This window comes from Aquicoccus porphyridii (assembly GCF_008369105.1).
Classification (GTDB): Bacteria; Pseudomonadota; Alphaproteobacteria; order Rhodobacterales; family Rhodobacteraceae; genus Aquicoccus; species Aquicoccus porphyridii.
The window spans coordinates 280,713-338,383 of sequence record NZ_VINQ01000002.1 but is presented as its reverse complement, the minus strand read 5'-3'; the positions used below and the strand labels follow the sequence as shown (position 1 = coordinate 338,383).

The window sequence follows — 57,671 nt, the reverse complement described above, 5'->3', positions numbered from 1 at the left end:
GTGCGCAGCGTGCATCGGGTCGGCTATGACATGGTGCCGGAGGGCGCGCTGGAAAACGCGGTCAACGCGGTGATCGGGGCGGCCGAGGGGCAATGGCTCTACTACTGTTTCAACGCGGAATACCTGTTCTATCCGTTCTGCGAGACCCGCACCATCGGCGAGATGCTGGCCTTTCACACCGAGGAACGGCGCGACGCGATGCTGACCTTCGTGGTCGACCTTTACGCGGGCGATCTGGCGGCGCATCCCGACGCGGTCTCGCTTGAGACCGCGTGCCTCGACAAGACCGGCTATTACGCGCTGGCCCGGCCCGATCCGGCGAATCACAATCACCCCCGGGAACGCCAGCTCGATTTCTTCGGCGGGCTGCGCTGGCGGTTCGAGGAACACATCCCCGCGCCGCGCCGCAAGATCGACCGGATTGCCATCTTCCGGGCCCGGCCGGGGCTTGCCCTGCGCGACGATCACACCTTCACGGACGAGGAATACAACACCTATGCATGTCCATGGCACAACAACCTGACCGCCACGATCGCCTCGTTTCGCACCGCCAAGGCGCTCAAGCGCAACCCCGGCTCGACCTTCGATATCGACACGTTCGGCTGGCACAATTCGACACGGTTCGAATGGCACTCACGCCAGTTGCTCGACCTCGGGCTGATGGAACCGGGGCAGTGGTTCTGAGCCTGGACCGACCGGTCGGGTGCCGGTCGGATCGCAACGCGCCGCATGGCGGCTTCATCTGACCGGAAATACCTCGGGGGCGGTGCAAAACGCAGCGCGTTTTGCGCCTTGGGGGCAGAGCCCCCCGCGACGGGATCGGCGATGGACGGCGCCGGATGGCTGGGCTATCAGGCGGACATCTTGGCAAAGGATGGTTCTCGATGGCGTCTCACGGCTCTCCGATCCCGATGATTTCCACGCCCTGCGGTGCGCTTGCGGGCGTGGCCGAGGTGCCCGGCGACAAGTCGATCTCGCATCGCGCGCTGATCCTCGGGGCGATGTGCGTGGGCGAAACGGTGGTGTCCGGCCTGCTCGAGGGCGAGGACGTGCTGGCCACGGCGCAGGCGATGCGCGATTTCGGGGCCGAGGTGACGCGCGACGATGACGGCACGTGGCATGTGCAGGGCGTGGGCGTGGGCGGCTTTGCCGAACCGGCGGCGGTCATTGATTGCGGCAATGCGGGAACCGGTGTGCGGCTGATCATGGGGGCGATGGCGACGCAGCCGATCACCGCCTGTTTCACCGGCGATGCCAGCCTTGTGAGCCGCCCGATGGGGCGCGTGACCGACCCGCTGGCGCTGTTTGGCGCGCGGGCGATGGGGCGTTCGGGCGGGCGGTTGCCGATGGTGATCGAGGGCGCGCGCGACCCGGTGCCGGTGAGTTACGAGGTGCCGGTGCCGTCGGCACAGGTGAAATCCGCCGTGCTGCTTGCCGGGTTGAACGCGCCGGGGCAGACCGTGGTGATCGAGTGCGAGGCGACACGCGATCATACCGAGCGGATGCTCGAAGGGTTCGGGGCCGAGATCACGGTCGCGGAGGAGGATGGCAAGCGGGTGATCACCCTGATCGGGCAGCCCGAGCTCTGCCCACAGGTGATCGCGGTGCCGCGCGATCCCTCTTCGGCGGCCTTCCCGGTCTGTGCGGCGCTGATCGTGCCGGGGTCGGATGTGTTCGTGCCGGGGATCGGGCTCAACCCCACCCGCGCGGGGTTGTTCGAGACGCTGCGCGAGATGGGGGCCGATCTGACATACGAGAACCCGCGCGAGGAAGGCGGCGAGCCGGTGGCCGACCTGCGCGCGCGGTATTCGCCCGACATGCGCGGCATCAAGGTGCCGCCCGAGCGCGCGGCGAGCATGATCGACGAATACCCGATCCTGTCGGTGGTGGCGGCCAATGCGACCGGCCAGACGGTGATGCGTGGCGTGAAGGAGTTGCGCGTCAAGGAAAGCGACCGGATCGAGGCGATGGCGCGGGGCCTGCGCGCCAATGGTGTCGAGGTCGAGACGGGTGAGGATTGGTGGATCGTGACCGGCTGCGGCGCGGGCGGCGTGGCCGGTGGCGCGGAGGTCGAGACCTTTCTCGACCACCGGATCGCGATGTCGTTCCTGTGTCTCGGGATGGCGGCGCAGGCACCGGTGCGGCTCGATGACGGGGCGCCGGTGGCGACGTCCTTTCCGATCTTCGAGCCATTGATGGCGGGGCTTGGGGCAGATATCCAGAAGGATGTATGAACCATACAGGCGAGCGGATCGAATATCAGGAGGATCACGTATCATGAGCTTTACGGTGGCCATCGACGGGCCGGCGGCGGCGGGCAAGGGGACGGTGTCGCGCGCGGTGGCGGCGCATTTCGGCTTTGCCCATCTCGATACCGGGCTGCTTTACCGCGCGGTGGGGGCGAAGGTCATGGAAGGTGCGGACGCGGTTGAGGCGGCGCAGGCGCTGATGGCCGAAGACCTTGAGGGTGATCTGCGCGCGCCGGGCGTGGCGCAGGCCGCGAGCCGGGTGGCGGTGGACCCGCAGGTGCGCGCGGCGCTGGTCGATTTCCAGCGTGCCTTTGCCGCGCGGGCCGGGGGTGCGGTGCTGGACGGGCGCGACATCGGCACGGTGATCTGCCCCGAGGCGCAGGCGAAACTTTTCGTCACGGCCAGCGCCGAGGTGCGGGCGGGGCGGCGCTATCGCGAGCTTTGCGAGGCGGGGCACGAGGTCACGCCCGAGGCGGTGCTGGCCGATGTGAAGGAACGCGACGCGCGTGACAGCGAGCGCGCGACGGCGCCGTTGAAACCCGCCGGGGATGCGGTGGTGATCGACACGTCCGAGATGAGCATCGACGAGGCGGTTGCGGCGGCGATCGCGGTGGTCGCGGAAAAGCGGGGAGACAGGGCATGAAGACACGCAAGCTGGGAGCGAACGGGCCGGAGGTTGCCGCCGTGGGATACGGCGCGATGAGCTTTTCCGACTTCTACGGGCCGACGAGCGAGGCGGCCTCGCATGCCATTCTGGACGCGATGCGCGATTGGGGCGTGAACCATATCGACACCTCGAATGTCTATGGCATGGGCCGCTCCGAGGAATGGATCGGCAGTTATTTCGCGCGCCACCCCGCCGCGAAGGATGATTTCGTCATCGCGACCAAGGCCGGGATCACCCGCGATGCGGATGGCAACCGCGGGTTTCGCAACGACCGGGCGCATCTTGAGGGAGAGCTGGACAAGAGCCTGAAACGGATGGGGGTGGAGCGGGTCGATCTGTTCTATGTCCACCGGCGCGATCCGGGCATGGAAATCGAGGCGGTGACCGAAACGCTGGTCGAGATCATGAAGACCGGCAAGATCGGGGCGTTCGGGTTTTCCGAGATCGCGCCGTCGTCGCTGCGCCGGGCGGCCGCGGTGCACCCCGTCGCGGCGGTGCAGTCGGAATATTCGCTCCAGACGCGGTCGCCGGAACTCGGGCTGGTGCAGGCCTGTGCCGAGCTGGGCACGGCGCTGGTGGCGTTCTCGCCGGTGGGGCGGTCGTTGCTGACCGATCACCCGCTGTCGCGCGCGGCGATTGCCAAGGCCGCGTTCCTTGCCGGGAATGCGCGGTTCCAGGAGCCGAGCCTTGGGTACAACCTCGCCGCGACCGACCGGTTTCGTGCGCTGGCTGCCGAGATGGGCGAGCCGACGGCGGCGCTGGCCAATGCGTGGCTTCTGGCGCAGGGGGACCATGTGATCCCGATCCCCGGCACGCGCTCGGTCGAGCATTTTCGCGAATGCGTGCGCGGTGCCGAGATCACGTTGTCGGCGGATGATCTGCGCCGCATCGAAGAGGTGCTGCCGGTCGGCTGGTGCCATGGCGACCGCTATAACGAAAGCCAATGGGTCGGGCCGGAGCGCTATTGCTGAGGGGAGTGCCGTTTTACGAGAATTGGCTGAGTTTAAGACTTTGGTAACCAATTGGGTTCCATCGTCGTTCTGTGGGTGAGACCTTTCTAGGAGATCGATTCGAATGACGCGACGCTTTTGGGCCTTCCCGGCAGTCATGTTTGTTGCAGCCTGTGCCGTTGAGCCGCAAGAACCCATTGTCTCAGCCTATAACGGAGACAGCGTGAACATCATCCAGCCCTTGTTTGCCAGTTTCTCGGATGCCGAACTGCTCGCCAAGGCCAACAGCATCTGCCAGCGCGGGCACAAGAAGCGTGCGGAGCGGGTTTCGATGCGTGGTCTTCCGGACTATCAGGGAACCGAGTACCTGTTCCTGTGCCTGGGCAAGGCATAAGCGATCCGGCCGACCTCGGGTGATCAACTCTTGCCCGCCACCTTGTCGCGCAACACGCGGCGCAGGATCTTGCCCGAGGCGGCCTTGGGGATGGCGTCGGTGATCTCGATCCGGCGGACCTGCTTGTAATGCGACAGCATCCCGTCGAGATGGGCCTGTAGGGCTTCGAGCGTGGGGGGGTTGCCTGCGGGCACGACGAAGGCCATGGGCAATTCGCCCGCATCCGGGTCAGGCACGCCGATCACGCCGACATCGGCCACGTCGGGATGGGTGATGAGCGCCGCTTCGAGTTCGGCCGGGGCGACCTGGAAGCCCTTGTACTTGATCAACTCCTTCAGGCGGTCGGTGACATACATGAACCCGTCCTCGTCGAACCGCACGATGTCGCCGGTATGCAGCCAGCCTTGCGAATCGAGGGTCTCGGATGTGGCCGCTTCGTTCCTCCAGTAGCCTTTCATCACCTGCGGGCCGCGCACCCAAAGTTCGCCCTCGTCGCCCATTTCCACATCGCGGCCGGTGAGCGGATCGACGACGCGGCATTCGGTGTTGGGGATGGTCAGGCCCGAGGCGCCGGGGCGGGCGCGCTCGGGCGGGGTGGAATGGGAGACCGGCGAAAGTTCGGTCATGCCATAGCCCTGCGTCGTGGCACAGCCGAGTCGGGCGGCAACCCGGTCGGTCACGTCACCGCCCAGGGGCGCCGCGCCGGAATTGACCTGTTCGACGCAGGAGAGATCGTATTCCTCAACCAGCGGGTGCTTGGCCAGCGCGATCATCACCGGGGGCACGACATACATGCGCCTTGTGCGGTGCTCGGACGACAGGCGCAGGAACATCTCGAGATCGAAGCGCGGCATGGTGACCAGCCCGCCGCCCGCCGCCAGCACGATATTGGCGAGGCATTCGAGCCCGTAGATATGGAAGAAGGGCAGGAAGGCCACCGTCATCTCGCCGGGTTCAGAGGTGATGGTTGCCATGGTCTGGTCGATATTGGACGCGAGGTTCCAGTGGGTCAGCATCACCCCCTTGGGCAGGCCGGTGGTGCCGCTGGAATAGGGCAGGGCGAGGACATGGTTGCGGATGTCGACCGGGGTTTGCGCCTCTTGCGGTTCGCCCATGAGGTCGGAGAGCGAGAGGGTGCCGGGGGCGTCGCCGATCACGGCGATCTCCTGCACCTCTGTGCCCTCAATGGCCTCGCGTGCGGTGTCGAGGAATTGCGGGATGGTGATCAGAAGGGTGGCGCCGGAATCGTTCAACTGGTGGCGGACCTCGTGCGCGGTATAGGTCGGGTTGATCAGCGTGACCGTGCCGCCCGCCCATGCGATGCCGTGAAAGACGACGCAATATTCCGGCAGGTTGGGGGCCATCAGGGCGATCATCGTGCCCTGCCCGGTGCCGCGCGCATTGAGCCCCCCGGCCAGCCGTTTCACCGCGTCGATGAAGCCGCTCACCGTGACGCTGCGCCCGGTCGGCCCGTCGATCAGCAGCGGGCGTTTGGGGTCGTCGCCCAGACCCTCGAAGACGCGGGTGGTGATCGAGATTTCGCGCAGCTCGACCGGCGGATAGGGGCTTGTGATGATGCTCATGTGATGGTGTCCTCCCGCGGGCAGGCTAGGGCCGTGCGGGACGATTTGCCAAGCGGAACGCGCCGTCACTTGCGCGGCGAAGTGGATCAGCCGCGCGCGATGTTGCCGCTGCGCAGGGGCAGGCCGAATTCGGCATGGCAGATCTCGGCCAGTTTGGCGATGCCGTCGCGGATCACCGGCAGTGGCGGATGGCCGAAACAAAGCCGCATCCGGTGGCGATTCTGGTCGCTGTTGACGGTCCATTGCGAGCCGGGATTGATCTCGATCCCCTGTTCCAATGCGACCTCGAAGAGCCGGTCGGTATCGACCGAGTCGGGCAGCGTGACCCAGAGATAGATGCCGCCCACCGGCCGGTCATATTGCGCGGCGGCGCCGAAATGTTCATCCAGCGCGGCGCAGAGCGTATCGGATTTTTCCTGCAATACCGGCAGGAGCGTGGCGACATGCGCCTCGTAATGGCCGGGCAGGTATTCGGCCAGCGCCATCTGCCCCAGCGCGGCGGTGCCCGCGTCGGTCTTGAGCGGCAGGATATGGCCCATCAGCGGCCAGGGCGCGACGAGGTAGCCCATGCGCAGCGCGGGCGCGATGGTCTTGGAGAATGTGCCGCAATAGATCACCCGGTCCTCGTCATCAAGCGCGTGGATCGCGGGCGGGCGTTCGCCGGAAAAGACCAGGTCGGCATAGCAATCATCCTCGAAGATCGGGACGTCGTATTTGCGCGCGAGCGCCAGCATTTCGCGGCGCCGTGCCTCGGGCATGATGGTGCCGGTGGGGTTCTGGATCGTGGGGATGGTGTAGATGAACTTGGGCTTGCGCCCCTCACGGGCGAGGGTTTCAAGCGCCTCTTCGAGCGCGTCCATGCGCATGCCGTCGCCGTCGAGCGCGATGGGGTGGGGGCTGACGCCGAGCGTGCGCAGCTTGGCGATCGCGCCCATGTAGTTGGCATCTTCGAGCAGCACCACGTCGCCCGCGTCGAGAAGCGCCTTGTTCACGAGGTCCATGGCCTGAAGTGAGCCGGAGGTGACCAGCACCTCGTCGCGGGTGACGGTGATGCCGGTGCGGCGTTCGAGAATGGTGCAGATTTCCTCGCGCAGGGGGAGATAGCCCTGCGGTCCACCATCCATGCCGTATTTGCCCATGGCGTGGCCTTCCTCGCGGATGACGCGGGCGACGGCCTCGGCCAGGGCGTCGGCGGGCACGGTCGGTTCGTCGATATTGCCGCCGACGAAATGATAGGGCGGCAGGCCGGTAAAGGGCTGGGCGGATCGCGCGCGGGCGGGTTCGGAGAGGAAGCTGTCGAAGGCGAAACTCATGGCGCGTGTCCCTGTCTTGCTGTGTCTTTGGCCCGGTCTTTCGGGTCGGTGTCGCGACACGTGCGGGCAAGGCAAGTCTAGGGCGGGGTTTCGCGTGGGTCCATTCGTCGCAAACGGCGTGACGCAACGAAAAAGGGCGCCCGTGGGGACGCCCTTTGATCCGGTCAGACCGGCAAGTCAGGGTTTGATGTAGGTATAGCCCTGCTGTTGCAGATAGCTGAGTTCGGCCACGCCCGAGGGCACGATATCCTCTTCGTAGGCGTCGAAAAGATCGTTATCGAGGTCGATATTGCGACCCACCAGCGTGTTGTTGCAGATGTGAAAGTCGACATTCTGGCCCTTGAGCCCGAGCACCCGGCCGCTGAGCTTTTCGTTGGTCTTGGCCTGGCTGAGCAGGCCCAGGCCGTTGCCATGGAGCACGACCTTGATCTCCATGTTCTGCGCACCGACCGCGTTGATGTGGTTCTGGATGTTGTTCATCGCGCCCAGATAGGCGCGGTCACCGTCGCCGCCATGGTAGTTGATGTGATAGACGACCTTTTGCTTGCCATAGCGGTCGCTGGCCTGTGCGTCGCCGGTCGCGACGACCAGAAGCGCGAGCGTGAGTGCCAGGAGGCCGGTGGTGGCCTTGCGGATGAATGTCATGGTTGGTTCCTCCCTTGGTTTCGATCATAGCATGGATCGGATGGAAGAAGTATCTCATCACGACAGGCAGGTCGTAACCCGCAGCATCACCTGAAAAGCCTCTCGGGGGGCTAGGGTATTCCCCAGGTTTGGCGGCGGCGCATCAGGATGGGCCATCCGCCGGGGCGGCCTTGGTGATCAACTCAACTGTGCTGCGCGCCTCGTGCTTGCGCAGCAGGTTGGCGCGGTGGAACTCGACGGTCTTGGGGCTGATCCCGAGGGACCGGGCGATTTCCTTGGACGAATGGCCCAGCCGGACCAGATCGAGGATTTCGCGTTCGCGTTGGGTGAGCGGGATGGCGGGCGTGTCAGGAGACGGGCCGGGCGCGGCGGCGGGTGCGGCCTCGCGACGGCGGCGCAGGCGCCAGAGGGCGCCGAGCACCAGCAGCAGTGCGACAATGGCCGATACGGGCGGGAGGAGCCGTGCGGTCGTGCTGCCCCGGTCGAGCCGCGTGGTAAAATCCGAGAGCAGCGCCTCGACCGCGTGATAGCTTTGCGGGGCGCCCCAGCCGTCGCGCAGCCCGTATCGCTGGCGCAACGTGTCGTCCTGAAGGGCAAGCAGAGCCAGGGCCATGCGATCGCGCACCATCGCGGGGCTGCCCGCCAGCGCAAGGAAGGGCCATTCGGGAAACAGCCGGGTCGAGAGTGAATCGGGATAGGTGTAGGAGGCGTTGGGGTTGAGCACGCGCAGCCGCGCCGGATCGAGTTTGCCCTCGGCGGCCAGTTCCTCGATCAGGCCACTGCGCACGATGCCGATATCGGTGCGCCCGGCCAGCACGTCGTCGATGATGCGGTCCATCGGAAACCCCACGAAATCGAGCGCGGCGACGTCGGTGAACGGGTCGATCCCGTGTTCGCGGAACGCGGCCCAGGCGATCTGGAACCCGCCGAATGCATTCGGATCGACCGCAACAAGGCGGCGGTCGGCGGCATGTTTGAGCGTGTGCACCGGGCTGTCGGCGGCGGTGATGATGGCGCTGCCGAACTCTGAGGCGAGCGTGCCGTCGGACACATGGCGCTTGCGCGAGGCCAGAACGCTCATCGGGCGGGTGCGGGCCAGGGTCACGAAATGGCCCGGGTTGGTGACGAGAAAATGCACGCCGCCATTGTCGATCAGCGGCCCCGCCGAGGTCAGTGTCACGGGCACAAGGCGCGTCGGCTGGCCCAGCGCATCGGCGAGATAGCGTTCGAGCGGTTTCCAGTGCGGTTCCGTCGCCACCCAGCCGCGAAAGGCGAGAACGCCGATGCGGATCTCGTTTTCGGGTGTTTCCTGGGCGAGAGAACGCAGGGGAAGGATGGCCAGAAGGCCCAGAACGAGACCGCAGGCGCGGGCGGATTTCAACATGATCCGCCGGTGGCGAACCTGTGCGCGGCGGCCAGTCGTGGCATGCCCTATTCGTCCTGCAACGCGCCGTTTGCCCAGGTGCCGCTTTCCTCTCCGCCCTCGGCATAGACCATGGTGCCGTTGCCCTGGCGTTTGCCGTTGAGGAAGGTGCCGGTATAGACGTCGCCATTGGCATAGGTTGCGCGGCCTTCGCCGGAAATCTGCCCTTCCTTCCATTCGCCGGAATAGCGGAAACCGTCGGGCATGGTGATCTCGCCTTCGCCGTGGCGCTGACCATTTTCGAAGGTGCCCTTGTAGATGGTGCCGTCGGGGTAGGTCGCGGTGCCCTCGCCGTGGCGCTGGCCGTCTTGCCATTCGCCTTCGTAGCGATAGCCATCGGCATAGGTCATCACGCCGAACCCGTGATTGCGCGCGTTGCGAAAACCGCCTTCGTAGGTGACGCCGTTGGCATAGACGGCCTTGCCGTTGCCGTCGATCACGCCCGCTTTCCATTCACCTTCATAGGTCGAGCCGTCGGGGTAGGTGATCTTGCCCTCGCCATCGGCGACGTCATCGCGGAACTGGCCGACATAGACCGACCCGTCGGGATAGGTGACCGTGCCCGACCCCTCGATCCGACCATCGACCCAGCTGCCTTCGTAGCGATAGCCGTCGGCGCCCTCGAACGTGCCCTGGCCCTCGCGCTTGTCGCCGGTGAATTCGCCCTCGTAGACATCGCCGTTGGCATAGGTCACCTTGCCCATGCCTTCGCGTTGTCCGGCGACGAGCGCGCCCTCGTAGACATCGCCGTTGGGCTGGGTGAGCGTGCCGGTGCCGTTGATCTGGCCGTCTTTCCAGAGCCCTTCGTAAACCAGCCCGTCGGGCATGGTGAGCGTGCCTTCGCCTTCGCGCGCCCCCTGCACGATCTGGCCTTCGTAGATTGCGCCGTCGGGATAGGTGATGCGGCCGCGCCCTTCCTTGACGCCGTTGATCCAGTCACCGTTGTATTCATAGCCATTGGGCGAGGTCATCACCCCGCGCCCGTGGTGCATGGCGTTGCGAAACCCGCCTTCGTAGCGGGTGCCGTTGGCATAGACCGCGATGCCCTGGCCGGTGATCTTGCCGTCGACCCAGTCGCCCTCGTAGGTGCCGCCGTCGGAGAACACGATTCGGCCCACGCCCTCGGGCTTGCCCTTGGCAAATTCGCCCTCGTAGACCGAGCCGTTGGGGAAGCGGGCGATGCCGCGACCGCGAATCTCGCCGTCGACCCACTCTCCGGTGTATTCGTAACCGTTGGGTAAACGATACGTGCCTTCCCCATGCTGGAGCCCGTTGCGGAACGTGCCCTCGTAGACTCCGCCATCGTCGTATTGCTTGGTTCGGGTCTCGCCGTCCTGTGCGGCGGCTGGCAGGCCGAGGGCCAGTGCCACGGCATATGCGGTCAGCCTCATTCTGCGTGCGGTCATCATCGTGCCCGGCCCCCTGTTTGATCTGGCCATCACATGCAGCCTCGATGCGGGAAATCTAAGCGACGGGGCCGCGAGGGGCAACGTCTTTTGCCCGGGGCGGCGGGATGGGCGGCAAATTGGCTTCCCCTCGGGCCATGATCTGTTAAATCTGGCGGGGACGATCCTGAGGGGGCCAAATGAGCGATCAATTCCGCCTGACGCTGGCGCAGCTTAACCCGGTTGTGGGCGATATCGACGGCAACGCCGAGAAGGCGCGCAGGGCCTGGGAAACGGGCCGCGACGCAGGTGCCGACCTGGTTGCGCTGCCCGAGATGTTCATCACCGGTTACAACACCCAAGACCTTGTGATGAAACCGATTTTTCATCAAGCCGCGATAGAGGCGATCGAGACGCTGGCGCGCGATTGCGCGGATGGACCGGCGCTTGCGATTGGCGGCCCGGCGCTCGAGGGCGCGGCGCTTTACAACGCGTATTACATCTGTCGGGGCGGGCGGATCACGGCCACGGTTCTCAAGCATCACCTGCCCAACGAGACCGTGTTCGACGAGGTGCGCGTGTTTGAAAGCGGGCCGGTGACGGGGCCTTACGTGGTGGGCGATCTGCGTATCGGCAGCCCGATCTGCGAGGATGGATGGTATGAGGACGTGGCCGAGACGCTGGCCGAGACCGGGGCCGAGATCCTGCTGATCCCCAATGGCAGCCCCTATTACCGGCAGAAATTCGACGTGCGGGCCAACAAGATGGTGGCGCGGGTGATCGAGACGGGGCTGCCGGTGGTCTATCTCAACATGGTGGGCGGGCAGGATGACCAGGTCTTTGACGGGGCCAGTTTCGTGCTCAACCCGCATGGGGAGCTGGCCGTGCAACTTCCTGTTTTCGATGAGGAAATAGCGCATGTCGATTTCACGCGCGGGGCTGACGGCTGGCGCGCGGAACCGGGGATGAAGGCACATCTGCCGGGGGTCGAGGAGCAGGATTACCGCGCGATGGTTGAATCCCTGCGCGATTACATGCGCAAGACCGGGTTTTCCAAGGCGCTTCTGGGCCTGTCGGGGGGGATCGACAGCGCGATCGTGGCGACCATCGCGGCGGATGCGCTGGGGCCGGAGAACCTGCGCTGCGTGATGCTGCCTTCGGAATATACGTCCGAGGACTCGCTGGCCGATGCGACGGCGGTGGCCGAGCGGTTGGGATGTCGCTATGACACTGTTCCGATTGGGAAATCCCGTGCCGCTGTGACCGAAACCCTGGCCCCCTTGTTCGAGGGGACGGCGCCGGACGTGACCGAGGAGAACATCCAGTCGAGGCTGCGCGGATTGTTGCTCATGGCGCTGAGCAACAAGTTCGGCGAGATGCTTTTGACCACTGGCAACAAGAGCGAGGTGGCGGTTGGCTATGCCACGATTTATGGTGATATGTCAGGTGGTTACAACCCGATCAAGGATATGTACAAGACCCGGGTCTTTGCCACGTGCCGGTGGCGCAACGCCAATCATCGGCCGTGGATGAAGGGGCCGGGGGGCGAGGTGATTCCGCCGCGCGTGATCGACAAGCCGCCGAGTGCGGAATTGCGCCCGGACCAGAAGGACGAGGACAGCCTGCCACCTTACGAAGTGCTTGATTCCATTCTGGAAATGCTGGTCGATCAGGAGGCGAGCGTGGCCGATTGCGTGGCGGTGGGGCACGACCGCGACGTGGTCAGGAAGATCGAGCACCTGATTTATATCAGCGAATACAAGAGGTTCCAGTCTGCCCCGGGCACAAGGTTGAGCCCGCGCGCCTTCTGGCTCGACCGGCGTTACCCGATCGTCAACCGCTGGCGCGATCCGGGTGGTTAACGGCGCTGCGGTGCGGCGAAAGCCGGGGGGTGATCTCCGGCTGCGCCCCGGCTGTCGGGCGTGCACCGCCGCGTTGCGGCATTTCTTAAGGGAAAATTGATTAATCCGCCGTTCGGTGGGGTCAGCCCTGCGGGTCCGAAGCGCTGTCGCCCATGAGGTAGCGCGGGCCGGAACCTCGCGCGGCGGCGCGGTCGTCGCGATTGTAGAGGCGGCATTTGTCGAGGCTGAGGCAGCCGCAGCCGATGCAGCCGTCGAGATCGTCGCGCAGTTTTTCGAGCGTGGCGATGCGGGCGTCGAGGGTGGCGCGAATCCGGTGCGAGATGGCCTTCCAGTCGCGGGCGGTCGGGGTGCGGCCATCGGGCAGGTCCGACAGAAGCGCCGCGATCTCGGGCAGCGTGAGACCAAGGCCCTGCGCGATTCGGATGAAGGAGAGCCGGCGGATGTCGGCGCGGGCAAAACGGCGCTGGCCCGAGGCGGTGCGGGTGGCGCGGATCAGGCCCTTGTCCTCGTAAAAGCGGATCGCCGAGACGGCGAGGCCGGTGCGCTTGGCGATATGGCCGATGGGCAGCATGTCCTTGGGGCTGGGGGGCATGAAAAATCTCTTGACCTAAAGTTAGGTTGAGAGATTAGCGTCCAGATTGTCATTTGAAAAGGAGGCATATCATGGTGACGAAACTGGAGCATGTGAACGTGACGGTGAGCGATCTGGATCGGTCCATCGCGCTTGTCCAGGACGTGTTCGGCTGGAAACTGCGCTGGCGCGGCGGGTCGATCCATAGTGGCGAGAGCGCGCATGTGGGCGATGACGAGACCTATGTGGCGCTCTATCGCCATCCAGAGCAGGCCGGTCGGCCGGTGGACAGCTATACCACCACCGGCGGGCTCAACCATATCGGGGTGCTGGTCGAGGATCTCGATGCGGTCGAGGCCAAGGTCAAGGCGGCGGGGCTGGAGCCGCATTCCCACGCCGATTACGAACCGGGCCGTCGGTTCTATTTCAGGGATCATGACGGCACGGAATGGGAGGTTGTGAGCTATCCCTGAGCCAAGCCGGGCGGGGCCGGTTCGGGGCTTGCTCGGGCCGGTTTGGGCTTCGTCCGTTTGCACCTCAAACCGTCCACTGGACGGTTTGCCGGGCGTTGCCCGGACCGGTGCTCACTCCCACCAGCGGTCGATGGTGGCGATGTCGTCGTCGGACCAGCCGAAATGATGGGCGAATTCATGCACGGTGACATGGGCGACCAGCTCGGCCAGGTCGACGTCGCCGCGGGTGCGCCATTCGTCGAGGATGGGTTCGCGGAAAAGCCACACGCGATCCGGGCCGGTGGGCTGATCGAAGAACGATTTCTCGGTCAGCGGGATGCCCTCGTATAGCCCGGTCAGCTCGCGCGCATCGTCGATGTCGAGCTCGCGCAGCATCTGCGCGTCGGGCCAGTCGGCCACGTGGATCGCCACGGCGCGGGCGGCGGCGCGGAACGGCGCGGGAAAGCCCGCGACGGTATCGCGGGCGATCTGTTCGATCTCGTCGAGCGTGGGCAGCGGGCCATCGGTCATGGCCCGCATATGGCGCGCAGGGGCGGCTTACTCAAGCATCATCTGGTAGGATGTGGGCACGTAATGAAACCCCTCGCCCCGGGTTTCGACAAAGCCCATGGCAGGCCAAGGCATGTGATAGCCGATGAACGGGATCTTGTCGGCGGCCAGCATGTCGAGGATGCGGCGGCGGGTCTTGGCGGCCATTTCCTTGTCGCGATCGAAACGGACCTCCCAGTCGGGATAGGCCAGTGACCAGACGTAATGGTTGGCGAAATCGGCGCCGAGCAGGAGTTGCTGGCCGCCGCTTTCGATCATGTAGGTCATGTGGCCGGGGGTGTGGCCGAAGGCGGCCATGGCGGTGATGCCGGGGGCGATGCTGTCGCCGTCGCCGATCATGGTGAATTGCTCGGCCAGCGGGCGCACCTTGGCTTCGAACGTCTCGTTGCCGGACATGTCCCAGGCGTCGAATTCGGCCGCGCCGGTGACATGGGCGGCATTGACGAAGGTGGCTGCGCTGCCCTCGGAGACGCCGCCGATATGGTCGCCATGCATGTGGGTGATCACCACGCGGTCGACCTGATCTGGCTCGTAACCCGCGGCGCGCAGCGCGCCGGTGATGCCGCCGGGGTTGAGGCCGGTGTCAAAGAGGATGAGCTCCGACCCGGTATTGACCACCGTGGGGGTGAAGAAGAACTGCGCCTTGTCGGTGGGGATACGGGCGGCGGCGGAGGCGGCGGCGAAATCCTCCTCGCTGGCATTGAGGCCGAAGATGGTTTGCGGATCGGGCACGGTGCGGGTGCCCGCAAGCAGCGCCGTGACCTCGAAATCGCCCAGCTTGAAGCGGTTGAAGCGGGTCGTCGCCATGCCCAGCATTTCGGCCGCGGCAAAGGCCGGGCGGGATGCGGCGGCGGCGAGGGGCAGGGCGGCGGCACCGATGAGCGCGCGGCGGCGGGTGATGGAAAAGGCGGGTCTGGTCATGTCGGGTTCTCCCTTGGATGTCTGGCTGGTCTGCATGATACGCATGATGCGGGCATTCGGATGTCACGACCATGTGAACGGCGCGCGCGACCCCCGGCGGTGCTTTCTGGACAAAGCCCGCCGGGTGTGGGATGTGGCACGCCAATCCCTGCACCGCCATTGCGAGAGGCTTTCATGGTCACGACACGTTTTGCGCCTTCGCCCACCGGCTATATCCATGTCGGCAACCTGCGCACCGCCCTGATGAATTTCCTGATTGCGCGCAAGGCTGGCGGGCAGTTCATCCTGCGCATCGACGACACCGACCCGGAACGCTCGAAAGAGGAATATGTCGACGCGATCAAGCGCGATCTCGACTGGCTGGGGCTGCATTGGGACCGGGTCGAGCGGCAGTCCGAGCGGCTCGACCGCTACGCGGCGGCGGCGGACCGGCTGCGCGAGATGGGGCGGTTCTATGAATGTTTCGAAACGCCGACCGAACTCGACCTCAAGCGCAAGAAACAGCTCAACATGGGGCGCCCGCCGGTTTACGACCGCGCAGCGCTTGACCTCGGCGAGGGCGAGAAGGCGCGGCTGCGCGAAGAGCGCGGCGGATACTGGCGCTTCAAGCTCGACCACGCGCGGATCGAATGGCAGGACGGCATCGCCGGTCCCACCTCGATCGACGCGGCGAGCGTGTCCGACCCGGTACTGATCCGCGCCGACGGGCAGGTGCTCTATACGCTGGCCTCGGTGGTGGACGATACCGAGATGGGCGTGACCCACGTGGTGCGCGGCGCCGATCACGTGACCAACACCGCGACCCAGATCCAGATCATCGAGGCGCTGGGCGGAACGGTGCCGCAATTCGCGCATCACAGCCTGTTGACCGGACCGCAGGGCGAGGCGTTGTCGAAACGCCTCGGCGTGCTGGCCCTGCGCGATCTGCGCGAACGCGGGGTCGAGCCGATGGCGCTGCTTTCCCTGATGGCGCGGCTGGGGTCGAGCGACCCGGTGGAATTGCACGATGACATGGGGGCGCTGATCGACGGGTTCGACATCACCCGGTTCGGCACCAACCCGACGAAATTCGACGTCGAGGACCTGTTTCCGCTGACCGCGCGGCTCTTGCATGCTGCGCCGCTGGAAACGGTGGCTGGTGAGCTGGCCGCGGCGGGTGTGCCCGAGGACAAGTTCGCCGATTTCTGGGAAGCGGTGCGCGAGAATATCGAGACCCGCAAGGACATCGCCGCCTGGTGGGTGATGTGCCGCGACGGGGCCGAGCCGGTGATTGATGCCGAGGACGCCGATTTCGTGGCCGAGGCCATGGCGATCCTGCCGGAACAGCGCGACGGCGAAACATGGGCACAATGGACCGCGGCGGTGAAAGAGGCGACGGGGCGCAAGGGGCGTGGGCTCTTCATGCCTCTGAGAAAGGCGCTCACCGGCATGAGTCATGGCCCGGACATGGGCAAGCTCTTGCCGCTCTTGCAGGTGATCCGCGCCAAGGGCTGATCCCGCCGCGCGCCGGATCTCTTTCTTGGCGGAAATACTCTGGGGGATGGCGACAAAATGCCTTGGGCATTTTGCGCCTGGGGGTGAAACCCCCAACAAATCAAACCTGTGTGCCGCAGGCACGCAATCTGATCAGACCGGGACAGTCAGACCGGGTGCTGGTCGATGATCCTGACCTTGAGGCGGCGCAGCTCGGCATCGACGAAATCGCGCTCGCTCGGGGCCAGCAGCCGGTGGCGGGGATAGACCGGGCTTTCGCGGTCATCCATCACCGGGGCGTCCCAGCCCGAGGTGCTGTCGAAGAACCGCCGCGCGCCGGCTTCTCCGAACTGTTGCAGATAGCCCTGCACCACCACGTCGAGATAGGACATGAGCACCGGGTGCGCGGCATCGGGTCGGCCATGGGCGTCATGCGGGATCGAGTAGATCGCGACGTCGATCCGGTGCGGCAGCGGGTGGTCGATATCGTCGGGCACGGCCACGCGGGCATAGGCGTGCTCGCGTTCGTCGAGCGCACTCCAGTCGTCGCCGGGCACATGGGCGATCATCCCGTCGATGGTCGAGCCGGGATCGGGCAGGGCGGTGAGAAAGGCCACCGGGCGCAGCTGCGTATGCCGCCAGGCCCGCCGCCAGCCCCGTGCCCGGGCGGGATGGGCATCGGCATAATCATGCGTCGAAAGGTTCACGAGCGAGCCGTAACCGAAGAAAAATGCGCCTTCATGTGTCGTCATGCGGGCAAATTTGCCTGTGGATTGATCCATGTCAAACAGGTATCCGTGGGAAACAGGCATGAAGGGCGCATCTTTTTCAGGTTGAAACAACCCCGGGGACTGGTACGTGCGGATCACCAAGAGAACCAATATCGCCATTCGCGTTCTGATGTTCTGCGCGGTCAATCGCGGGCGGCTGGTGACCAAGTCCGAGATCGCCCGGTGCTGCAACACCTCGGAAAACCACCTGGCGCAGGTGATCAACCAGTTGGGCCAGATGGGGTATCTGCACACCCAGCGCGGCCGCAATGGCGGCATGCAACTGGGCCGGGCGGCCGGTGAGATCGTGATCGGCGACGTGTTTCGCGCGCTGGAGAGCCACGTTCCGCTGACCGAGTGTTTCGCCGATGTCGACAACACCTGCCCGCTGGTCGATGCCTGCCGGTTGAGACTGGCGATCCAGGATGCCGCCGAGGCGTTTTATGAACGGCTCGACGCGGTGACGCTCGACACGCTGGTTTGCGACAACGATCCGCTCAGGGTGCTGATGACGCCGGGCCCGTGCAGCGGGCGAAAGATGGGCGTGGCCTGAATAATCCGAAACCGACCTTTCCGGGGCTTGCAGCGGCGCGAGCGGTATACTAGCGTATGCCCGAACACCGACCCGGGAGAACCGTCGCAAGGACGGTGCCGAAGGAGCAACCGCCCCGGAAACTCTCAGGCCAAAGGGACCGGCCGGTGACAGGAACTCTGGAGAGACCCCGGGCAAGGCCGGGGCGCCGAAGGGATAGCGATCTCAGGCGAAAGGACAGAGGGGGCATCAGGCCGCGCGGGCTCCGCGCGGGAAATTGATGCCGGTTTGATATTCAGAAAACCGCGTATCGTGTGACGAGAGAGGGGCATGCCATGCCGGATCTGAAGCGCACACCGCTCAATGACCTTCACCGCGAGCTGGGGGCCAGGATGGTGGAATTCGCCGGTTACGAGATGCCGGTGCAATTTCCGATGGGCGTGATGAAGGAGCATCTGCATTGCCGCGCCGCCGCCGGGCTTTTCGATGTGAGCCATATGGGGCAGGTGATCCTGCGCGGGCCGTCGGACAATGGCGCCACGGCGTTCGAGGCGCTGGTGCCGCAATCCATCGCGGGGCTGGCGCAGGGGCGGCAGCGATACGCGTTCTTCACCAACGAGGCGGGCGGGATCGAAGACGACCTGATGGTGGCCAATCGCGGCGATCACCTTTTCGTGGTGGTCAACGCGGCGTGCAAGGCGGGTGACCTGGCGCTGATGCAAGCCGGGTTGCCGGGCTGCGAGGTCGAGGAGATCACCGACCGCGCGCTCTTGGCGTTGCAAGGCCCCGCGGCCGAGGCGGTGCTGGCCGGACACGTGCCGGGCGTGCGCGAGATGCGGTTCATGGATGTGATCGTGGCCGGGTCCGGGTTTGGCGAGCTGTGGATTTCCCGGTCGGGTTACACCGGCGAGGACGGGTTCGAAATCTCGGTCGCCGAAGGGCAGGCCGAGGCGCTGGCCCGCGTGTTGCTGGCCGATGACGCGGTGCGGCCCATTGGCCTTGGCGCGCGGGATTCGCTGCGTCTTGAGGCGGGGCTGTGCCTTTACGGCAATGACATCGACGCGGCCACGAGCCCGGTCGAGGCGGGTCTTGACTGGGCGATCCAGAAGATACGCCGCAAGGGTGGCGCACGTGCGGGCGGCTTTCCGGGCGCGGCGCGCATCCTCGACGAATTGGAGAACGGCGCGGCACGGCGGCGGGTGGGATTGGCCCCCGAGGGCCGCGCCCCGATGCGGGCCGGTGTCGCGCTTTACGAGGCCGAGGCGGGCGGCGCCCCGGTGGGCGCGGTGACATCCGGCGCCTTTGGCCCGACACTAGGCGCGCCGATGGCGATGGGCTATGTGCCCGCGGGCTTGTCGGTCCCCGGCACCCGGCTTTACGGTGAGGTGCGGGGCAAGCGGCTGCCTGTTCTGGTGGCCGATCTGCCCTTTGTGCCCGCGAATTTCAAACGCTGACCCCTGAGGAGAGACCTATATGAAGTTTACCGAAGAACATGAATGGCTGCGCGAAGAGGACGGCGTGATCGTCGTCGGCATCACCGAACATGCCAGCGAGCAACTGGGCGACGTGGTGTTCGTGGAACTACCCGAGGTGGGCAACGAGGTGACCAAGGACGAAGAGATCTGCGTGATCGAGAGCGTCAAGGCGGCGAGCGACATCCTCGCCCCGCTGGATGGCGAGATCGTCGAGGTGAACGATGCGATCGTCAATGATCCCGGCAAGGTCAACGAGGACCCGCTGGGCGATGCGTGGTTCTTCAAGATCAAGCCGGCCGATCCGAGCCAGATGGACGATTACATGAGTGAAGCCGAATACAAGACCCTCATCGGCTGATCCATGACCGTCCGGCGCATCGTTCCCAACCTGCACGCGCCCGACCCGCCGGCGCTGGCGCGGTTCTACGCCCGGGTCTTCGGGCTCGACATCCCGCTCGACATGGGCTGGATCGTCTTCCTGGGAGAGGCGGGCGGGCAGGAGATCGCGATGCAGGCCGCGCAGGAGGGCGGCTCGGGCACCGAGCTGCCGGTGATCTCGATCGAGGTCGATGACCTCGAGGCCGCCGAGGTGGCGGTGCGGGCGGCGGAGGCCGAGATCGTCTATGGCCCCGTCACCGAACCCTGGGGTGTTCGGCGGTTCTTTTTCCGCGACCCCGCGGGCAACCTGATCAATACCGTTATCCATATCTGAGAGGCGCACATGGCTTTCACACCGACCGACTATCTTCCCTATGATTTCGCCAATCGCCGTCATATCGGCCCCAGCCCTTCCGAGATGGAGGAGATGCTCGGGGTGGTGGGGGCCGGGAGCCTTGATGCGCTGATCGACGAGACGCTGCCCAAGGCGATCCGGCAAGAGGCGCCGCTTGATCTCGGCAAGGCCAAGTCGGAGCGCGAGCTTTTGTATCACATGCGAAGGACGGCCTCGAAGAACCGGGTTCTGAAATCGCTGATCGGGCAGGGCTATCACGGCACGGTGACGCCGCCCGCGATCCAGCGCAACATCCTTGAGAACCCCGCGTGGTACACCGCCTATACCCCCTATCAGCCCGAGATCAGCCAGGGGCGGCTCGAAGCGTTGTTGAATTTCCAGACCATGGTGAGCGATCTCACCGGGCTCGAGATCGCCAATGCGAGCCTGCTCGACGAGGCGACGGCCTGTGCCGAGGCGATGACCATGGCGCAGCGGGTGGCCAAGTCGAAGGCCAAGGCGTTTTTCGTCGACCGCGATTGCCACCCGCAGAACATCGCGGTGATCGAGACCCGGGCCAAGCCGCTGGGGATCGAGGTGATCGTCGGCAACCCCGACAAGATGGACCCCGAAAAGGTGTTCGGCGCGATCTTCCAGTATCCCGGCACCTATGGCCATGTGCGCGATTTCACCGCGCATATCGAGAAGCTGCATGAACACAAGGCAATCGCGGTGATGTCGGCCGATATCATGTCGCTCACGCTCCTGAAGGAGCCGGGCGCGATGGGGGCCGATATCGCGGTCGGCAACACCCAGCGGTTCGGCGTGCCGATGGGGTATGGCGGGCCGCACGCGGCCTATATGTCGTGCCGCGATGCATTCAAGCGGGCGATGCCGGGGCGGATCGTGGGGGTTTCCATCGACAGCCATGGCAACCGGGCCTATCGTCTTGCCCTGCAGACCCGCGAACAGCATATCCGGCGCGAGAAGGCGACATCGAATGTCTGCACCGCGCAGGCGCTTCTGGCGGTGATGGCGGGGATGTACGCGGTCTATCACGGGCCCGAGGGATTGAAGGCCATTGCGCAGCGCATCCATCGCAAGACCGTGCGCCTTGCCAAGGGGCTCGAGGAGAACGGGTTCAAGGTCGACCCCCGGGTGTTTTTCGACACGATCACGGTGGATGTGGGGCCGCTTCAGGCGGCGGTGATGAAATCGGCGGTGGACGAGGGCATCAACCTGCGCGCGGTGGGCGAACGGCGGGTCGGTATCTCGGTCGACGAGGCGGTGCGCAGCGCCGATATCGAGGCGGTCTGGCGGGCCTTTGGCATAAGGCGCAAGGATGACGATTTCGCGCCCGAATACCGCGTGCCCGAGGCGATGCACCGGCGGTCGGATTTCCTCACCCATCCGGTGTTTCACATGAACCGGGCCGAGACCGAGATGATGCGCTACATGCGCCGGCTGGCCGACCGCGATCTTGCGCTTGACCGGGCGATGATCCCGCTGGGGTCGTGCACGATGAAGCTCAACTCGGCGGCCGAGATGATGCCGGTGAGTTGGCGCGAATTCTCGATGCTGCATCCCTACTGCCCCGAGGATCAGGCGCTGGGCTACAAGGAGTTGATCGACGATCTGTCCGCCAAGCTGTGCCAGATCACCGGCTATGATGCTTTCTCGATGCAGCCCAATTCGGGCGCGCAGGGGGAATATGCGGGGCTGTTGACCATTGCCGATTACCACGCGGCGCGCGGCGAGGGGCATCGCAAGACCTGTCTCATCCCGGTGAGCGCGCATGGCACCAACCCGGCCAGCGCGCATATGGTGGGCTGGGACGTGGTGGTGGTGAAATCGGCCGAGAACGGCGATATCGACCTCGACGATTTCCGCGAAAAGGCCGAGAAGCATTCCGACACGCTCGCCGGGTGCATGATCACCTACCCCTCGACCCATGGCGTGTTCGAGGAAACGGTGATCGAGGTCTGCCGCATCACCCATGAGCATGGCGGGCAGGTCTACATCGACGGGGCCAATCTCAACGCGATGGTGGGGCTGTCGCGGCCCGGCGACCTTGGCGGGGATGTGAGCCATCTCAACCTGCACAAGACATTCGCCATTCCGCATGGCGGTGGGGGCCCCGGCATGGGGCCGATCGGGGTCAAGGACCACCTGATCGCGCATCTGCCCGAGAAATCCGGCGCGGTGAGCGCGACGCCCTTTGGCTCGGGGTCTGTTTTGCCGATTTCATGGGCCTATGTGCTGATGATGGGGGGCGAGGGGCTGACCCAGGCGACGCGGGTGGCGATCCTCAACGCCAATTACATCGCCAAGCGGCTCGAAGGGGCGTTCGACGTGCTTTACAAGGGGCCGTCGGGCCGGGTGGCGCATGAATGCATCCTCGACACGCGGCCGTTTGCCGACAGTGCTGGTGTCACCGTCGATGACATCGCCAAGCGGCTGATGGATAACGGGTTTCACGCGCCGACGATGAGTTGGCCGGTGGCGGGCACCCTGATGATCGAGCCGACCGAGAGCGAGGCCAAGTCCGAGCTCGACCGGTTCTGTGACGCGATGCTTTCGATCCGCGAGGAAATCCGCGCCATCGAGGACGGGCGGATGGACCGCGAGAACAATCCCTTGAAGAACGCGCCGCACACGATGGAGGACCTCGTGAAGGACTGGGACCGGCCCTATAGCCGCGAGGAGGCCTGTTTCCCGCCGGGGGCTTTCCGGGTCGACAAGTACTGGCCGCCGGTCAACCGGGTCGACAATGCCTGGGGTGATCGGCATCTCGTCTGCACCTGCCCGCCGGTCGAGGCCTATGACGAGGCGGCGGAGTGATCGCGACCCTGCCTTTTCATCTTGCTGCAAATACTCTGGGGGTCCGGGGGTGAAACCCCCGGTCCTGCAATCAGAGGCCGAGCGCCGGGGCGATCCGGTCGCGCAATGCCTGCCATGTCGCCTCATCCGGGGCCGAGAGCAGGTAGCCCTCGGTCACGCCGGTGTCGTAATCGCGCCCGTCGAGAAAGCGCGCGACGCCGCCCGCGCGTTCGCAGATCAGCACGCCGGCGGCATGGTCCCAGGGGTTGAGTGTGGCCGAGAGGACGAAATCGACCGCGCCTTGGGCCAGCAGGCGGTATTCATGGCATGAGCAGCGCAGCGAGCCGAGGCGCGCGACCTCGGCGCCGAGCGGCGCGAGGGCGCGGCGGTCGGCCTCGGGCATGTAGGACAGGTGTGCGATGCCCGAGAGCCCCGGGAGCGCGCCGCCCGCCGAGGTCGAGAGAGTGCGGTTCGGGCGCCCCATCTCGGATTGCAGGGCGGGGCCGTCCTTGGACGCGAAGATCCAATCGTCGGTGATCGGGTCGTAAAGCATGCCGAAGATCGGTTTGCCAAAGCGCGTGGCGGCGAGGATCACGCCGAAGAGCGGCAGGCCATGGGCGAAATTCCACGTGCCGTCCACCGGATCGACGATGAAGGCCAGTTCGGCCTTGGCAGCGGTCTTGCGCAGGTCGGGGTTGCCGGCTGCCCCCTCTTCGCCGAGCACGACCGCGCCGGGAAAGAGCCGCGAGATGGCCCGGGCGATCATCGCTTCGGCCCCGGTATCGGCGGCGGTGACGAGATCGGCGGGGCCGGACTTGGTCGAGACCTGGCCCTCGGTGAGGTTGCGAAAGCGTGGCAGGATCTCGGTCCTGGCGGCGCGGCGGATGATGTTGACGAGGCTGGAAATCTGGGCCTCGGTCAGGCGCGTGGCGGGGCGGGGGAGGGTCTCAAGGGGCATCGGGTCACCTGTCGCTTGCGGGTCGGGCGAGGGATGGCATTGCCGGTCGCGGGGTGCAACCGCAATAGCGTTTCTGGACGCACCTGCATCAGGTCTTTGCCGACGCGCCTTATTCCCGGGCGCGCAGAACCCGGGCGGGGCGCACCGCAAGCGCGCGCGCCGAGAACCCGGCGCTGGCCACCAGCGTGGCCACGACGCCGCCCGCGACGATGGCCAGTCCCGACGGCCAGATCACCGAAAAACGCGTCTCGAAGAGGAAATGGCTGATCGCCCATCCGCCCGCGATTCCGGCGCCGAGCGCGACGATTCCGGCGGCAAGGCCCAGAAGCCCGGCGCGCAGAAGGAAACTGGTCAGGATGCTGGCGCGGGTGGCGCCCAGCGTCTTGAGCACCGCCGCCTCGTGGGCGCGGGCCGAACTGCCCGCCGCCGCCGCGCCGATGAGCACGAGAAACCCGGTCAGCAGCGTCACCGCCGCGCCCCAGGACGTGGCGGCGGCGATCCCGTCGAGCATTTCTGCCACGCGGTCGATGGCATCACGCACGCGAATCGCTGTGATGTTGGGAAAGCTGTCGGAAAGGTCGCGCAGGATCGCGGCCTCGGCCTGTGGTTCGGCATAGACGGTGGCGATGAAGCTATGCGGCGCGGCGGCGACCGAGGCCGGGTCCAAGGTCAGGACAAAGCCCATGCCGGCGGTGGAAAAATCGACCTCGCGGAACGAGGTTATGGTGGCGGTGATGTCGCGGCCAAGGATGTTGAGGGTGATCGTGTCGCCGAGGCTCAGCCCCATCTCGGCGGCCTCTTCGGCGGCGAAACTGACCAGCGGGGGGCCGGAATAATCATCGGGCCACCATTCGCCTGCCGTGACGCGGGTGCCGTCGGGTTGGGGTCCGGCATAGGTGATGCCGCGATCGCCGCGCACCACCCAGTGATCGCCCGCCACTTGGGACGCCGGGAGGCCGTTGATTTGCGAGACCACGCCGCGCAGCATTGGCGCGCTTTGCACGCGCGAGACGGCCGAGTCGTTCTCGACCCGGTCGAGAAAGCCCGGCATCTGGTCTTTCTGGATGTCGACGAAGAAATAGGACGGCGCCTCTTGCGGCAGGTCGCGCGAGATCGCGCCGCGCAGGTTACCGTCGATCTGCCCGACCGCGGCGAGGACCGAGAGGCCGAGCCCGATCGAGAGCACCACCGGCAGCGCCTCGGAGCGTGGGCCGCCGATGGCGGCGAGCGCCCAGCGGGTGGCGGGCCGGGTGCGGGCGATGCGGTGAGCGCGCCGTGCCATGGTCCGGATTGCAAGCCCGGCCAGCGCGAGGATCATCAGCGCCGCGATGATGCCGGCGGCGGTCCAGAGGGTGAGCCGGACCGAGCCGGAAAAGACCGCCGCCGACGCGATCAGCGCGGCCAGGAGCCCGGCGGTGGCCAGCACGTAGCGCGTGCGCGGCCATGTCGGTGCGCCCGAGAGTGCGTCGCGAAACAGCGTGGCGGCGCGGATCGTTTCGGTGCGCGCCAGCGGCCAGAGGGTGAAGAGCGCAGCGGTGAGCGCACCGTAAAGCGCGGCCTCGAAAAGCGGGGCCGGGTAGAGCGAGAAGACCGCAGGCACCGGCAGGGCGGCAGCGAGGATCGGTGCGAGCAGGAGCGGCACGCCGCTGCCCAGCGCAAGGCCGATCACGATGCCCAGCGCCGACAGTGCGGCGATCTGGAGCGCATAGGCCAGGAAGATCGTGGCGTTGGTGGCCCCCAGCGTGCGCAGCGTGGCGATGGTGCCGGTCTTGCCCGCGAGATAGGCGCGCACCGCCGCCGAGACGCCCACACCGCCCACGGCGAGGCCGGAAAGACCGACAAGGATGAGAAAGCCCGAGAGCCGTTCGACAAAGCGCGCGACATTGGGCGCGCCGTTGCGCGCATCGCGCCAGCGCAGGCCCGAGCCGGCGAGTTCGGCGCGTGCCTCCTGTTCGAGGGCGTCGAGATCGGTGCCGGGGGGCAGCGACAACCGGTAATGGGTGGAATAGAGCGTACCGGGTTCGAGAAGCCCCGAGCCGGACAGTGCGTCGCGGTGCACGAGTGTTCGTGGACCCAGGGAGAACCCGCCGGTAGCATTGTCCGGCTCGCGGATGAGCGCGGCGGCGAGGCGGAAGTCCTGTCGCCCGAGGCTGAAGCTGTCGCCGATGGAGAGCCCCATCCGGTCGATGAGGAGCGGGTCCATCACCGCGCCGGGAAGATCGCTGCCGCGCAGCGCCTCGTCGAGCGGGATCGGCGGGTCGAGCTGCACCGCGCCCTTCAGCGGATAGGCGTCATCGACCGCCTTCACTTGGGTGAGGGCACGGGTGTCGCCGAAGACGGCCATGGAGCGGAAATCGGCGATTTCGGACACCGCGTCGGCGCGGCGTTCCATCCAGGCGCGTTCTTCGGGGGTGGCAAAGCGATAGGTCAGTTCGATCTCGGCATCGCCGCCCAGAAGGGCCGCGCCCTCGCGCGTCAACCCGGCCTCGATCGCGGCGCGGACCGATCCGATTCCGGCGATGGCGGCCACGCCGAGCGCGAGGCAGGCGAGGAACACGGCAAAGCCGCGCAGGCCACCGCGCAATTCGCGCCGGGCGATGCGGGCCGCCATGGGCAGGCTCATGCGGCGGCCCCTGCCTGGCCGCTGTCGATGCGCCCGTCGCGCAGGCGCAGCACGCGGTCGCAGCGATCCGCGACCGCCGGATCGTGGGTCACGAGCACGAGGGTTGCGCCATGGGCGGCGCGCAGATCGAACAGCAGTTCGATGATCTGGGCGCCGGTGGTGCTGTCGAGATTGCCGGTGGGTTCATCGGCCAGCAGGATATCGGGTTTCGGGGCCACCGCGCGGGCCAGCGCGACGCGCTGTTGCTCGCCGCCCGAAAGCTGGCTGGGGTAGTGATCGGCGCGGGCGGCGAGGCCGACGCGGTCCAACTCGTCGCGGGCGCGGTCGAACGCATCGCGGTGCCCGGCCAGTTCGAGCGGGGTGGCGACGTTTTCGAGCGCAGTCATGGTGGGGATGAGATGGAAGGACTGGAACACCACGCCCATGTGATTGCGGCGAAACCGCGCCAGCGCGTCCTCGGACATCTCCGACAGGTTATGGCCCAGCGATGTGACTCGACCGGCGGTGGCGCGTTCGAGCCCGCCCATCAGCATAAGGAGCGAGGATTTGCCCGACCCGGACGGGCCGACGAGGCCCAGCGTCTCGCCCCGGTTTACATCGAGCGAAATCGCGTGGAGTATCTCGATTCGTCCCGCGTTGCCGTCGAGCGAGAGCGCCGCGTCGGACAGGGACAGAACTGGGTTTTCTGAGGGAGAGGTCATGCGGCCCATATTCTGGTTTCTGCTTCTGGTGTCATATGGGGTGCGCGTGCGGATCGGCAAGGCGCTGGCAGGGTTTCTTTTTTTCGCGTCGCTTGCCGGGCCGGTGGCGGCGGAGAAGGTTCATCTCGTCGCCTATGGTGACAGCCTGACCGCGGGGTATGGCCTGCCCGAGCACGAGGGGTTCGTGCCGCAGTTGCGGACGTGGCTTGAGCAACAGGGCGAGGATGTGCGCGTGGTCAATGCGGGCGTGTCGGGCGATACCACGGCGGGCGGGCTGGCGCGGTTCGAGTGGTCCCTGACGCCCGAGTTGCAGGGGGTGATCCTGACCTTGGGGGGCAATGACGCGCTGCGCGGGACCGAGCCGGATTCGATGCGTGCCAATCTCGATGCGATGCTGGAGATCGCGGCGGCACGCGGGCTTGAGGTGTTGCTGGTGGGGATGCCGGGGCCGGGCAATTACGGGCCGGAGTATCGCGCGGCGTTCGAGGCGGCTTATGCCGATCTGGCGGAGAAGCATGACACGCTGTTCTACCCTGATTTCCTTGCTGCGCTGGGGGATGACCCGGCTGAGGTGCTGGACTTCATGCAGGCGGACGGGATTCATCCCGACGCGGAAGGGGTGGAGCGGATCGTCGAGGCGATCGGGCCCAGCGTTCAGGCGTTGATCGCGCGGATCAGGGACGAGTGAGGCCAAGGCAAAACGGGCGCCCCGCGAGAGACGCCCGTTTCGAAAAAATCGTGAAATCGCAGGCTCAGGCCAGTGAGATATTCACCGCCGATTCGCGGCCGTCACGGCCGGCTTCGACGTCATAGGTCACTTTCTGGTCATCGGCGAGGCCGGTGAGGCCCGAACGCTCGACCGCCGAGATGTGAACGAATACGTCCTTGCCGCCCGATTCCGGTGCGATGAAGCCGTAGCCTTTGGTGGTGTTGAACCATTTGACGGTGCCATTTGCCATCGTCTCTTCTCCTTCAATATGTCTGCGCGCGGGATTGCGGCAGGATCGCTCAGTCAGTACAAAATCGAGTGACTGGCCGGTGAAGGAGCAGTGGTCGATAGTGGTAACGTCGCAGGAAAAATATTGGACGATGTCGACCAAAAATCAAGAGAAAATTTCATGACATTTGTACGGTATGCCATGTTGAATGCGCGTATTCCCGTCGATTTCCTGGGCGGAAATGACCTGTCAAGGCGCTGATTTTTCAGGGTTTCTTGTTCACCAGCGGCGTGGCCCCGAGCGCGGCGGCAAGCGATTGGAAACGGGCCTCGGCCACCTCTCCGAACAGCGGTGCGGCTTCGGGGGAAAGCGTGAGTTCGAGCAGTTTCTTCTTGGGATAGAGCCGCAGATGCCCGAGTTCGGCGTCTTTCTTGAGCCAGAGCATCGCGCCGAAACGCATTGCCTTGCCGACCACCTCGGCGATCCTTTGCTCGTTCTCGGGGATCAGGTCGAAAAGCGGTTCGAAGCGGCTGCCCTTGCGCGAGTTGGAATAGCGGTGCAGCAGGGCGAGACCGAGAAAGACGCGCTCGGAATGCTTGAGCCCGCCGAGATTGGCGCGGGTGGCGTTGTCGAAACACAACTCCGCCCGGTAGTCGGGATGCGCACGCCACGTCACATCATGCAAAAGGCAGGCGGCCTTGATCAGGCGGAGGCGTTCTTGCGGGGCATGTTTGAACAAAGGGTTTATGAAATCGTAAAGCGTGCGGCCGAAACCGGGCAGGCGGGCATCCTTGGATTCGGCAAAGTGACAGGCTTCGATCAGCGGGTCGCGGTCGCGCAGTTTCGGCGGCATCTGTTCGAACAACATGCCCTCGCGGATGCCATAGGACGAGATCGCGATGTCGCGGGGGCCGAAGGTCTTGACCACTTCCTTGAGCACCTCGGCGGCGATGGGGACAAGCGCCATGCGCTGGGTCGAGACGCCACAGCGCACGCGCAGTTCCTCGGGGTCGTTCTGGGCGATATACTTGGCGGTGGCAGAGACCGCCTTGCGGCTCATCCGGTATTCATGCAGCACGTGGAGCGGGTAGCCCTGGCGGTCCATGTCGATCCGGGCGATGGCGCGCCATGAGCCGCCGACCAGGAAAAGGCGATTGTGCTGGTCGCCCATATGTTCGTGCAAATCCTTGAGAACGCTTTGAATATGGGCCTTGCGCGCCTTCTTGCCGCCCTTCATCCCCTTGAGCCTGAGCGGGCCCAGTTGCGAGCTGACGCGGCGCCCGACCTTGCCGCCATTGATCTCGGCCAATTCCATCGAGGCGCCGCCGATGTCGCAGACGAGGCCGTAGGAGCCGGGCCAGCCGAGGAGCACGCCCTGGGCCGAGAGGCGGGCCTCTTCGAGACCGTCGATGACATGCAGTTTGAGGCCGGTCTGCTCTTCGACCAGTGCGGTGAATTCCTCGCCGTCGGCGGCGTCGCGCACGGCGGCGGTGGCCACCGCGGTGAGCGGGCCGGTGCCCATGCCTTCGCCGAGGCGCTGGAACCGGCGGATGGCCGAGAGCGCGCGCACCCGGCCTTGCGGGTTCAGGCGGCCGGTTTCGCCGAGGCCCTCGCCGAGGGCGCACATGATTTTTTCGTTGAAAAAATAGGCCGGTGAGCGGGCGGCGCCGTCGAAGACGACGAGCCGGACCGAGTTGGAGCCGACATCGACCACGCCGACGCGCGAGAGGGCGCGGGCCGAGGGGTCATCGAAAAGCGGGCGACCGAATGGCCCCCAGTCGGTTGGCGTTGCCTGGTTTTCCATGTCCATGCAGTTCCCCGGGGGCCATTTGAGCCTGTTATGGCAAGGGTGTCCGCAAGGGTCAACGGCGGTGACGGGTTTGCGCATCATTGCCGCACCGCGCGGTGGGGTTAACGGGCCGTGGGGGGCGCAAAACTGGGGGGTGACATCCGGCTGTCGCCCGGCTGCTGCCCGGCTGCCGGGTGTTTGGCAAGGTTTTGTTCACGAACCCGGTTAACCGGGCGCGCGGTGCCGTGGTGCACGCCCGGCCCCGACGGGGCGGCTCAGACCTGCTGCGCCGCTTTGATCACCAGATCGTCGAGCCCGTCGCCGCCCGCGGCGACATGCGCCTTGAGCTGGTCGCGCATCCGCGGCTCCCAGAAATCGCGCAAATGGCCCGCGACGCGCTCGGCCTGATCCTCGCCCGGCTGGCTCTTGAAGAAGGTGGCGATCTGGTTGGCCATGTGAACCATTTTCTCAGGCGACATCTGTGACCTCGGATGTGATGCGATGGGGATGGGAATAGACGTCGAAGCCGCCGCCGCGGGCAAAGGCGGCGAGCGTGATGCCGGCACCTTCGGCGAGGCGCAGGGCATGGGCGGTGGGGGCCGAGACGGCGATGAGCGCGGGGCCGCCCGCGATGGCGCATTTCTGCACCAGTTCGACCGAGAGCCGCGAGGTCAGCACGAAGGCGCCGGTTGACGGGGCGATCCCCGCGCGGGCCAGTGCGCCGATGAGCTTGTCGAGGGCGTTGTGGCGGCCCACGTCCTCGCGCGCCATGACGATGCCCTGACCGGGGATGAGAAAGCCCGCCGCGTGGCTGGCATGGGTCTGGTCATGCAGCGGCTGATGGGCGCGCAGCGCGTCGGACGCGGCGGCGACCTCGGCCCGGGTGAGGCGCAAGGTGTCGCCGGAGACGGCGGGCAGGGGGCGGGTGGCCTCGGCGAGGCTGTCGATGCCGCAAAGGCCACAGCCCACCGGCCCGGCCATGAAACGGCGGCGCGCGTCGAGTGCCGCGCGCCGGTCGGCGTGCAGCCACATCCGCGCCTCGATGCCGTTCTCCTGCGGCGCGATCTCGATCTCCTCGATCTGGGCGGGGTCGGTGACGATGCCTTCGCCCAGCGAGAAGCCCAACGCGAAATCCCCGATATTGGCGGGGGTGGCCATCATCACCGCCTGCGTGGTGCCGTCATAGACCATCGCGACCGCCGTTTCCTCGGGCAGGGTGCGATGCACGCGCACCGCGCCATCGGGGCGCAGCGACAGGCCCGGATGCGACATGGCGATGGGGGGCAGGCGGGTCATGGCGATCACTCGGCGGCGGGCAGGATGCGGCGGGCCATTTCGGCCTGTGCGGCATAGTCCTCCTGCCACTCGGAAGGCCCGTTCGAGGCCGAGACCTGCACCGCCGTCACCTTGTACTCCGGGCAGTTGGTGGCCCAGTCCGAGAAATCGGTGGTCACGACATTGGCCTGCGTGTCGGGGTGGTGGAAGGTGGTATAGACCACGCCCGGCGCCACCCGTTCGGTGACATGGGCGCGCAGCGCGGTTTCACCCGAGCGCGAGGCCAGCTTGACCCAGTCGCCTTCGTTCAGCCCGCGGTTCTCGGCGTCGTGGGGGTGGATTTCGAGCACGTCCTCGCCATGCCAGACGGAGTTGGCGGTGCGCCGTGTCTGTGCGCCGACGTTATATTGCGACAGAACCCGGCCCGTGGTGAGCAGGAGCGGGAAGCGCGGGCCGGTCTTTTCGTCCGTGGCCACGTATTCGGTGACGATGAACCGCCCCTTGCCGCGCATGAATTCATCGACATGCATGAGCGGCGTGCCGTCGGGGTGATCCTCGTTGCAGGGCCATTGCACCGAGCCTTTCTCGTCGAGCATCCCGTAGGTGACGCCCGCGAAGCTGGGGGTGGTGGCCGCGATCTCGTCCATGATCTGGCTGGGGTGGGTATAGGTCCAGTTGGCGCCCCCCGATTCTTTCAGCATGGCGTTGGCCAGCATCTGGGTGATCTCCCAATCGGCATAGCCGTTCAGGGGTGCCATGACCTTGCGCACGCGGTTGATGCGGCGTTCGGCGTTGGTGAAGGTGCCGTCCTTTTCAAGGAAGGTCGAGCCGGGCAGGAAGACATGCGCGTAATTCGCCGTCTCGTTGAGAAAGAGGTCATGCACGATGACGCATTCCATCGCGGCGAGACCGGCGGCGACGTGTTTCGTATCCGGGTCGGATTGCAGGATGTCCTCGCCCTGGCAATAAAGTCCCTTGAAGGTGCCATCGACGGCGGCGTCGAGCATGTTGGGGATGCGCAGGCCCGGTTCGGGGTCGATGGTGACGCCCCATGCGTCCTCGAAGATCTTGCGCACCTCGGGGAGTTTCACATGGCGATAGCCGGGCAGTTCGTGCGGGAAGGAGCCCATGTCGCAGGAGCCCTGCACGTTGTTCTGGCCGCGCAGCGGGTTTACGCCGACGCCGGGGCGGCCGATATTGCCGGTGAGCATGGCGAGGTTGGCAATGCCCATCACGGTGGTCGAGCCTTGGGAATGTTCGGTGACGCCGAGGCCATAATAGATCGCGCCGTTGCCGCCGGTGGCAAAGAGCCGCGCGGCTTCGCGCAGGTCGGCGGCGGGCACGCGGGTCAGTTCCTCGGTCGCCTCGGGGCTGTGGCGCGGATCGGCGACGAATTCGGCATAGGCCTGGAACTCGTCCCAGTCGCAGCGGGTGCGGATGAACTCCTCGTCATAGAGTTTCTCGGTGACGATCACATGGGCCAGCGCGGTGACCACGGCGACATTGGTGCCGGGGCGCAGCGGCAGGTGATGCGCGGCCTCGACATGGGCCGATTTCACAAGGTCGATGCGGCGCGGGTCGATCACGATGAGTTTCGCGCCCGCGCGCAGGCGTTTCTTGAGGCGGCTGGCAAAGACCGGGTGGCCATCGGTGGGGTTGGCGCCGATCACGATCACCACGTCGGTCTTTTCGACGCTGTCGAAATCCTGTGTGCCCGCGGAGGTGCCGAAGGTCTGGCCCAGCCCGTAGCCGGTGGGCGAATGGCAGACCCGGGCACAGGTGTCGGTGTTGTTGTTCATGAAGACGGCGCGGGTGAGTTTCTGCACGAGGTAGGTTTCCTCGTTGGTGCAGCGGCTCGACGTGATGACGCCGATGCTTTTCTGGCCGTGCTTTTCCTGCAGGGCGCGCAGGCGGGTGGCGGCGAAGGAAAGCGCCTCGTCCCACGAAACCTCGCGCCATGGGTCGGTGATGCGGTCGCGGATCATAGGGTTGAGGATGCGGTCCTGGTGGTGGGCATAGCCATAGGCGAAGCGGCCCTTGACGCAGGAATGGCCGCGATTGGCCTTGCCCTGCTTCCATGGCACCATGCGCACCAGCGTGTCGCCCTGCATCTCGGCCTTGAACGAACAGCCGACGCCGCAATAGGCGCAGGTGGTGACGACCGAGCGTTCGGGGGTGCCCAGTTCAATCACCGATTTTTCCTGCAACGTGGCGGTGGGGCAGGCCTGCACGCAGGCGCCGCAGCTTACGCAGTCGGAGGAGAGGAAATCGTCGAAGATGTTGCCCGCGCTCACACGGCTGTCAAAGCCGCGGCCCTCAATGGTGAGGGCGAAGGTGCCCTGCACCTCTTCGCAGGCGCGCACGCAGCGCGAGCAGACGATGCATTTCGACGGGTCATAGGTGAAATAGGGGTTGGAGTCGTCCTTGGGCAGATAGCGGTGGTTTTCGCCCGAGGTGTCGCGGGCCTCGAAATGGTTGTCGAGCGGGGCGCCCTCGGGGGCGGTATAGCGCACGTCGCGCAGGCCGACGGCGCCGGCCATGTCCTGCAATTCGCAATCGCCATTGGCCGAGCAGGTCAGGCAGTCGAGCGGGTGATCCGAGATGTAGAGCTCCATCACGCCGCGGCGGATCTTGCGCACCTTCGAGGAGCCGGTATGCACGACCATGCCGGGTGCGACCGGCGTGGTGCAGGAGGAGGGCGTGCCGCGGCGGCCCTCGATCTCGACCACGCAGAGGCGGCAGGAGCCGAACGCCTCGACGCTGTCGGTGGCGCAGAGTTTCGGCACGGAAATGCCTGCTTCGGCGGCGGCGCGCATCACGGAGGTGCCCTCGGGCACGGTCACGTCGAACCCGTCGATGGTGAGGGTGACGGGCGCGCCCTCGCGCGCGGGGGTGCCCATGTCGCGGTCGTCGGGGATGATGAAGTCTTTCATGGTCTTGTTCCTTCTGGACCAAGGAGTTCTCTGCGAGAAATCATGTCACTCGGCCGCCGCGCGGCCATGCGCGAAATCGTCGGGGAAATGGGAGACGGCGGACATCACCGGCAAGGGGGTGAAACCGCCGAGCGCGCAGAGCGAGCCGTCTTTCATCACCTCGCACAGATCGGTCAGGAGGGGCAGGGCATCGGCGTCGCCTTGGGCGATGCGGTCGATGGTTTCGACCCCGCGCACCGCGCCGATCCGGCAGGGTGTGCATTTCCCGCAGGACTCAACCGCGCAGAATTCCATCGCGAAGCGGGCCATTTCTAGCATATCCGCGCTGTCATCGAAAATCACGATCCCGGCATGGCCGAGCAGGCCGCCCTCGGCGTCAAGCTCTTCATAGCCCAGCGGGGCGTCGAATTTCGACACGGGCAGGTAGGCACCGAGCGGCCCGCCGACCTGTGCCGCCTTCACCGGGCGGCCGGTGGCGGAGCCGCCGCCGAGATCGTTCACCACCTCGCCGAGGGTGATGCCGAACGCGGTCTCGAAGAGCCCGCCGCGCGCCACGTTCCCGGCGATCTGCAGGGTCACGGTGCCGCGCGAGCGACCGAGCCCGAAATCGGCATAGGCTTGCGCGCCCTTCTCGAAGATCACCGGCACGGTGGCGAGGCTGATCACGTTGTTGACCACGGTCGGTCGCGCGAGGAAGCCTTCGAGCGCGGGCAGGGGCGGCTTGGCGCGCACGATGCCGCGCTTGCCTTCGAGCGAATTGAGGAGCGAGGTTTCCTCGCCACAGACATAGGCGCCCGCACCCTTGCGGATTTCCATGTCGAAGGCACGGCCCGAGCCGAGCACGTCGGCGCCCAAGAGCCCCTTGGCGCGGGCGATTTCAACCGCGCGGGACATGATGGCGATGGCGTCGGGATATTCCGAGCGCAGGTAGACATAGCCCTTGGTCGCGCCCACGGCGAGGCCCGCGATGGCCATGCCCTCGATCAGGGTGAAGGGGTCGCCCTCCATGATCATGCGGTCGGCGAACGTGCCGCTGTCGCCCTCGTCGGCGTTGCAGACGATGTATTTCTGCGGGGCGTCGGCGTCATGCACGGTCTGCCACTTGATGCCGGTCGGGAAGCCCGCGCCGCCGCGGCCGCGCAGGCCGGAGGTTTTCACCTCGTCGACGATCTCCTGCCCGGTCATTCCGAGCGCCCGGCGCAGGCCGTTGAGGCCACCATGGGCCTCGTAATCGGCCAGATCGAGCGGGTCGATCACGCCGACACGGGCGAAGGTGAGGCGATCCTGGCGTTTCATCCAGTCGAGCTCTTCCACCGGGCCGAGCGCCTTGTCGCTGTTGCCCGCAAGGATCGCGGCGGCGTCTTCGGGCGTGGCGGGGCCAAAGCCGATGCGGATGCCGTCCTGTTCGATCTCGACCAGCGGTTCGAGCCAGATCATGCCGCGCGAGCCGGTGCGGATGATGTCGATCTCGATGCCCTGTTTCTCGGCCTCGGATGCGAGCGCGGCGGCCACCTCGTCGACGCCGAGCGCCTTGGCGGCGCTGTCGAGGGGGATGTAGAGTTTCATGCGCCCACCTTTTCGAGAAGGGTTTGCATTTTCGCGCTGTCCATGCGGCCGATCACCCGGTCATCGACCATCGCGGCGGGGGCGCAGGCACAGAGCCCGAGGCAATAGACCGGCTCGATCGTGACCGCGCCGCCCGGCGTGGTGCCGTGCCAGTCGAGCCCGAGTTTGGCCAGCGTTTCCTCGGCCAGTGCCTTGCCGCCCACGGCCTGGCACGCCTCGGCGCGGCAGATCTTGAGGACGTGCCGCCCGGCGGGGGCGTCGCGGAAATCGTGATAGAAGCTGATCACGCCATGCAGTTCCGCGCGGCTGATGTTGAGGGCGTCGCAGATGAGTGGCCCGGCGGCCTGCGGGATGTGGTCGAACGTGTCTTGCAGGGCGTGCAGGATCGGCAGGAGCGGGCCTTCGAGCGCCTTGTGCGCGTCGATGATCGCGATGATCTCGTCGGTGGGCGGGCTGTTGGTCATGGCTGGCCTCGAAAATGGGGTCTTCGGGCGCGAGTCATGCGGATTTTGCGTTCAGAAATCAATATCGGTATTTCGTTAAACGATAGTCTAAGCCTATTATGAGCGCAAACGACCCTTCACCTCCGAAATGCGGCGTGCTTCGTCGAGAAGTGCTGAGAGAACCGGTGTATGCGGCTCGCGATAGGGGGCGATGAGGCCCACGGCATGGCCCTGTGCCCGGCCGGTATCGGGCGTGATGAGCGGAACGAGGCGCAGCGGTTTGCCGCCCGCGAGGAAACGCGCGATGTCGCCGGGCAGCACGGTGAGCCAGTCGCCCGAGACGACATGCGCGACCAGCACCACGGTTGAATTTGACTCGACCATCGCCTGCGGGGTGATCCCGGCGCTGGCGAGATTGCCGTTGATGATGCGGCGGTTCTGCATGTCGGGGGTCAGAAGGCAGAGGTTCTGGCCATCCAGCGCGCCCCATTCCACCGCGTCGCGGGTGGCAAAGGGCGAGGCCTCGTTGCAGACCAGCATGTAGGTTTCCTCGTAGAGCGGCACGCTGCTGACCCGGCCCATGGGTTCGTTGTCGAGATAGGAAAGGCCCGCGTCGATATCGAGGTTTTCGAGCATCGAGAGGATCTCGACCGAGGTGCGCGACAGGATGGTGAAGCGCACGTTGGGGTGTTTCTCGGCAAACCGGGCCGAGAGGCGCGCGGCCCAGGTGAGCGCGGTGGGAATGACGGCAATGCGCAACTGCCCCGAGAGGCCATGCCGGGTGGCGCGCATTTCCTCGCGCAACTGGCGCGTGTCCGAGACGATCTTGCGCGCCCAGTCGAGCGCGGTCTGGCCTTCGGGGGTGAGCCCGCCATAGCGAGAGCCGCGAAAGACGAGCTGCACGCCGAGTTGCTCTTCGAGCTGCTTGATGCCCGCCGAGAGCGAGGGCTGGGTGATGCCGAGGCTGGCGGCGGCACGGCCGAAATGCTCTTCCTTGGCGAGCGCGATGAACATTTCGAGCTTGTCGATCATGACGGGTGGGTCCGGTTGGGAGGGGCAGGCAGGGCGCGTTGTGTTTGGTTGCGTTCACCCTCGCCCGGAACAGCGGCAGAACCGCCCGGGCAGCACACGGCCGCCCCCCGGCCGGGTGCTTTCGATGGGGTGCGCGCCGCTTCGGGCCGGGGAAGACGTTGCGGGATAAACTGCCCTGCGCGGATGTTGCGAGCACCCGACCGCGGCCGTGTGATGCCCTCTTGCTGGGCCTCGGTCGAATCTGATCTTCCGCGATCCATCCTAGATCTCCCGCGCGGGGATGCCCGCCACGGTGGCCCCGGCGGGCACGTCGCGCGTCACCACCGCGTTGGCGCCGATCCGGGCGTGATCGCCGACGGTGAGCGGGCCGATGATCTTGGCCCCCGCGCCGACATCGACATGGCCACCCAGCACCACCGGCCCGGCCAGCGTGACCTGGTGAAAGATCATGCAGTTCACGCCGATCCGGGCCTCGGGATGGATGATGATGCCGGTCGGGTGCGTGAGGCGCAGGCCGCCGCCGATCTCAGTGCCGAGATGAATTTCGGATTGAGTGATGAGCGACCAGAACCAATGCACCGCGACCCAGTATTTCGAGGCCGCGCGGCCCATCATGCCGCCGCGTGCGCGCGCCGCCTCATAGCGGCGGATGGCGCGCAGGAGTTTGCGCCCGGGGTCCCAGAATCGCTGGACCGTTTCGCGGCTCCAGTCGGGGTGCTGGGCCGAAACGTCCCGATCTTCGGCGGATGGCTGCATCGCCTTGCCTTTCCTGGCGAAATCCGGGCCGGATGCGACCCTTTCGTTCGGGCGCAAGCCTTGCAAGAAAAGCGCAAAACCGCAACAGTCATGCCAACTTGTGCAGGGAGGTGACGATGCGGTGGTCTGGGGTCTGTTGGGCGCGCGCGGCGTGGCTTGGCCTGCTGGTTGCCCTGCTGGCGGCGGGGATGGTGCGGGGCGAGGAGCGGCGGGTGCATTTCTTCGGCAATTCGCTCATTCACCACCTGAGCGACACGGATGAGACCGCCGTGCCGCATTGGCTGGCCGCGATGGCACAGGCGGGGGGGCATGAGTTCGCGGCGAGCGGGCAGTGGGGATTCCTGCGCGATTTCGTGGCCGCGGGGCCGGCGGCGAACTGGTCGTTCCGGCGGGTGGCGCGGGCGTGGCGCGGGGGGGCGTTCGATCCAGCGGGGTTTGATGCGATCGTGGTCAACCCGGCGAATTTCATCCAGTACCAGTCCCCGGATCGGCCCTATGACGGGGACAATCCCGATGGGGCCTCGCCGCTTTCCGCGATGCTGGAACTCATTGACGCGCAAGTGCGGGGCACGCCGCTTTACCTTTACGAAGGCTGGGCCGATATGGGGACGTTTTCGCGCGGGTTTCCGCCCTCGCGGCGGGCACTGGGGCGCTATCATGCGTTCAACATGGGCGAGTATCATCAGTGGTACGAGGATTTCGCCGCGACCCTGCGCCGGGAGCGCCCCGAACAGCCCATCGTCCTGATCCCGGTGGCGCGGGTGTTGTCGGACCTGATGAGCGCGCCGCCGCTCGATGGTTTGGGGGCGGAGGTGTTCTATTCCGACAATGCGCCGCACGGGACGCCGGTGACCTATCTGCTGGCCGCCGCCGTGACCTATCGGGCGCTTTATGGCGAGGCGGCGCCGGGCGACATGGATTTGCCCGACACGATCCCGGCGGAGGTGCGCGAGGATTGGCCCGCGCTGGTGGCGCGGATTTCCGAACTGGTCGGGGGGCAGGAGGAGGCCGGGGCCGGGGCGGTGCAGCAGGCGGGCGCGGCGACGCAGGCCGACGGGCAGGCCGGGGCGCAAGGCGTCGGGCTGGCCGATCCGGCGCTGGCGATGGGGCTCAACGGGATTGCCGACTGGTCGACGCAGCATCCCTTTGTCGACCTGATGAAGACGGCGCGGCCATGGCTGGGCCACGAGGGCGATGACTGGGGCGCGTGGGATGCGGCGCGACTGGCGGACGAGGGATATCTCGACCAAAACGGCTGGCCCCGGCGCATCCCGCCGGGGGTGGACCGTATCGAGAGTTTCATCCTGACCGATCAGCCCGAGGCGGCCAGCGATCTGGCCGGGCGCTACCGCGTGCGCTGGCAAGGCGCGGGGCGGCTGGAGCTGGGCGGACGGGCGCGTCGGGTGGAGCATGGCCAGAACGAGGCGTGGTTTCTGTATGCGCCGGGTGAGGGGCTGGTTTCGATTGCGATCACCGAGACCGACCCGGAGGGCACGGGCGATCACATCCGCGATATCGAGGTTGTGCGCGAAGACCAGGTCGTGCTGCATGATCTGGGGGTCACGTTCAACCCCGACTGGATCGCGCGCATTGCCGATCTGCGTAACCTGCGCTTCATGGACTGGATGTTCACCAACGATTCACCCGTCACGTCATGGGAGATGGCGCCGCGCACGGGCGATTTCAGCTATGTCTGGCGCGGGGTGCCGGTCGAGGTGATGGTCGATCTGGCCAATCTCGTGGGGGCCGATCCGTGGTTCAACATGCCGCATATGGCGGATGACGATTATGTCGAGCGGTTCGCCGAGGCGGTGCATGACCGGCTCGACCCGCGGCTGCATGTCTGGGTCGAGTATTCCAACGAGATGTGGAACCTTGGCTTTCCACAGGCGCAATGGGCGGTGCGGCAGGCGCGCGAACGCTGGGGCGAGGCGGCGGGGGATGATGCGTGGATGCAGTTCACCGGGATGCGCGCGGCCGAGGTGATGCGAGTCTGGGGCGGGGTGTTTTCGGGCGAGGATGCGGCGCGGCTCAGGCGGGTGGTGGCGGTGCATACCGGCTGGATGGGGTTGGAAGAGCCGCTGTTGCGCGCGCCCTTGTGGATGGAAGAACAGGGGGCGAGCGGGTTCAGCCCGGCGGCGCATTTCGATGCCTACGCGGTGTCGGGCTATTTCGGGTTCGAGCTGGGCAACGAGGGCGAGGAGGGGCGGCTTGATGATCTGCGCCGCTGGATCGCCGAGAGCCGCGAGGCCGCCGAGGCCGGGCCGCGCAGCGAAGGGCTGCGACGCAAGGCGCTGGAGGCGGCGATCGCGCCGGTGCGGTTCGACGCGGCGATTGCGCGGGCAGCCCGTGCGGTGCGCGAGGGATCGCTGGCCGAGGTGACCGGCACGCTCTGGCCCTATCATCGGGGGGTGGCGCGGCGGCACGGGTTCGATTTGGTGATGTACGAGGGGGGCACCCATGCGGTCGCGCATGGCGGGGCCAGCGGCGACGAGGAATTGACCGGGTTTTTCAGGGTGTTCAATTATTCGGACGAGATGGCGGCGCTTTATGCCGAGGTGCTGGAGGCGTGGGAGGCGCAGGGTGGGCAGCTTTTCAACGCGTTCGTGGATGTTGCCCCGCCGAGCCGGTTCGGAAGCTGGGGGGCGTTGCGGCATTTGCAGGATGACAATCCGCGCTGGGATGTGTTGATGGCGCACAATGCGCGGGGCACGGGCCAAGAGGGGCGCGCGCCGGGGGCGTTTCTGCACGGGCGGGTGATCCGTGGCGGGCCGGGGGACGCGGTCCTGAACGGGACGGGGAAGGCGGACATCCTGATCGCGGGGCCGGGGGATGACCGGCTGGTGAGCGGCGGCGGCGGGGATTTCCTGCATGGCGGGGCGGGCGCGGATCTTGCGGTGTTGCCGGGGCTGCGCGCGGAGTATCAGTTTGCCATGGAGGGCGGGCGGCTGTTGGCGATGCGGGGGGCGGAAACGCATCGCCTGTTGTCCATCGAATCGCTGGAGTTCGAGGGTGAGCCGGGGCGGGTGTATCGCCTCGAACTGCCCGGGTGAGGCGATTTTCCGGCAAAGGACCGGCGCGGCGGGTCAGGTGCCGGTGAGTGCGTCGATCAAGGTGCGGGCACCACGGGCGGAGGAAAAGTTTTCGATCACGCGGGCGCGCCCGGCCTTGGACAGTGCGGCGAGGCGGGCGGGATCGGTGGCAAGCTCACCGATGGCGCAGGCTAGGGTTTCGGGATCGCGGGGTGGCACGAGGAGCCCGTCGCGGCCGCTGGTGATGAGTTCGGGCACGCCGCCGGTCTCGGTGCCGATGGTGGGCACGCCCATCGACATCGCCTCCATGTAGGCCACGCCGAGGGCTTCGTGCCACGTGGCCAGCACGAAAAGATGCGCCTGTTGCAGATGGTCGCGCACCGCGCCCGCGTCGATGGCGCCCAGAAGCGTGACGTGATCCTCAAGGCCCAGCCGGGCGATGTCGGCCTGCAACTCGATGCGAAAACCCGATCCGCCGTTGTCATCCTCGCCCGCGATTTCAAGCCGGGCGTCGAGGCCGGACTCGCGCAGGTGGCGCAGGGCCTGCAACAGATCCTGATGGCCCTTGAGCCGGTTGAGCCGCCCGCAGGAGAAGAGCTGCAGGGGCTGGCCGGGGTCGGGCGGGCGATAGGGGGCATCACGCGAGAGCACATCGGTATCGACGCCCATCGGTTGCAGGTGCAGATCGTCGGGCAGGTCGGGGCCGAGCGTGGCCTTGAGGTCGCGAATGAGCCTGCGGCTGACGGCGCAGCCAAAGGCGGCGTGGCGCCATTTGAAGCCCTGGCCGGGGCCGTAATCGGCGAGCGCGCCGTGCAGGGTGAGCGAATAGGACAGGCCGAACATGCGGTTCGCCAGCGCACAGATCAGCGCGGCGCGGCCACAGGAATGGGCGTGAACATGGGTGATGCCGCGTGCGCGGCAGGCCAGCACCAGCCGCCGGGCGGCGGGCAATGACAGCACAACGTCGCGCGCGAAAGCACGCGGTTCGGCTCGCAGGTCGCGCCGGAGCGCGGCAAGCGGCGCGCGGGCCAGTGCCAACGCGGCATTGGCGGGCGCCATGTCGACCAGGTAGGTGGTGCGCGCAATCGCCGCGTCGGACCAGTCATGCGCGATCAGGGCCGAAGGTGGCGGTCTCGTGCTGAAAAGCGCCACACTGCCGCCCATTTTCTCGAGTTCAAGGATCTCGCGCCAAAAGAAGATATGGGTTTGACCCGGGAACTGGGGTATCAGGATGCCGATTTTCAAGGGTCTGGACACGAAACGGGCTTTCACTTTGACCAAGGACGACATGCGACAGGCAAGGCACGGGAGCAGTGTGGCGCGAGCCTGCACCGACGGGGCGCTTGAGGGCAAGCCCGGTCTGCGCGGGGGCGTGCCATGCCGGGGCTGAGCGTGATCATCCCCGCCTGCAACGAGGCGCGGCAGATCGGGCCGTGCCTGCGTGCGCTTCTGGCCTCAAGCCCGAAGCCCGGGGCCGGGTCGGGGTCGATCCCGTTGCCGATTCCGGTCGAGGTGATCGTCGTGGCCAATGGCTGCACCGACGACACCGCGCAGATGGCGCGCGGGTTCGCCGGGGAGTTTCGCGTCATTGGCTGGAATTTCAAGGTGCTGGAGCGTGAGAAGGGCGGCAAGCCCGGCGCGCTCAACGCGGGCGACGCGGCGGCGCGGTTCGACGCGCGGGCCTATCTCGATGCCGATGTTGTCGTGTCGCCGCCGCTGCTCGACCATGTGACGCGCGCCTTGCGGGTGGAGCGCGCGGCCTATGTGAGCGGCAAGGTGCGGATCACGGCGGAGGGCAGCATGGTGTCGGCGCTTTACGCGCAATGCTATGCGCATGTGCCGTTCATGGCACAAGGCGTGCCGGGGTGCGGGTTCTTCGCGGTCAACGCGGCGGGGCGGCGACGCTGGACGCAGTTTCCGAACATCATTTCGGATGACACCTTCGTGCGGCTGTTGTTTGCCCCCGAAGAACGGATCGGCGTCGCCGCGCCCTATGACTGGCCGGTGGTGACCGGCTGGCGCAACCTTGTGAAGGTGCGCGCGCGGCAGGATGCGGGGGTGCGCGAGGTGCTGGAGCAATTCCCGCAACTGGCGCGCAATGCGGGGGGCACGCGGCCGGGCATCCTTGGCAAGCTGGGGCTGTTCCTGCGCAACCCGCCGGCATTTGCGGTTTATGCCGGGGTGGCGCTGGCGGCGCGGATGCGCAAGGCGGATGGCTGGAGTCGCGGGCGATGAGCAGGGTGGCGCGGATGTTCGGCGGTGAGAGCGTGGTGGCGCGGGCGGCGCGCAGTGCGGGGCTGACCATCTTCGGGTTCGGCACGAGCCAGGTTCTGCGGCTGGCGTCGAACCTGATCCTGACGCGGCTGTTGTTTCCCGAGGCGTTCGGGACGATGGCGCTGATTTCCGTGTTCCTGATGGGGCTGAACCAGTTTTCGGATGTCGGGGTGTCGCCCGCGATCATGCAGTCGAAACGTGGTGATGATCGTGATTTCCTCGATACCGCGTGGACGATCCAGGTTTTGCGCGGTCTCGGGCTTTTCGCGGTGGCCTGTGCCATCGCCTGGCCGGTTTCGGTGTTTTACGAGCTGCCCGAACTGACGCTGATGCTGCCGGTTTCGGCGCTCACATTGGTTCTGGCGGGGTTCCTGCCGACGCGGATGGACAGCGCGCAGCGGCATTTGCGGGTCGGGCGGTTGACCCTGCTCGATATCGGCAACCAGGCGATCGGGATCGGCGCGGCGGTTCTTCTGGCGTGGTGGTGGCAATCGGTCTGGGCGCTGGTGGCGTCGGGGGTGCTGGGCGCGGTGTCGCAGCTTGTCCTGCATCAGCTATTCCTGCCCGGTGCGCCCAATCGCTTTCGCTGGGAGTCGCGCGCGGCGCGGGAGTTGATCGGGTTCGGCAAGTGGATATTCCTCAGCACCGTGGCGGGGTTTGCGCTGACGCAGGCCGACAAGCTGATGATCGGCAAGTACCTCGCGCTTGATCTCTTCGGGGTCTACAATATCGGGTTCTTCCTCGCCTCCTTCCCGCTCTTGATGGGGGGGATGCTGGTGCGGCGTATCCTTATCCCGATCTACCGCGAATGGCCGCCGCGCGAGAGTGCGGCGAATTTCGCGCGCCTGCGGCGGATGCGGCTGATGGTGTCGGGGGCGCTTTTCGGGTTGGTGGCGGTGCTGGCGCTCGGTGGGGTGTGGATCGTCGATCTGCTTTACGATCCGCGCTATGCGATGGCGGGCGCGGTGGTGGTGGTGATCGCCTGCATGCAGGTGCCGCAGATCATCGCGCTGACCTATGATCAGGCGGCGCTGGCGGCGGGCGATTCGAAGCGGTTTTTCGTGCTGGCGGCGTCGAAGGCGGTGGCGATGGTGGCGGCCCTTTTGATCGGGCTGGAATGGGCCGGGCTTTTCGGGGCGCTGATCGGGCAGGGGGTGGCGATGGTCGCGGTCTATCCGGTGGTGATCTGGCTGAGTCGGTCGACGGGCGCGTGGGACCGGCCGCATGATGCGGGGTTTGCGCTGGCGGGTATGGGTCTGATCGTGCTGGCCTTCTGGCTCAATGCCGATGCCATCGCGGCGCTGGCAGAGACGGGCCGGGGCTGATCGGGGGCAGGCGCCGGGAATGTGACTGTCGGGCCCGCTTAAAATGTTGTAATATCGTCAAAATGTGACCTCATTTGCATGGCATGTGATCCCTGTGGGGACGTGGGACGAGTTCTTTTCTTATGACGCAACACCCTGACTCAATCTTGCCCGGCGAGAATGACATCGCCATCGTGGGCATGTCGGCGCATTTGCCCGGTGCACCGGGAATCGAGGACTATTGGCGCAACCTGCGCGAGGGCGTCGAATCGATCCGGCGATTGAGCGAGGACGAGTTGCGCGCGGCGGGTGTGCCCGAGGCGCTGTTGCGCCGCCCCGATTACGTGCCCCATGCCGCGCCGCTCGACCGGTTCGAGCATTTCGACGGCGAGTTCTTCGGCTTTAGCCCCAAGGAAAGCGCGATCCTCGATCCGCAGCACCGTCAGTTCCTCGAAGTGGCGTGGGAGGCGTTCGAGACCGCCGGTCACATGCCGGAGAATTTCGACGGGCCGATCGGCGTGTTCGCGGGCTGCGGGATGGGCAGCTATTTCTATTTCAACATCTGCTCGAACCCCGATCTGGTTGACCAGGTGGGGATGTTCCTGTTGCGCCATACCGGCAATGACAAGGATTTCCTGTCGACGCGGGTCAGCCATGTGTTCGACCTCAAGGGGCCGTCGATCTCGCTTCAGACAGCGTGCTCCACCTCGCTGGTGGCGACGCATTACGCGGCGCAGGCGTTGCTCAATGGCGAATGCGATATGGCGCTGGCGGGCGGCGTGACGATCGAGTTGCCACAGGGCCATGGATACGTGTTCAAGGAGGGTGAGATCCTGTCGCCCGACGGGCATTGCCATGCGTTCGATGCGCGCGCTGAGGGCACGGTGTTCGGATCGGGCGCGGGGGCGGTGGTGTTGCGCCGGCTTGAGGATGCGATCCGCGATGGCGATCACATCTGGGCGGTGATCAAGGGATCGGCGGTCAACAACGATGGCGCGGCCAAGGCGGGATATCTCGCCCCGTCGGTCGACGGGCAGGCGGCGGCGGTGGCCGAGGCGCAGGCGATGGCCGGGGTTTCGGCCGATACGGTCGATTACGTCGAATGCCACGGCACCGGCACTTACCTCGGCGATCCGATCGAGGTTGCGGCGCTGAGCGAGGCGTTTCGCAAGACGACGGACGAGACCGGGTTCTGCCGGATCGGATCGGTCAAGACCAATATCGGGCATCTCGACACGGCCGCCGGGGTGGCGAGCCTGATCAAGGCGTCGCTGGCGCTGCATCACCGGGAAATGCCGCCCTCGCTGGGCTATGAGAGCCCGAACCCGACGATTGATTTCGAACATTCGCCGTTTCGCGTGAACGATGTGCTGATGCCCTGGGCGCGGCGCAAGGGGCCGCGGCGGGCGGGGGTCAATTCGCTCGGCGTGGGGGGAACGAACGCGCATGTGATCCTCGACGAGGCGCCGGAACGCGTGGCCAGCGAAGAGAGCGACTGGCCGTTTCAGCCGCTGGTTCTGTCGGCGCGTTCGGGTGCGGCGCTGGACGAGGGGGCGGCGCGGCTCGCCGCGCATCTGCGGGCGCATCCGGACCTGCCGCTGGCCGATGTGGCATGGACCTTGAAAGAGGGGCGGCGGGCGTTTGACAAGCGCCGCGTCGTGGTGGCGGAAAGCGTGGAACAGGCCGCCGATCTTCTGGAACAGAACGACCCGCGCCGGGTGTTCACGCACAGTGTCGTGGGCGACCGGCCCGAGACCGTGTTCCTGCTGCCCGGTGGGGGCGCGCAATATGCCGGTATGGCGCGCGACCTTTACGAGACCGAGCCGGTCTTTGCCGAATGGATGGACCGGGGGCTTGCGGTGCTGGGGCCGCGGCTCGACTATGACCTCAAGGCGCTGTGGCTGCCGGAAGAGGGGCAGGAGGCGGCGGCGAACGCGGCACTTCAACGCCCCTCGGTGCAATTGCCGCTGATCATGATCACCGAATATGCGCTGGCGCAATTGTGGATGAGCTGGGGCGTTACGCCGGATGTTCTGCTGGGCCATTCGATGGGCGAGAACACCGCGGCCTGCCTTGCCGGGGTAATGAGTTTCGAGGATTGCATTGGGCTCGTGCATCTGCGCGGGCAATTGTTCGACACGGTCGAGGCGGGGGGGATGCTTTCGGTATCGCTTCCGGCGGAGGAGTTGCGGGCGCAACTGGGCGATGTGCTCGACCTTGCGGCGGTGAATGCGCCGGGGCTTTCGGTGGCGTCGGGGCCGCAGGCCGCGCTTGACGATCTGCAAAAGCGGCTGGAGGCGCGCGATGTCGACTGCCAGCGCATCCAGATCGACATCGCCGCCCATAGCCGGATGCTGGAGCCGGTCCTTGCGCGGTTCGGCGATTACCTGCGCGCGATCCCGCTGTCGGCGCCGCGTATTCCGATCATTTCGAACCGCACCGGGCAGCCGATGACCGATGCGCAGGCGACCGACCCGGACTACTGGGTGGCGCATCTGCGCGGCACGGTGCGGTTTGCCGATTGCGTTGATCACCTGAGCGCGGAGCCCGCGCGCATCTATGTCGAGATGGGGCCGGGCAAGGCGTTGTCGTCGCTGGCCGCGCAGCACCCGGACGTGCGCCGAGATCAGGTCATTTCGGCCCTGCGCCATCCCGAGGACGCGGTGCCCGACGACGAGTATTTCATCGCGCAACTGGCCCGGGTCTGGGCGATGGGCGGCGATTTCGACTGGTCGCAGATCTGGGGCACGGCGCGGCGCAACCGGGTGGTGCTTCCGACCTATGCGTTCCAGCGCAGGCCCTATTTCATCGAGCCGGGCAAGGCGCAGGCGCAGGAGACGGTGCCGACGCACCTCATGCGGGCCGAGGCGATGGAGGACTGGGGCTATATCCCCGCGTGGAAAGCCGTGGCCGCCGATTGCGACGTGGATGTCGAGACGCTGGCCGATGCGCCCGCCGAACGCTGGCTGGTCTTCGTGGACGAGACCGGGCTGGGCCGGGATGCGGTGACGCGGCTGCGCGCGGGGGGGCAGGACATGATCACCGTGCGGGCGGGCGATACGTTCGGGCGCGATGGCGAGGGCGGGTTCGTCCTGTCGCCGGAACGGGGTCGCGAAGGCTATGACGCGCTTGTTGAAGAACTGTCTGCAAGGGATTGGAAACCAACGAGGATTGCGCATTTCTGGCTGGTGACGCGTGGCGAGGATCACCGCCCCGGATCGAGCTTTTTCCACCGCAACCAGGAGCAGGGATTCTATGCGCTCTTGTTCCTCGCACAGGCAATGGCGGCGGCCGAATGGGGGGCGGTGCATATCGCCTGTTTCACCACCGGTGCAGCACAGGTCAGGAATGAGGGGCTCGATTACCCCGAGAAGGTAACGGCGCTGGGGCCGGTGCGGGTGATCCCGCGCGAATTCCCGGGGGTGAGCGTCTCGACCCTCGACCTGATGCTGCCCGAGGCGCCGCGCCGGGGGCAAGTCGACCTGTCGGAGCTGGGCGCGCGCGTGCTGGAAGAGCTGTTCGCGCATCCCGGGAACCACGTGGCGGCGCTGCGCGGGGCGCGGCGTTTCGAGCAGCGGATCAGGCCTGCGGCGCTCATGGCCGAGGGGCCCGCGCCGGTCGATTTGCGCGACGAGGGGGTGTATCTTGTCACCGGCGGGTTCGGGGGTATTGGCCTGACATTGGCCGAGCGGCTGGTGCGTGACCATCGCGCGCGGATCGTGCTGATGGCGCGCACGGCCCTGCCGCCGCGCGATGCGTGGGACGATCATATCCGCCGGTTCGGCGCGCATGATGCGACGTCGCGGCGGATCGCGGCGGTTGAACGTCTCGAAGGCCTTGGCGGGCAGGTGATGGTGGTGGCCGCCGATGTCTCGAATGTCGAGGAGATGCGCGGCGCGCTGGAGCAGGTGCAGATGCGGTTCGGCACGGTCAACGGCGTGATCCACGCGGCGGGTGTGATCGCGGATGAGCCGATCCTGAGCAAGTCGCCGATGGTGGTCGAGGACGTGTTCACACCGAAAGTTCACGGGCTTCAGGTGCTGGATCGGCTGTTCCCGGATGGCAGTCTTGATTTCCTCGTGCTGTTCTCGTCCTCGTCGACGGTGACGGCCCCGGCGGGGCAGGTCGATTACGTGGCGGCGAATGCCTATCTCAACGCCTATGCGCAGGCCCGTGCGGGCGACGCGACGCGGGTGGTGGCGATCAACTGGGGCATCTGGGCCGAGGTCGGCATGGCCGCCGAGGCGCTGGGCGTGGGGCAGGAGGAACCCGACCAGAGCGAGCATCCCGTGGCGCAACCGATGCTGGACGTGGCGACGTTCGATCCTGACGGCAACCGGCTGTTCAAGACGCAGCTTTCAACGGCGCATTGGGTGCTGGGTGAGCATCGCACGGACGGCAACCAGGCGCTCATGCCCGGAACGGGTTACATTGAGATTGCAGCGCAATCCCTTGAAGCACAAGGGGAAACAGGCCCGTTCGAGATGCGCGATCTCTACTTTCTGCGCCCGCTCGACGTGAGTGAGCATGCCCCGCGCGAGATGCGTGTCACGCTGGCGCGCAGCGACGCGGGCTATGCGATGAAGGTGCAATCGGTGCGCGAGATCGAGGGGCGCGCGGGGGTCGAGACCAATGCCGAGGCCACGCTTGCGCTATTGCCGATGGAGACGCCTGCGCGACTCGACGTGGCGGGGCTTGAGGCGCATTTCGGCGATGCGCGCATGGCCGAGCCGGGGCGATCCTTGCGCAGCCCGCAGGAGGCGCATCTGAATTTCGGGGCGCATTGGCGGGTGCTGACGCGGATGGCGCTGGGCGTGGACGAAGGCGTGGCGCGGTTGCGCCTGCCCGAGGCGCTGCGCGAGCCGGGCTATATCCTGTCGCCGGGCTTGATGGACCTTGCCACCGGCTGGGCGATGGAGTTGATTGACGGGTATGCGCCGACGCATTTGTGGGTGCCGGTCTCTTATGGCGCGGTGCGGGTCTATCGCCCGCTGCCGGGCGAGGTTGTAAGCTGGGTGCGCAACGCAGGCGAGAACCGCGCCGAGGGGGGGGCCGCGAGTTTCGATGTCACGATCTGCGATTTGCAGGGCAATGTCTGTGTCGAGGTGCATAATTTTTCGATCCGGCGGATGGAGGCCGATGCGCCGCTCATTGCCGCGCCATCGTTGAACGGTCTGGAATTTCCGGAGGCCGGGGGGGAGCGTCCGCTGTCGCCCGCCGAAGAGCGGCTGCGCCACAACCTCGGCCAGGGTATTCGCCCCGACGAGGGGGCCGACGCCTTTTTGCGCGCGCTGGCGATGGGGCGGGCGCAGGTGGTGGTGTCGTCGCTGAGCCTGCCCGACCTGGTACGCCAGGCCGAGGATATGGGCGTGGAAGATGGCGAGGGCCAGACATTCGAACGGCCCGATCTCGAAACCGAGTATGCCGCCCCCGAAGGCCCGATCGAGGAAAAGCTGGCGCAGTTCTGGAGTGCGCTTCTGGGGGTGGAAAAGGTCGGCGCCGAGGACAATTTCTTTGATCTCGGGGGCCATTCTCTGATCGCGGTGCGGCTTTTCGCACAGGTGCGCAAGGCGTGGAACGTGGATTTCCCGATCTCGGTTCTGTTCGAGGCGCCGACGATCCGCGCCTGTGCGAAAATGATTGAAAATGAAGGTGTTGCAGCCGAAACAGAAAGTGATACTTCAACCGAAAAACAGGCCAGGGCGCCGGAGCGGCGGTTCACCCATATCGTGCCGATGCATCAGGGCGAAGGCGGGCCGCGGCGGCCGTTCTTCCTCGTGGCGGGGATGTTCGGCAATGTGCTGAACCTGCGCCACCTTGCGCATCTTCTGGGCACGGATCGGCCGTTTTACGGGCTCCAGGCGCGCGGGCTTTATGGCGAGGACGCACCGCATGGCAGCATTGCCGAGGCGGCGCGCGATTACCTGGCTGAGATCCGCATGGTGCAACCCAAGGGGCCGTATCTGCTGGGCGGGTTTTCGGGCGGTGGGATCGTCGCCTATGAAATGGCGCAGCAATTGCGCGATGCGGGCGAGGAGGTGGCGATGCTGGTCATGCTCGACACGCCCTTGCCGCGCCGCCGCCCGCTGAGCACCGGGGATCGGGCGCGCATCCAGTTGCAGGAATTGAAATCGGGCGGTGTGCTTTACCCGTTCAAATGGCTGGCGCGGCGCATCCGCTGGGAGATCGTGAAACGCCGCGCGCCGGTGGTTGCCGCGAGCGAGGCGGCGCCGACCGCGTTCCACAACAGCGCCATCGAACAGGCCTTTCTCGGGGCGGTGGCGCAATATGACCTGCTGCCGTGGGACGGGCCGGTGGCGCTATTCCGTCCGCCGCTGGTGGGCAAGTGGCAGGTGGGCGCGGGCCGCTGGGTCAATTCCGAACGCGCCTATGTCACCCATGACAACGACTGGACCCCGTTCGCGCCGCTGATCGAGGTGGTCGAGGTGCCGGGCGATCACGATTCGATGGTGCTCGAACCCAATGTGCGGGTTCTGGCGGCGCGGATGAAACGCGCGATCGAAGATGCCGAGAACCCGGCGGCGCGGGCATCGCGGGTCTCCGCGCTTGCCCCCCGAACTCATGCGGCGGAATAGGGCATGGCGCGGGTTCTGACCATCATCCTCAACTATCGCACCCCGGCGATGACGCTGGAGGCGGCAGAGGCGGCGCTGCGCGAGATGGAGGGGATCGCGGGCGAGCTGGTAATCGTCGACAACGACAGCGGCGACGGGTCGTTCGAGGCGCTGCAAGAGGGGGTCGCTACGCGGGGCTGGGATGTTCGGGTGCTGCAATCGGGGCGCAATGGCGGGTTCGGTGCGGGCATGAATTTCGGTATGCGCGCGGGGCTGCGCGACGGGTCGGCGCCCGATTACTATTACATCCTCAATTCCGATGCCTTTCCCGATGCGGGTGCGATCCGGGTCTTGTTCGACTATCTCGAAGCGCGCCCCGGGGTCGGATTCGCGGGCAGCTATATCCATGGCCCCGAGCAGGACACCCATGTCACCGCCTTTCGCTTTCCCGGTATCCTGAGCGAGTTCGAGGGCGCGATCCGGTTCGGGCCGGTCACGCGGATGCTGGCCGATCATGTCGTGCCCCTGCCGGTGCCCGAGGTGAGCGGCCCGGTTGATTGGCTGGCCGGGGCGAGCGTGATGATGCGGGCGCGTGTGCTGGACGAGATCGGGTTGTTCGACGAGGCGTTCTTTCTTTACTTCGAGGAGACCGACCTCTGCCGCCGTGCCGCGCTGGCGGGCTGGCCCACGCATTACGTGGTCGAGAGCCGGGTGACGCATATCGGGTCGGTCAGCACGGGGATGAAGGCGTGGGACCGGGTGCCGGAATACTGGCTTGACTCGCGCTGGTATTATTTCGTGAAGAACCATGGGCTTGGTTATGCCGTATTGGCGACGCTGGCGCATGTGGCGGGGGGGAGCCTTTATCGGCTGCGCGCGCTGGTTCAGCGGCGCGGGCTGGTCGATCCGCCGCGTTTCCTGCGCCACCTGATCGCCCATGACCTCAAATCGCTTTTCACCGCGCCGAGCAGGCGCGGGGCGACGGCCGGGACAAACGTGAAGGGCGGCAACCCCGCCCTGAAGGAAGGAAAATCGTGATGACCGCGCAAACCATGATCGTGATCGGCAACGAGAGCCTTGCCATTCAATGCGGTGAAAAGCTGATCGCGGGGGGGCATGTCCTTGCCGCGCTGGTCACGCGCAACGATGACATCGCCGCATGGGGCGAGGCGCGCGGCGTGCCGGTGATCGCACCGGGGGCCGGGCTGGCCGGGCGACTTCAAGGGGTCGCGCATGACTGGCTCCTGTCGATTGCCAATCTCGACATGCTGCCCGATGACGTTCTGGCGTTGCCGCGCCGGGGGGCGGTCAATTTCCATGACGGGCCGCTGCCGGCCTATGCCGGTCTCAACGCGCCGGTCTGGGCGTTGATGAATGGCGAACGGCGGCACGGGATCACGTGGCACATGATAGAGCCGCGCGCCGATACCGGCGGGATCGTCGAGCAGGTGATGTTCGACATTTCCGAGGGCGACACGGCGCTGACGCTCAACACGAAATGCTATGAAGCGGCGATGGGGTCGTTCGGGGCGGTGCTCGAGAAACTGTCGCGCCCGGAGGTGCCGGTGGTGGCGCAGGACCTGTCGGGGCGCAGCTATTTCGGGCGCGACAAGCGACCCGTGGCGGCAGGGCGGATCGATTTCGCGCAGCCCGCGGAAGAGGTCGTGCGGATGGTTCGCGCGCTTGATCACGGGCCATACTGGAATCCGCTCGCCGCGCCCAAGATCGAGGTTGCGGGGCAGGTTCTGCTGGTCGGTGGCGCGCGCATCCCGCGTGAACCGGCGGCCCCGGCGACGCCGGGCACGGTGCTTGAGGTTGACGGGGACGCGCTGCGCGTGGCGACGGGCAAGGGTGCCGTGGTGTTGCAGGGGGTGACGGCGATCTGTGGCGGGGCGGTGGACCTGTTCGCGATACTGGCCGAGGGCGATATGTTGCCGGCCCCGGACGAGGCGGAGCGCGCCCGGCTGGAGGCCGCGATGGCACAGGCTGCGCGCGGCGATGCGCATTGGCGGGCGCAGCTGCGCGCGCTGGTGCCCGCCGAGGTGACGGGCGGCGGGGCGCCCGGGGCGGCGGGGTCGGTGCCGCTTGAAACCGGACTTGGGGCGGATGAGGTGTTGCGGCTGGCGGCCGGGCTGGTTGCTGCGCTGTCGCAGACGGGCGTGGCCGATCTGGCCTATGCCGCGCCGGGGGCGGAGGTGGCGCCGGGTTATGTCAGCCGCTGGGTGCCGCTGCGCGCGGGGGATGATCTGGACACCGCGCGCAAACATCCCTGTTTCGCGCTCGATATCGAGGCCCGAGACCGCGAGATCGGGCGGGTCGCGATGCCACAGGTCGGGCTGGCCGATCAGGGCGGGTTGATCGAGGGCACGGCATTGACCATCACGCCGGGGGCGATCCATTTCGATGGCGCGCGGGCCGGCGAGGCGCTGGCGCGGCTTTGGGCGGCGCGGCTCGAACATCTGGCGCAGGTGCCGGGCGCGCTGGACATGGCGCCCGAGGCGCTGCCGGTGCTGCCCGAGACCGAGCGTGACCTGGTGATCAACGGCTGGAACGCGACGGAAACGGACCATGATCCCGATCTGTGCATTCACCATGCCTTCGAGGCGCAGGCGGCGCGCACCCCCGAGGCCACGGCGCTGGTCTTCGAGGGCGAGAGCCTGAGCTATGGCGAGTTGAACGCCCGGGCCAACCGCGTGGCGCATGTGCTGCGCGACATGGGGGTGGGGCCGGGAACGCTCGTTGGGCTGGCCGTGGAGCGGTCGCTGCATCTTCTGGTGGGGGCGCTCGGGATTCTCAAGGCGGGCGGGGCCTATGTGCCGCTTGATCCGGCCTATCCCGCCGACCGCATCCGGCTTTATGCCGAGGACAGCGGCGCGCCCGTGATCGTGACGACAAGCGCCACGCAATCCGCGCTTCCGGCGACGTCGGCGGCCGCGCTCGTGCTGGACGCCGATCCGCGGATCGCGTCGGCCCCCGAGGCGAATGCCAAGAGCGGCGTCATTGGCGCGGACCTTGCCTATCTGATCTATACCTCCGGGTCGACCGGCAAGCCCAAGGGGGTCATGGTCGAGCATCGCAACGTATCGAACTTCTTTACCGGCATGGATGCGCGCATCCCGCATGAGCCGGGCAGCGTGTGGCTGGCGGTGACGAGCCTGAGTTTCGACATTTCGGTGCTTGAGCTGTTCTGGACGCTGGCGCGGGGTTTCAAGCTGGTGCTTTCGGGCGACGAAAGCCGCACGCTGGTCAGCCATGGCCGGATCGCGATGACCGGCAAGGGCATGGATATCGGCCTGTTCTACTGGGGCAATGACGATGGACCGGGCAAGCAGAAATACCGGATGCTGCTGGAAGGTGCGAAATTCGCCGATACCCATGGGTTTTCCACGGTCTGGACGCCCGAGCGGCATTTCGCGGCCTTTGGCGGTCCCTATCCGAACCCGGCGGTGACGGGCGCGGCCATCGCGGCGGTGACGCAGAATATCGCGGTGCGGTCGGGCTCTTGCGTCGCACCGCTGCACCATCCGCTCAGGATCGCCGAGGATTGGGCGGTGATCGACAACCTCACCAACGGGCGTGCGGGGCTGGGCATTGCCAGCGGCTGGCAGCCCGATGATTTCGTGCTGCGTCCGGAAAACGCGCCGCCGAACAACAAGGTGGCGATGTTCGACACGATCGAAAAGATCCGCGCGTTGTGGCGTGGCGAGGCGGTGCAGTTTCCCAATGGCAAGGGCAAGGATTGCGCGGTGCTGACCCAGCCGCGCCCGGTGTCGAAGGAATTGCCGGTCTGGCTGACCATCGCAGGCAACCCGCAGACATGGCGCGAGGCGGGCGAGATCGGGGCCAATGTGCTCACCCACCTTCTGGGCCAGTCGATCGACGAGGTGGGCGAAAAGATCAGGATCTACCACGACGCGCTGCGCGGGGCGGGGCATGATCCCGAGGATTTCAACATCACACTGATGCTGCATACCTATGTGGCCGAAACCCGCGAGAAGGCGCGCGAAGTGGCGCGCGGGCCGATGCGGGATTATCTCGGCGCGGCGGCGGCGTTGATCAAGCAATATGCCTGGACCTTCCCCGCCTTCAAGAAGCCCAAGGGGGTGGACAACCCGTTCGATCTCGACCTCGAGACGCTGACCGAGGACGATCTCGACGGGATTCTCGAATTCGCGTTCCTGCGCTATTTCGAGGATTCGGGGCTTTTCGGCACGGTCGAGGATTGCCTTGATCGGATCGAACAACTCAAGCGGATCGGCGTGACCGAGATCGGCTGCCTGATCGACTATGGCATCGACCCGGACCTGGTGCTGGACGGGCTCAAGCCGCTGGCCGAGGTGCATCGCCGTGCCAACCTTGCGCAGGGCATGGCCGAGGACGATTTCTCGATTGCCGCCCAGATCATGCGCCACGGGGTGACGCATCTGCAATGCACGCCCAGCCTTGCCCGGATGATCGCGATGAACGAGGAGGCGCGGCTGGCACTTGGCCGGGTGAAGCACCTGATGATCGGGGGCGAGGCGCTTTCGGGGGCGTTGGTGGACGAATTCGCGCAGATCACCGATGCACGTATCGAGAACATGTATGGCCCCACCGAGACCACGATCTGGTCCACCACCGAGAGTGCGCAGGCGGGCGAGGGTGTCGTGAATATCGGCACGCCCATCGCCAACACGCAGGTTTACGTGCTGGACGAGGCCATGCAGCCGGTGCCGGTGGGCGTCGCCGGGGAGCTTTGGATCGGTGGGGCGGGGGTTGCGCGCGGATACTGGCAGCGCGAGGCGCTGACGCAAGAGCGGTTCGTTCCCAACCCGTTCCATGGCGGGCAGGGGGGACGGATGTATCGCACCGGCGATCTGGTGCGCTGGCGTGCCGATGGGCGGCTCGAGTTCCTGGGCCGGGCCGACAATCAGGTCAAGCTGCGCGGCTATCGCATCGAGCTGGGCGAGATCGAAACGCGGCTGCATGAACAGCCCGGTATCCGCCAGGCGGTGGTGATGGCGCGCGAGGACAACCCCGGCGACACGCGGCTGGTGGCCTACCTTCTGTCGGACGGGGCGCTGGACGAGGCGGCGCTGCGTTCGGCGCTGGCGCGTGATCTGCCCGAGTTCATGGTGCCCGCGCATTTCGTGCGGCTGGATCAATTCCCGCTGACGCCCAATCGCAAGGTGGATCGCAAGGCGCTGCCCGCGCCGATGCGGGGTGCCGCGCCCGAAGCCGCCGCCGCACCAGATGCGGGCAGCGTCGAGGGTCGCATCGCCGGGGTCTGGACCCATGTTCTGGGGGTTGCACGGATCGGCGCCAGGGACAGTTTTTTCGACCTTGGCGGGCATTCGCTTCTGGCGGTGCAGGCGCATCGCGAAATTCGCGAACTGTGCGCGGTGCCGAAACTGGCGATCACCGACATCTTCCGCTTTCCCACGCTTGAAGGATTGGCAACGCGGGTTCGGGAGCTGGTTGGCGACGGGCCGGAACCTGCCGCGAAACCGGCACCGGGCAAGGGGTCGGAGCCGGTCATGACGGAGAGTGACATGCAGTCGCGCCGCCGCGAGATGCGGGCGAAACGCAGGATGGCGAGAACCTGAGATGGCGCTCGATAGCGACCCTTTCGCGGATCTTGCGGCAGCCCTTGCACGGGCGCTTCCGCCCGGCGTGGTGGTGGCGGTCGAAGACCCCGCGGCATCTGCCGAAGGGATGTTTGACGCCGAGGCGCGGGCCGTGGCCCGCGCGGTTTCGGCCCGGCGGGCCGAGTTTGCCGCCGGGCGACGTGCGGCGCATCGCGCGATGGAGCGGTTGGGTGTGCCTGCCGCACCTGTTGCGATGGGGCCGGACCGTGCCCCCGTCTGGCCGCGCGGGGTGGTCGGGTCGATCTCGCATTGCGAGGGGGCCTGCGCGGCGTTGGTGGCGCGGGCGGGGGAGATGCGCGCGGTGTCGGTCGATCTTGAGCCCGATACGGACCTGCCCGCTGACCTGCTGCCGATCGTCTGCTCGCCGGGCGAGCGCGCCTGGCTGGGCGGATTGGCGCCCGAGACGGCCGGGCGGATGGCGCGGCTGATCTTTTCGGTCAAGGAATGTGTTTTCAAGCTGCAATACCCGGTGACCGGAAAAATGATGGAATTCAGTGACATGGAGGTTGATATTGATCTATCAGATCACCGGTTTTCCGCCCGGTTCGCGGGGTCAGCCGGGGTGCATTCGCCAAGATGGCGTCCGTCTGGGTATTTCGGGATGGTGAGCGGCACCCTGTTCTGCACGAGCTTTTTGCGCTAAGTGCCTGTCATGACACGGATTCGAGCGGATTTTGTCGTCTGGTCCGAAACGCAGTGTTTCCATGATTTTTGTTAAAATAGTGGCCAAATTGAGGCAAAGCGATTAGATTGACAGGGATTACACCCGTGCCGACAGGTCTGGCTGTTTGCCGCGGCTATGCCGTATGCGCAGGACGGATGTGAGATAATCAAGCCAAATTTCTGCGGGGGCAGGGAATTTCGCCAAGGATACGGTGTTTGGACGATGGGCCAGATTCAGTCGGTTGGAGATTTTCTGGGGCTGCTGCGCCGCAACCTGCTGCTGATCGTGGCGGTGGCGATGCTGGGCAGCGCGGTTTCCGTGTGGTGGGTGCTGGGCCAGCCGCGCCTCTACCAGGCAACGGCGGTGGCGCAGATCGAAGCGCCCACGGTGGCGGATGCCGGGGTCAGCCCGTCG

General features: G+C 66.4%; 44 protein-coding genes and 1 riboswitch (2 of these 45 cut by a window edge). Of the genes, 22 read left to right on the top strand and 22 right to left on the bottom strand.

The features are described 5' to 3' along the window. The 5 genes from FLO80_RS04680 to FLO80_RS04660 form a co-directional block, all read left to right on the top strand. Nucleotides 1–684 carry the 3' portion of a hypothetical protein gene (locus tag FLO80_RS04680; protein WP_111364057.1) on the top strand. 198 nt of this gene lie to the left of the window's left edge, so the window shows 684 of its 882 coding nt (coding positions 199–882); the start codon falls outside the window, past its left edge; the stop codon is at nucleotides 682–684. Between the two features lie 200 nt (nucleotides 685–884). Next, complete coding sequence (gene aroA / locus FLO80_RS04675) at nucleotides 885–2,234, top strand: 3-phosphoshikimate 1-carboxyvinyltransferase (protein WP_111363438.1); 1,350 nt, start codon at nucleotides 885–887, stop codon at nucleotides 2,232–2,234. A 43-nt stretch (nucleotides 2,235–2,277) separates the two neighbouring features. Beyond that, on the top strand, nucleotides 2,278–2,892 hold the full coding sequence (gene cmk / locus FLO80_RS04670) for a (d)CMP kinase (RefSeq protein ID WP_111363440.1): 615 nt from the start codon (nucleotides 2,278–2,280) through the stop codon (nucleotides 2,890–2,892). Beyond that, a complete protein-coding gene (locus FLO80_RS04665; RefSeq protein WP_111363442.1) occupies nucleotides 2,889–3,887 on the top strand; it encodes an aldo/keto reductase in 999 nt (332 codons plus the stop codon). Before cmk ends, FLO80_RS04665 begins: the two co-directional genes overlap by 4 nt. Before the next feature lie 103 nt (nucleotides 3,888–3,990). Beyond that, nucleotides 3,991–4,260, top strand: a complete 270-nt coding sequence (locus FLO80_RS04660) for a hypothetical protein (RefSeq protein WP_111363444.1) — start codon at nucleotides 3,991–3,993, stop codon at nucleotides 4,258–4,260. A 23-nt stretch (nucleotides 4,261–4,283) separates the two neighbouring features. Here the strand turns inward: FLO80_RS04660 and FLO80_RS04655 are convergent, their stop codons facing one another. From FLO80_RS04655 to FLO80_RS04635, 5 genes are all read right to left on the bottom strand, one after another. Continuing rightward, nucleotides 4,284–5,843, bottom strand: a complete 1,560-nt coding sequence (locus FLO80_RS04655) for an AMP-binding protein (protein WP_111363446.1) — start codon at nucleotides 5,841–5,843, stop codon at nucleotides 4,284–4,286. 86 nt (nucleotides 5,844–5,929) lie between these two features. Next, nucleotides 5,930–7,156, bottom strand: coding sequence for an aminotransferase-like domain-containing protein (locus FLO80_RS04650; protein WP_111363448.1), 1,227 nt, complete (start codon nucleotides 7,154–7,156; stop codon nucleotides 5,930–5,932). A 177-nt stretch (nucleotides 7,157–7,333) separates the two neighbouring features. Further along, nucleotides 7,334–7,801 carry a DsrE family protein gene (locus FLO80_RS04645; protein WP_111363450.1) on the bottom strand — a complete coding sequence of 156 codons (468 nt, stop codon included), beginning with the start codon at nucleotides 7,799–7,801 and terminating at the stop codon, nucleotides 7,334–7,336. A 142-nt stretch (nucleotides 7,802–7,943) separates the two neighbouring features. Continuing rightward, nucleotides 7,944–9,185 (bottom strand): PhnD/SsuA/transferrin family substrate-binding protein, encoded by a 1,242-nt coding sequence (locus tag FLO80_RS23150; protein WP_111363452.1) that lies wholly within the window; start codon nucleotides 9,183–9,185, stop codon nucleotides 7,944–7,946. A gap of 47 nt (nucleotides 9,186–9,232) precedes the next feature. Then, a complete protein-coding gene (locus tag FLO80_RS04635; protein ID WP_111364060.1) occupies nucleotides 9,233–10,630 on the bottom strand; it encodes an MORN repeat-containing protein in 1,398 nt (465 codons plus the stop codon). Between the two features lie 179 nt (nucleotides 10,631–10,809). Here FLO80_RS04635 and FLO80_RS04630 point away from each other — a divergent pair, with 179 nt between their 5' ends. After that, nucleotides 10,810–12,471: an NAD+ synthase gene (locus FLO80_RS04630; protein ID WP_111363453.1), complete on the top strand. Its 1,662-nt coding sequence runs from the start codon at nucleotides 10,810–10,812 to the stop codon at nucleotides 12,469–12,471. A 121-nt stretch (nucleotides 12,472–12,592) separates the two neighbouring features. Here the strand turns inward: FLO80_RS04630 and soxR are convergent, their stop codons facing one another. Further along, nucleotides 12,593–13,063 carry a redox-sensitive transcriptional activator SoxR gene (gene soxR, locus FLO80_RS04625; protein ID WP_111363455.1) on the bottom strand — a complete coding sequence of 157 codons (471 nt, stop codon included), beginning with the start codon at nucleotides 13,061–13,063 and terminating at the stop codon, nucleotides 12,593–12,595. Nucleotides 13,064–13,134: 71 nt separating this feature from the next. On the opposite strand from soxR, the gene FLO80_RS04620 reads away from it, so the two are divergent. Continuing rightward, a complete protein-coding gene (locus FLO80_RS04620) occupies nucleotides 13,135–13,515 on the top strand; it encodes a VOC family protein (protein WP_111363457.1) in 381 nt (126 codons plus the stop codon). A 111-nt stretch (nucleotides 13,516–13,626) separates the two neighbouring features. Here FLO80_RS04620 and FLO80_RS04615 read toward each other — a convergent pair whose 3' ends face one another. Continuing rightward, a complete protein-coding gene (locus FLO80_RS04615) occupies nucleotides 13,627–14,025 on the bottom strand; it encodes a metallopeptidase family protein (RefSeq protein ID WP_111364062.1) in 399 nt (132 codons plus the stop codon). A 27-nt stretch (nucleotides 14,026–14,052) separates the two neighbouring features. Then, entirely contained in the window at nucleotides 14,053–14,985 is a 933-nt protein-coding gene (locus tag FLO80_RS04610; RefSeq protein ID WP_111364064.1) for an MBL fold metallo-hydrolase, read from the bottom strand. Between the two features lie 174 nt (nucleotides 14,986–15,159). Here FLO80_RS04610 and gltX point away from each other — a divergent pair, with 174 nt between their 5' ends. Further along, nucleotides 15,160–16,479: a glutamate--tRNA ligase gene (gene gltX, locus FLO80_RS04605; RefSeq protein WP_111363459.1), complete on the top strand. Its 1,320-nt coding sequence runs from the start codon at nucleotides 15,160–15,162 to the stop codon at nucleotides 16,477–16,479. 146 nt (nucleotides 16,480–16,625) lie between these two features. On the opposite strand, the gene FLO80_RS04600 is transcribed toward gltX, so the two are convergent. Beyond that, on the bottom strand, nucleotides 16,626–17,210 hold the full coding sequence (locus FLO80_RS04600; RefSeq protein WP_111364067.1) for a gamma-glutamylcyclotransferase family protein: 585 nt from the start codon (nucleotides 17,208–17,210) through the stop codon (nucleotides 16,626–16,628). 106 nt (nucleotides 17,211–17,316) lie between these two features. Here FLO80_RS04600 and FLO80_RS04595 point away from each other — a divergent pair, with 106 nt between their 5' ends. From FLO80_RS04595 to gcvP, 5 genes are all read left to right on the top strand, one after another. Then, nucleotides 17,317–17,781, top strand: a complete 465-nt coding sequence (locus tag FLO80_RS04595) for an RrF2 family transcriptional regulator (RefSeq protein WP_111363461.1) — start codon at nucleotides 17,317–17,319, stop codon at nucleotides 17,779–17,781. A 63-nt stretch (nucleotides 17,782–17,844) separates the two neighbouring features. Then, a riboswitch (glycine riboswitch) is annotated at nucleotides 17,845–17,933 on the top strand. Nucleotides 17,934–18,095: 162 nt separating this feature from the next. Further along, entirely contained in the window at nucleotides 18,096–19,214 is a 1,119-nt protein-coding gene (gcvT, locus tag FLO80_RS04590; RefSeq protein ID WP_111363463.1) for a glycine cleavage system aminomethyltransferase GcvT, read from the top strand. Nucleotides 19,215–19,233: 19 nt separating this feature from the next. Then, on the top strand, nucleotides 19,234–19,593 hold the full coding sequence (gene gcvH / locus FLO80_RS04585) for a glycine cleavage system protein GcvH (RefSeq protein WP_111363465.1): 360 nt from the start codon (nucleotides 19,234–19,236) through the stop codon (nucleotides 19,591–19,593). Between the two features lie 3 nt (nucleotides 19,594–19,596). Then, nucleotides 19,597–19,947 carry a VOC family protein gene (locus tag FLO80_RS04580; RefSeq protein WP_111363467.1) on the top strand — a complete coding sequence of 117 codons (351 nt, stop codon included), beginning with the start codon at nucleotides 19,597–19,599 and terminating at the stop codon, nucleotides 19,945–19,947. A gap of 9 nt (nucleotides 19,948–19,956) precedes the next feature. Beyond that, nucleotides 19,957–22,788 (top strand): aminomethyl-transferring glycine dehydrogenase, encoded by a 2,832-nt coding sequence (gene gcvP, locus FLO80_RS04575; RefSeq protein ID WP_111363469.1) that lies wholly within the window; start codon nucleotides 19,957–19,959, stop codon nucleotides 22,786–22,788. 70 nt (nucleotides 22,789–22,858) lie between these two features. Here gcvP and FLO80_RS04570 read toward each other — a convergent pair whose 3' ends face one another. The 3 genes from FLO80_RS04570 to FLO80_RS04560 all read right to left on the bottom strand — a co-directional run bounded on the left by FLO80_RS04570 (nucleotide 22,859) and on the right by FLO80_RS04560 (nucleotide 27,049). Next, nucleotides 22,859–23,725 (bottom strand): inositol monophosphatase family protein, encoded by an 867-nt coding sequence (locus tag FLO80_RS04570; RefSeq protein ID WP_111363471.1) that lies wholly within the window; start codon nucleotides 23,723–23,725, stop codon nucleotides 22,859–22,861. Nucleotides 23,726–23,834: 109 nt separating this feature from the next. Beyond that, a complete protein-coding gene (locus FLO80_RS04565; RefSeq protein ID WP_111363473.1) occupies nucleotides 23,835–26,348 on the bottom strand; it encodes an ABC transporter permease in 2,514 nt (837 codons plus the stop codon). Next, nucleotides 26,345–27,049, bottom strand: a complete 705-nt coding sequence (locus tag FLO80_RS04560; RefSeq protein WP_111364069.1) for an ABC transporter ATP-binding protein — start codon at nucleotides 27,047–27,049, stop codon at nucleotides 26,345–26,347. The genes FLO80_RS04565 and FLO80_RS04560 overlap by 4 nt, the downstream gene beginning before the upstream one ends. Between FLO80_RS04560 and FLO80_RS04555 the strand changes: the two genes are divergently transcribed. After that, on the top strand, nucleotides 27,048–27,737 hold the full coding sequence (locus FLO80_RS04555; protein WP_111363475.1) for an arylesterase: 690 nt from the start codon (nucleotides 27,048–27,050) through the stop codon (nucleotides 27,735–27,737). The two genes, FLO80_RS04560 and FLO80_RS04555, sit on opposite strands and share 2 nt — an antisense overlap. A gap of 64 nt (nucleotides 27,738–27,801) precedes the next feature. Here FLO80_RS04555 and FLO80_RS04550 read toward each other — a convergent pair whose 3' ends face one another. The 9 genes from FLO80_RS04550 to FLO80_RS04510 form a co-directional block, all read right to left on the bottom strand. Continuing rightward, complete coding sequence (locus FLO80_RS04550) at nucleotides 27,802–28,008, bottom strand: cold-shock protein (protein WP_111363477.1); 207 nt, start codon at nucleotides 28,006–28,008, stop codon at nucleotides 27,802–27,804. Between the two features lie 244 nt (nucleotides 28,009–28,252). Then, entirely contained in the window at nucleotides 28,253–29,797 is a 1,545-nt protein-coding gene (locus tag FLO80_RS04545) for a Ppx/GppA family phosphatase (RefSeq protein ID WP_111363479.1), read from the bottom strand. Between the two features lie 254 nt (nucleotides 29,798–30,051). Further along, on the bottom strand, nucleotides 30,052–30,255 hold the full coding sequence (locus FLO80_RS04540) for a formate dehydrogenase subunit delta (RefSeq protein ID WP_111363482.1): 204 nt from the start codon (nucleotides 30,253–30,255) through the stop codon (nucleotides 30,052–30,054). Then, nucleotides 30,245–31,072, bottom strand: a complete 828-nt coding sequence (gene fdhD, locus FLO80_RS04535) for a formate dehydrogenase accessory sulfurtransferase FdhD (protein ID WP_246156558.1) — start codon at nucleotides 31,070–31,072, stop codon at nucleotides 30,245–30,247. Before fdhD ends, FLO80_RS04540 begins: the two co-directional genes overlap by 11 nt. Nucleotides 31,073–31,077: 5 nt before the next feature. After that, nucleotides 31,078–33,984: a formate dehydrogenase subunit alpha gene (gene fdhF / locus FLO80_RS04530; RefSeq protein WP_149187064.1), complete on the bottom strand. Its 2,907-nt coding sequence runs from the start codon at nucleotides 33,982–33,984 to the stop codon at nucleotides 31,078–31,080. Nucleotides 33,985–34,029: 45 nt separating this feature from the next. Further along, on the bottom strand, nucleotides 34,030–35,550 hold the full coding sequence (locus FLO80_RS04525) for a formate dehydrogenase beta subunit (protein WP_111363486.1): 1,521 nt from the start codon (nucleotides 35,548–35,550) through the stop codon (nucleotides 34,030–34,032). Next, nucleotides 35,547–36,014 (bottom strand): formate dehydrogenase subunit gamma, encoded by a 468-nt coding sequence (locus tag FLO80_RS04520; RefSeq protein WP_111363488.1) that lies wholly within the window; start codon nucleotides 36,012–36,014, stop codon nucleotides 35,547–35,549. Before FLO80_RS04520 ends, FLO80_RS04525 begins: the two co-directional genes overlap by 4 nt. 96 nt (nucleotides 36,015–36,110) lie before the next feature. After that, nucleotides 36,111–37,025 (bottom strand): LysR family transcriptional regulator, encoded by a 915-nt coding sequence (locus tag FLO80_RS04515; RefSeq protein WP_111363490.1) that lies wholly within the window; start codon nucleotides 37,023–37,025, stop codon nucleotides 36,111–36,113. Between the two features lie 261 nt (nucleotides 37,026–37,286). Beyond that, on the bottom strand, nucleotides 37,287–37,838 hold the full coding sequence (locus tag FLO80_RS04510; RefSeq protein WP_281286958.1) for a serine O-acetyltransferase: 552 nt from the start codon (nucleotides 37,836–37,838) through the stop codon (nucleotides 37,287–37,289). A gap of 59 nt (nucleotides 37,839–37,897) precedes the next feature. Here FLO80_RS04510 and FLO80_RS04505 point away from each other — a divergent pair, with 59 nt between their 5' ends. Then, nucleotides 37,898–40,834, top strand: a complete 2,937-nt coding sequence (locus FLO80_RS04505; protein WP_146611009.1) for a calcium-binding protein — start codon at nucleotides 37,898–37,900, stop codon at nucleotides 40,832–40,834. A gap of 33 nt (nucleotides 40,835–40,867) precedes the next feature. Here the strand turns inward: FLO80_RS04505 and epsE are convergent, their stop codons facing one another. Next, nucleotides 40,868–42,058, bottom strand: coding sequence for an exopolysaccharide biosynthesis GT4 family glycosyltransferase EpsE (gene epsE / locus FLO80_RS04500; protein WP_111363493.1), 1,191 nt, complete (start codon nucleotides 42,056–42,058; stop codon nucleotides 40,868–40,870). A gap of 132 nt (nucleotides 42,059–42,190) precedes the next feature. On the opposite strand from epsE, the gene FLO80_RS04495 reads away from it, so the two are divergent. The 7 genes from FLO80_RS04495 to FLO80_RS04465 all read left to right on the top strand — a co-directional run. Next, the gene (locus tag FLO80_RS04495; RefSeq protein WP_111363495.1) at nucleotides 42,191–43,048 is read left to right on the top strand and encodes a glycosyltransferase; all 858 of its coding nucleotides are present in this window, start codon (nucleotides 42,191–42,193) and stop codon (nucleotides 43,046–43,048) included. Continuing rightward, on the top strand, nucleotides 43,045–44,412 hold the full coding sequence (locus tag FLO80_RS04490) for an oligosaccharide flippase family protein (RefSeq protein WP_111363497.1): 1,368 nt from the start codon (nucleotides 43,045–43,047) through the stop codon (nucleotides 44,410–44,412). The genes FLO80_RS04495 and FLO80_RS04490 overlap by 4 nt, the downstream gene beginning before the upstream one ends. Before the next feature lie 122 nt (nucleotides 44,413–44,534). Continuing rightward, nucleotides 44,535–50,987 (top strand): type I polyketide synthase, encoded by a 6,453-nt coding sequence (locus FLO80_RS04485; RefSeq protein ID WP_111363499.1) that lies wholly within the window; start codon nucleotides 44,535–44,537, stop codon nucleotides 50,985–50,987. Between the two features lie 3 nt (nucleotides 50,988–50,990). Continuing rightward, nucleotides 50,991–52,004 carry a glycosyltransferase family 2 protein gene (locus FLO80_RS04480; RefSeq protein ID WP_111363501.1) on the top strand — a complete coding sequence of 338 codons (1,014 nt, stop codon included), beginning with the start codon at nucleotides 50,991–50,993 and terminating at the stop codon, nucleotides 52,002–52,004. After that, nucleotides 52,004–56,551, top strand: a complete 4,548-nt coding sequence (locus tag FLO80_RS04475; protein ID WP_111363503.1) for a MupA/Atu3671 family FMN-dependent luciferase-like monooxygenase — start codon at nucleotides 52,004–52,006, stop codon at nucleotides 56,549–56,551. The genes FLO80_RS04480 and FLO80_RS04475 overlap by 1 nt, the downstream gene beginning before the upstream one ends. Before the next feature lies 1 nt (nucleotide 56,552). After that, a complete protein-coding gene (locus FLO80_RS04470) occupies nucleotides 56,553–57,236 on the top strand; it encodes a 4'-phosphopantetheinyl transferase family protein (RefSeq protein ID WP_111363504.1) in 684 nt (227 codons plus the stop codon). 243 nt (nucleotides 57,237–57,479) lie between these two features. Then, nucleotides 57,480–57,671, top strand: the start of a protein-coding gene (locus tag FLO80_RS04465) for a GumC family protein (RefSeq protein ID WP_111363506.1). Its footprint extends 1,119 nt past the window's final position; only the first 192 of its 1,311 coding nucleotides appear in the window; its start codon is at nucleotides 57,480–57,482; its stop codon lies beyond the right edge, outside the window.

Bases quoted from the DNA above. Each gene is read 5' to 3' on its own strand.
- aroA (WP_111363438.1), top strand. From the start codon at position 885: ATGGCGTCTCACGGCTCTCCGATCCCGATGATTTCCACGCCCTGCGGT.
- cmk (WP_111363440.1), top strand. From the start codon at position 2,278: ATGAGCTTTACGGTGGCCATCGACGGGCCGGCGGCGGCGGGCAAGGGG.
- FLO80_RS04665 (WP_111363442.1), top strand. From the start codon at position 2,889: ATGAAGACACGCAAGCTGGGAGCGAACGGGCCGGAGGTTGCCGCCGTG.
- FLO80_RS04660 (WP_111363444.1), top strand. From the start codon at position 3,991: ATGACGCGACGCTTTTGGGCCTTCCCGGCAGTCATGTTTGTTGCAGCC.
- FLO80_RS04655 (WP_111363446.1), bottom strand. From the start codon at position 5,843: ATGAGCATCATCACAAGCCCCTATCCGCCGGTCGAGCTGCGCGAAATC.
- FLO80_RS04650 (WP_111363448.1), bottom strand. From the start codon at position 7,156: ATGAGTTTCGCCTTCGACAGCTTCCTCTCCGAACCCGCCCGCGCGCGA.
- FLO80_RS04645 (WP_111363450.1), bottom strand. From the start codon at position 7,801: ATGACATTCATCCGCAAGGCCACCACCGGCCTCCTGGCACTCACGCTC.
- FLO80_RS23150 (WP_111363452.1), bottom strand. From the start codon at position 9,185: ATGTTGAAATCCGCCCGCGCCTGCGGTCTCGTTCTGGGCCTTCTGGCC.
- FLO80_RS04635 (WP_111364060.1), bottom strand. From the start codon at position 10,630: ATGACCGCACGCAGAATGAGGCTGACCGCATATGCCGTGGCACTGGCC.
- FLO80_RS04630 (WP_111363453.1), top strand. From the start codon at position 10,810: ATGAGCGATCAATTCCGCCTGACGCTGGCGCAGCTTAACCCGGTTGTG.
- soxR (WP_111363455.1), bottom strand. From the start codon at position 13,063: ATGCCCCCCAGCCCCAAGGACATGCTGCCCATCGGCCATATCGCCAAG.
- FLO80_RS04620 (WP_111363457.1), top strand. From the start codon at position 13,135: ATGGTGACGAAACTGGAGCATGTGAACGTGACGGTGAGCGATCTGGAT.
- FLO80_RS04615 (WP_111364062.1), bottom strand. From the start codon at position 14,025: ATGACCGATGGCCCGCTGCCCACGCTCGACGAGATCGAACAGATCGCC.
- FLO80_RS04610 (WP_111364064.1), bottom strand. From the start codon at position 14,985: ATGACCAGACCCGCCTTTTCCATCACCCGCCGCCGCGCGCTCATCGGT.
- gltX (WP_111363459.1), top strand. From the start codon at position 15,160: ATGGTCACGACACGTTTTGCGCCTTCGCCCACCGGCTATATCCATGTC.
- FLO80_RS04600 (WP_111364067.1), bottom strand. From the start codon at position 17,210: ATGACGACACATGAAGGCGCATTTTTCTTCGGTTACGGCTCGCTCGTG.
- gcvT (WP_111363463.1), top strand. From the start codon at position 18,096: ATGCCGGATCTGAAGCGCACACCGCTCAATGACCTTCACCGCGAGCTG.
- gcvH (WP_111363465.1), top strand. From the start codon at position 19,234: ATGAAGTTTACCGAAGAACATGAATGGCTGCGCGAAGAGGACGGCGTG.
- FLO80_RS04580 (WP_111363467.1), top strand. From the start codon at position 19,597: ATGACCGTCCGGCGCATCGTTCCCAACCTGCACGCGCCCGACCCGCCG.
- gcvP (WP_111363469.1), top strand. From the start codon at position 19,957: ATGGCTTTCACACCGACCGACTATCTTCCCTATGATTTCGCCAATCGC.
- FLO80_RS04570 (WP_111363471.1), bottom strand. From the start codon at position 23,725: ATGCCCCTTGAGACCCTCCCCCGCCCCGCCACGCGCCTGACCGAGGCC.
- FLO80_RS04565 (WP_111363473.1), bottom strand. From the start codon at position 26,348: ATGAGCCTGCCCATGGCGGCCCGCATCGCCCGGCGCGAATTGCGCGGT.
- FLO80_RS04555 (WP_111363475.1), top strand. From the start codon at position 27,048: ATGCGGCCCATATTCTGGTTTCTGCTTCTGGTGTCATATGGGGTGCGC.
- FLO80_RS04560 (WP_111364069.1), bottom strand. From the start codon at position 27,049: ATGACCTCTCCCTCAGAAAACCCAGTTCTGTCCCTGTCCGACGCGGCG.
- FLO80_RS04550 (WP_111363477.1), bottom strand. From the start codon at position 28,008: ATGGCAAATGGCACCGTCAAATGGTTCAACACCACCAAAGGCTACGGC.
- FLO80_RS04545 (WP_111363479.1), bottom strand. From the start codon at position 29,797: ATGGACATGGAAAACCAGGCAACGCCAACCGACTGGGGGCCATTCGGT.
- FLO80_RS04540 (WP_111363482.1), bottom strand. From the start codon at position 30,255: ATGTCGCCTGAGAAAATGGTTCACATGGCCAACCAGATCGCCACCTTC.
- fdhD (WP_246156558.1), bottom strand. From the start codon at position 31,072: ATGACCCGCCTGCCCCCCATCGCCATGTCGCATCCGGGCCTGTCGCTG.
- fdhF (WP_149187064.1), bottom strand. From the start codon at position 33,984: ATGAAAGACTTCATCATCCCCGACGACCGCGACATGGGCACCCCCGCG.
- FLO80_RS04525 (WP_111363486.1), bottom strand. From the start codon at position 35,550: ATGAAACTCTACATCCCCCTCGACAGCGCCGCCAAGGCGCTCGGCGTC.
- FLO80_RS04520 (WP_111363488.1), bottom strand. From the start codon at position 36,014: ATGACCAACAGCCCGCCCACCGACGAGATCATCGCGATCATCGACGCG.
- FLO80_RS04515 (WP_111363490.1), bottom strand. From the start codon at position 37,025: ATGATCGACAAGCTCGAAATGTTCATCGCGCTCGCCAAGGAAGAGCAT.
- FLO80_RS04505 (WP_146611009.1), top strand. From the start codon at position 37,898: ATGCGGTGGTCTGGGGTCTGTTGGGCGCGCGCGGCGTGGCTTGGCCTG.
- FLO80_RS04495 (WP_111363495.1), top strand. From the start codon at position 42,191: ATGCCGGGGCTGAGCGTGATCATCCCCGCCTGCAACGAGGCGCGGCAG.
- FLO80_RS04490 (WP_111363497.1), top strand. From the start codon at position 43,045: ATGAGCAGGGTGGCGCGGATGTTCGGCGGTGAGAGCGTGGTGGCGCGG.
- FLO80_RS04485 (WP_111363499.1), top strand. From the start codon at position 44,535: ATGACGCAACACCCTGACTCAATCTTGCCCGGCGAGAATGACATCGCC.
- FLO80_RS04480 (WP_111363501.1), top strand. From the start codon at position 50,991: ATGGCGCGGGTTCTGACCATCATCCTCAACTATCGCACCCCGGCGATG.
- FLO80_RS04475 (WP_111363503.1), top strand. From the start codon at position 52,004: ATGACCGCGCAAACCATGATCGTGATCGGCAACGAGAGCCTTGCCATT.
- FLO80_RS04470 (WP_111363504.1), top strand. From the start codon at position 56,553: ATGGCGCTCGATAGCGACCCTTTCGCGGATCTTGCGGCAGCCCTTGCA.